Below are 57,671 nucleotides of genomic sequence, written 5' to 3'. Positions count from 1 at the left end.
TCCGGTGACGATCACCAGGAAGATCAGCGGCGCGATGATCATCTTGATGAGTTTGATGAAGCCATCTCCGAGCGGCCTCAGTTGGGATCCGAGGTCCGGCCAGAAATGCCCGATGAGCACACCTGCCACGACGGCGATCAGAATCTGGAAGAAGAGCGACTTGTACAGCGGCTTCCTCTTCGCGGGCACCGAACTCGCCTTCAGTGCCTCAGGGTTAGGGATCTTCATTGACCTTTGCCTATCAATTGGGAACAGCCCGTTTTCGGAGCTCGCTTCCAACGTAATCCCGGTCACACTATTCCGCAAGAGGAAAACCAAATTCCACAATACGGAAGTCTAATTCGGCTTTGTGACTGCAGGCAGCGGCACGCGCGAGGCAGGCCGCCCGGTGGGATGCCGCCTACATGACCCCCGTAGGTATCAGCAATGCCCAGGCCAGCGCCGGCGCCACCAGCACCACGCCGCCCGCATAGAACATCAGCTGCTTGTAGACCCGCTGGCGGTCGTCGTCGCGGGCGTTGGCCACCACCAGCGCGCCGTCGGTAGAGAAGGGGGAGACGTCGACGACGGTCGCGGCGACGGCCAGCGCGGCGATGGTCCCGGACGCGCTGAGCGAGCTCGTGGCCAGCAGCGGGCCGGCCAGCGGAATGAAGGCGGTCAACAGGGCGGTGGAGGAGGCGAAAGCGGACCCGACGCCGATCACGTAGCACAGGACGAGGGCGATCAGCAGCGGGGCACCGAGCGCCAGGGCCGCCCCGGCGAGCGTGTCGATCACGCCCACGTGCTGCAGCAGGGACACATAGGTGATCATGCCGGCCACCATCAGGACGGTGGACCAGGAGATCCCGCCGATGAACGTCCGGTGTTCCCTGACGTTGACGAAGGCCAGCAGGAGGCCCGCGGAGAGTGCCACGAAGCCGATGGGCATGTGGAAGCCGAGGGTGCACACCAGCATGCCGGCGATCAGCGCCAGCGTCAGGGCCTGCTGCCCGTGCGGTCGGCCCGAGGCGGTGTCAATCTCCGGACCCCGGCCGCCCGCGCCGTCGCGCAGCTTGCCCAGCAGGGCGAACAGGATGATGGTCAGCACCGAGAGGAGCAGGTTCAGCGCGAAGCTGGCCAGGAACAGGCCCGCCTGGGAGATCGGGAAGCCGTTCCGGAGGGCAATGTCATGGACCAGGACCCCGGCCACGGACAGCGGTGAGAACCCGCCTGCATGGGCGCCGTTAACGATGAATGCGCCCATGACTAGCGGGTGGATGCGGGATTCATAGGCGAATCCGATGGCAGCCGGTGCCAGCAGCGCAATCGCAGCGGGGGAGAACGTGCCCAGGGAGGTGAGGGCGGCCGCGATCAGGAAGAACACCCATGGGAGCAGCAGCATCCTGCCGCGGACCATGCGTACGCAGCCCTTGACGATAAGGTCGATCGTGCCGTTCCGCTGGGCCATGCTGAAGAAGTACGTGACGCCGATGATGGTCAGGACGATCGTGGCCGGGAAGGCATCAAGGATCTGCCTGTCCGACATGCCGAGCATGAAGTATCCGACGCCGAAGGACGCCACGAGTCCCATCACGCCGATGTTCAGCGGCCACTTGGTGGCGGCAACGAACATCACCACGAGGATCACCAGCGGGATGATCTGGACTGCAGTCATGCTCGGCTCCGGGTTCGGGGTGGCCGGCTGGCCATCGTCCACAGCAGGATACGACGCCGGGCGGAGCCGAGCCGGGAGGACCTCAAGGATTTCATCGAATACGAAATCCCAGGCCGTAGGCTGGAAGCCGGTCGGGGGTTCCCCGGCCGGTACAGCAGTTCCCAGGTGAAAGGCAGGACCATGACCGTTTCCAGCGACGATCCCCAGAACACCGCAGACCTCCGCGGGCCGGGCGACCCGGACGGGGCCAAGGACGAAACCAAGGACGACGTCACCAAGGCCCCGCAGTCCGGCCAGCACCTGGAACAGCCGGGAGCATCCAACATCCGCGAGGAACAGCAGGGCCATGCTGCCGGAACGGTCCCGGCATCGTATGTGGGCGGCGAAGAGGCTGACCCGGAACAGAAGCCCGAAGAGGCGCTGGCGGAGCCGGGCACCTGGGATGACGAAGTCTGACAATGATCACCCGCGCTGACATCGACCAGGCCGCGCAGCGGACAGCGGGCCTTGTCCGCAGGACACCAGTCCTGCAGGCGGATGCCGGCACCGCCGCCGGCCCGGTCTGGTTCAAATGCGAATTCATGCAGCACACGGGCACGTTCAAGGCCCGTGGCGCGCTGAACCGGATCCTGGCCAGCAAGGAACGGGGTGAACTGCAGGCGGACGTGGGGGTGGTTGTGGCATCCGGCGGGAACGCGGGCCTGGCAAACGCCTATGCGGCGGCCCAGCTCGGGGTGCCTGCAACGGTCTTCGTTCCTGAAGCGGCACCGGCCGTCAAAGTCGGCAAGCTCAGGGCCATCGGTGCCACCGTGGTCCAGGGCGGTTCAGAGTACGCGGCCGCCTATCAGGCCGCCATTGCGCACGCAGAGAAGACCGGCGCGGTCTACTGCCATGCCTACGACCAGCCGGAAATTGCCGCCGGCGCCGGGACCGTGGGCTCCGAGTTGCTGGAACAGGTGCCGGAGGTGGACACCGTCCTGGTGGCCGTGGGCGGTGGCGGCCTGATGGCCGGCGTGGCTGCCGCAGTGGAAGGCCGCGCCAAAGTGGTGGCTGTGGAACCGGAAACTGCGCCCACCCTCCACGCCGCCCTGGCGGCAGGGGAACCGGTGGACGTCGCGGTATCGGGCGTCGCCGCGGACTCCCTGGGTGCCCGCCGCATAGGCGACATCGGCTTCTCCGTCGCGGTCCGCTGCGGCGTCAAAAGCGTCCTGGTCTCCGATGAACAGATCGTCGCCGCCCGCTCCGCGCTGTGGAACGACTACCGGATTGTGGTGGAGCATGGTGCCGCAGCCGCCTACGCCGCGCTGGCCTCCGGGGCTTACGTGCCCGGGAAGGATGAACGTGTTGCCGTGATCCTGTGCGGCGCGAATACAGACCCGGCGACGCTCTGAAGGGACCGGCCGCCCGGGGCGGCGGCCGGTCCCTTCGCCGGGCAGCCTACCCGCCGGCCTGGCCGCAGAACTTGCTGTAAGTGCTGCCGGCTTCCTGGTAACCGGACTGGAGATCGGCGAGCTTGTCCTTGTCCGGGTTCTCCTTGGCCTGCTCATCCGTGTACGCAAGGATCGAGGCGAGGGCGGGCTTGAGGTCGTCCGACGCAACAGCGTGGATGGGGCGGATCTGGTTGGCCAGGTTGTTCATGCCCGTCTTGCCGGCGTTGTTGGCGGGGTTCGACACAACAGCCTGGATCCGCTCACAGGTTTCAGCGGTGGTCAGTTGGTGCGAGGCGGAGCAGGCCGTGGCGGAGGCAAGGAGGCCGGCGGCAAACAGGGCTGTGGCGAGTTTCTTCATGGGTCCCTCAGTAGTGGTCAGAGGTTTCGATTGTAAGCAGATGAGGCACCCCCTCGCCTTCGCGGCGGCTTTCATTGCTTCCTCGCCTGGCCCCTTTCAGGCCGCGGGCCGGCCCGTCGAGGACTCGCCCTGCGCACCGGACACACCACTGGCCGGCAGGAGGACCTGCCGGCCAGTGGTGCTTGAACCCGCTGCTGCAGGGTCAGATGGTCCGCGGGGCCTTGGCCAGGTTGGCGGTCAGCTCAGCGGCCGTCTGCCGCTTCACGTAGGCCGGCCGGTCACGCTCCACGCGCCAGCTTTCCGAGAGCGGGCCGACGTTGACCGTGTCGAAACCGAACTCGTCGTACAGGCGCGTGACCAGTTCGGCGGCCTCCGGGTAGTCGCTGGCGGTGGCCAGCGCACGCCGGTTTTCGGTTCCCGCCGGAGTTCCGTCGGAGGTGATGTCCTTGGCCATGATGTGGTTGAATCCCTTGGCCACCTTGGACTCGGGCAGGTGCTCTTGGAGCAGGCCGGAGGTGGTGGCCTCGCCGTTGTCCAGGGCGGGAATCCTGCCGTCCCGCTCCCAGTAGTAGTTGTTCGTGTCAATGACAATCTTGCCGGCCAGCGGCTCGGCCGGAATGTCCTTATAGTTCTTCAGCGGCACGGTGACCACGGCAAAGTCCCCGGCGGCTGCAGCCTCGGCTGCGGTGGCGGCGCGGGCCTTGGGGCCAAGCTCAGCCACCAGTTCCTGGAGGGTTTCCGGCCCTCGGGAGTTGCTGATGACCACGTCGTAGCCCAACTCCACGGCCTTCCGTGCAACCTGGCTGCCAATATGTCCTGCACCGATGATTCCGATTGTTGTCATACGGGCGGCAACACCGGGCCGCGCCAGGATATTTCAGGGCCCTGCCAGTGCGTCAGTTCTGTGGGCTGCGGGAATGCTGTGCGGCCCGGTCCACGATTTCGTGCGCAATCGCATGGACCTTCTTGTTCAGCGACTGGCTTTGTTGGTTGATCAGCTCATAGGCTGCGTCCGCGGTGACGCCGGTGCGGCCCATCAGGATGCCTTTTGCCTGTTCGATGACCGCGCGGTTGCGGGCCGACGCGGCGACTGCTTCCGTTGCCAGCTGGTGCCGGTCCGTATGGATCGATTGGGTCAGATCCACCACCACACCCCAGACGCCCACCGGGGTACCGTTTTCGATGATGAAGTCCGCCGAGAAGAGCAGCTTGTGCTGCCGGTCCTTTCGGTCCCGGATGGACACGTAGATCGAGGAGGGCCCGCCCGACGCCGCCACGCGGTCCCAGAACGCCTGCACGGTTGGCCTGTCGTCCGCTTCGATGTGGGCGAGGGCCATGTCCATCGAGGGTATGACGTCGCCACGCTCATAGCCGTAGATGCGGTACAGGTCATCAGACCAGCGGAAGATGCCGTCGGAGAAGAAATATTCCACCAGCCCGGTGGGGCAGTCGAGGTACGCGGGGCCAAGATCCTCCGCTGGTGCCGGTGGTGAAGAGATGCTGTTGGAAGTCACAGTGGGGCCATTCGACGTGCTGTATCCGTGCTCCCCTGGCCCGGAAATTCAAGTGAACAGAATATAGCAGTTCCCGTCGCCGGGATGGGCCCTTGTCCGCTTACATTCCCAGGTAGCGGCCGGGCCGGTGGTTCAGGGCCAGGACCAGGTTCAACAGGGTGGCGCCCACCGCGGACAGGGCCACCATGAGCGGCGCAACGAGGACGAGGGATGCCAGGACGATGGCCACGTCAAGCACCATTTGGACGTAGCCTGCGCGCCACGAGAGCTTCTCCTGCAGGAGCAGGGCCAGGATGTTGAAACCGCCCAGGCTGGATTTGTGTCGGAACAGGATCAGCAGCCCGACGCCGGCGAGCAGGTTTCCGCCCAGCACGCCGTACAGCGGGTCCAGATGCAGGGGGCCGAACGCGGCAGGGTGCACGCCGGCCAGCACCGAGACCAGTGCGATGGCGGCCCCGGTCCGAAGGGCGAAATCCCAGCCCTTCTTCCAGACGGCGAGCGCGAAGAACGGCAGGTTGACGGCAAAGAAGATGACGCCGAACGGCAAGGGCACGGTGTAGCTGACCAGAAGCGCCAGGCCGGCGGTTCCGCCCGTCACCGCCCCGCTCGACTTGAGCAGGAACAAGCCCAGCGACGCCGCGAAGGTGCCGGTGAGGATGCCCAGGACGTCCTCGATTAAGGAATGGCGGACGGCCGGCGACGGCCCTGGACGCGCCGCCGTCGGCCCTTCCTGATGACCCGGGCCGTCAATGCTGGGTGCGGCGGCGGTGGTTTCCGCGGGGGCGCTCACTGGGCCGCGCCCGCCTGGGGCAGGAACCGTGCACGATTGGCAAGGACGGCAAGCACCCTGTCGTTCGTGTCCGGGTCCGCGAGCGTAATCCGGACGCCGTCCGTGGCATAGCCGCGGGCCAGGATGTCGGCCTCACCCAGGGCGGCGAGGAGCTGTTCGCGAAGCTCGTCGGACGCGCGGAGCCAATAGAAGTTCGCCTGGCTGTCCGGTACGTTCCAGCCATGCCCGCGGAGCGCGTCGATGACCCGGCTGCGTTCCGCCGCCACGGCCTCCGTCCGCTGGAGGATTTCGTCCCCGGCCGCGAGGGAGGCAACCGCGGCGGCCTGCGCCATCCTGTTCACGCCGAACGGCACGGCGGTGCGCCGGAGGCCCTCCGCGATCTGCGGCCGGGCGATCGCGTAGCCGATCCGCAGGCCGGCGAGTCCGTAGGCCTTGGAGAAAGTACGCAGGATGCAAAGGTTGGGGTACCGGCGGTAGAAGTCCAGGGAATCAACGCCGGGTCCGCGCTGGAACTCGATGTAGGCCTCGTCCAGCACCACCAGCACCCGCGGCGGGACGGACCGGAGGAACTCCTCCAGCTGGCCGGCGCTGATGGAGACTCCCGTGGGGTTGTTGGGCGAACACAGGATCACCAGCCGGGTGCGGTCCGTGATGGCCGCCGCCATGCCGGGAAGGTCGTGCTGCTCATTGGCCAGGAGCGGCACGGGCACCGAAACGGCGCCGGCCACCGTCACCAGGATGGGGTAGGCCTCGAAGGAGCGCCACGCGAACACCACTTCGTCGCCGTGGCCGCACACGGCCGAAATGATCTGCTGGAGCACCCCGGAGCTGCCCGGGCCGGCAGCGATTTCCTCGGCTGCGACCCCGAAATGCCGGGCAATGGCTTCCCGTCCTTCCGGCGCTCCCATACCGGGGTACCGGTGGATCCGGCCCGCTTCCGCCGAAATCGCCGCCACTACCGACGGCAGGGGAGCGAAGTGGCTCTCGTTGGCGGCCAGGGCGGCCGTCAGGTCAGTCTGCGCGCCCCTGCCTGCCACGTAGGCGGGCAGCTGGGCGACGGCGGCACGGAGTTCCGGCATGGCGGCATCGGGAAGGGTGGTGGTCATGGACAGCATGGTGGAGCAGCGCAGGACGTCTGCGCAACACAGCCGTCCCACACAGGACAGATCAGGCGCTCACTTGTTGTGAAAGTGGCAAAATGCTCACTATGCACCACATTGATGCCCTGGACGCCGAGATCCTCCTCACACTCGACCAAGACCCCCAGGCCACAGTCCTCTCACTGTCCCGGACGTTGGGCGTGGCCCGTAACACCGTGCACGCCAGGCTGAGGCGGCTGGTGAACGACGGCAGCCTGGCCCCCTTCAGCCAACGGGTGCGTACAGCGGCGCTGGGGCTGCCGCTGGTTGCCTTCATCTCGATTTCCATCAGCCAGTCCTCCAGCGACGAGGCCGTGGCGGCACTGCAGACCATCCCGGAAATTATCGAAATGCACGCCACGACCGGGGACGCGGACCTGCTCGCCAAAGTGGCCGCGAAGGACCCGGCCGATCTCCACCGGATCACCAACGCGATGCTGGCCATTGACGGCGTCGTCCGCACCAGCACCGCGATGTCACTGGTGGAAGTGATGCCCGCCCGAACCCTGCCCCTGCTGCGGGCAGCGGCGCGGAAGTAGCGGGACTGCCGTCAGGCAAGCTGGTCCAGGGCGTCGATGAGCGCGTCCACGAATGCGGTCAGGATGGCCGGCTGGGTGCGGCCGGTCATGGTCTGGATCTGGCCTTGGCGCTGCCGCAGCACCGGGTGCTCAAGGGTGACGGTCACCAGGTCCTCCTTGTCCCGCCGGTCCAGCGACAGGCCACCCACCAGCGAAACGCCCACCCCGGCCCGGGCAAACTGGATCACCGGATTGATGTGGTCGCTTTGCAGCGTAATGGTGGGCGTGAGGCCCTCGATCTGCATGGCGAGATCGAACAGTTCCCGCTGGCTGGCGCCTGGCGCGGTCACCGCAAGCTTGTACCGGCACAGGTCCTGCAGGGTAGCGGTGCGCTGGGCCGCCAGCGGATGGTCCGGCGCCACCAGCGCGTATGCAACCGGGGTTGGCATGGAATGTTCCACGGTCACCCTTGACTGCGGCCCCAACGAGAAAACCGCGGCAACATCCGCCTCGCCTTCGGCCACCCGCCGGGTTCCCTCCGAGGAGCCAACGACGTCGAGGTGGAATTCGACGTCGTCATGCTGCCGGCTGAAGTTCGCGATCGCGGCCGGGACCCAGACCCGGGCGAAGCCTTCGGCGCAGGCCACCCGCAGCGTGCGGGTCTTCCTTTGCATGGACACCAGCAGTTCTTCGCGCACAGCTGCCCCCTCGGCTTCGGCCCTGCGGACGTAGGCGAGCAGGAGGCGGCCGGCCTCGGTGAGCTCCACACCCCGGGCGTGCCGGTTGAACAACGGTGTGCCCAGCGATGTTTCCAGCTTGTTGATCTGCCGGCTGATGGCGGATGCCGAGACGTGCAGCCTGTCCGCGGCCTGGGTGAGCGTGCCGTCCTGGGCCACCGCGTCAAAGTACAGCAGCGCTGGGGTAAGCATGTTCACCGCAAAGCCATGCCGGTGTCGAGGTTTGCCTTCAAGTCAACGCTCATCAACAAAATGATACTGGTTGTTTGGGATCCGCGGCCCTAATTTGGAACTCACGTTCCAACAGCAAAGGGTGGAGATTGATGCAGCAGCGCGAACAAATCATGGCAGCAGCAGGGGACTATGTGGACTCCGGCCGCTTCCAGGCGGACCTCGGGAGGATCGTCTCCTACCCGTCGGAAAGTTCGACGCCGGAGGGCCGGGTTGCGCTGAAGTCATACCTGGATGAGGTGGTTGAGCCGGCGCTGGCCAACCTTGGTTGCTCGGTGGAGCGGTTCGACTCCTGGCGGGGCGGGAACAATTCCTTCCTCCTCGCCACCCGGCAGGAGGACCCGGCGCTGCCAACCGTGCTCTGCTACGGGCACGCAGACGTGGTGGACGGGCAGGCGGAAGCCTGGACCAACGGCCGCGGGCCCTGGGTATTGAGCGACGAGGGAGACCGCTGGTACGGCCGCGGCTCGGCCGACAACAAAGGCCAGCACTGGATCAACATCGTGGCCTTGCGCCTGCTGCTGGACCAGCGCGGAAGCCTGGGCTTCAACCTGGTGTTCCTGCTGGAGGGAGCCGAGGAAATCGGTTCGCCGGACCTCGCTGATTTCGCACGCGAACACAGAGACGCGCTGCAGGCCAACGTCTTCATCGGATCCGACGGACCGCGCCTCGCTGCCGGCAGCCCCACCGTGTTCCTGGGCGCCCGGGGCGGCGTGACATTCCACCTCACCGCGGACCTTCGCAGCAGCTCCTACCACTCGGGGAACTGGGGCGGCCTCCTGCGCAACCCGGCCACCACCGTGGCCGCCGCGGTGGCTTCCCTGGTGGACGGGCACGGCATTATCAAGCTTCCCGAACTGCTGCCGGCAGGGATCCCTGACTCCGTGGCCGCCGCGCTGGAACTCATCGACGTGGTCCCCAATCCCGGGGACCCGGCGTCGGACCCAACCTGGGGCGACAGCTCCCTGAGTCCGGCCGAACGGCTGTACGCCTGGAATACCCTGGAGGTCCTGGCCCTTGGTGCCGGCAACCCGGCCAAGCCCGTCAACGCCATCCCTGGTTCGGCCCGCGCCACGCTTCAGCTCCGGTTCGTCCCCGGCACCGACACCGCGAACCTGGAATCCGCCGTCCGGCGCCACCTCGACGCCTCGGGATTCGGCATGGTGGAGGTCCAGGTGGGCAGTTCCTTTGCCGCCAGCCGGCTGGACCCGGACAGCCCCTGGGTTGCCTGGGCGCTGGCTTCCCTGGCAAAGACCACCGGGCGCAGTCCTGTCCTGCTGCCGAACATCGGCGGTTCACTGCCCAGCTTTGTGTTCTCGGACGTCCTCGGCTTGCCCACGCTCTGGGTCCCGCATTCCCACCCCGGCTGCCAGCAGCATGCTCCGGACGAGCACCTGCTCAAGTCCGTTGCCCGGGAGGGCCTGCAGGTTGCCGCCGGCCTGTTCTTCGACCTTGCCACCGCCCCCAGCCCGGCGGGCAGTCCGGCGCGCGGCGCCGCCGTTTCCACCAGCTCCGTTTCCTGAAACCCTTGGAGTCTCCATGACTATTCCGCAGCAGAAGAACCAGCCCGGTCCGGCCCAGGACCTTGCGGCGGCCCCGCAGTCCGCCACCCGTGGAATCATCGCCGCCACGATCGGCAACGCGCTCGAATGGTTCGACATCGCCATCTACGCGCTCCTGGCCATCTACATTGGGCGGAACTTTTTCCCAAGCCACGATCCCGCCGTCGAACTCATCCAGGCCTTTGCCGTGTTCGGCGTCTCCTACCTCATCAGGCCGCTGGGCGGACTGGTGCTGGGCTCCTTCGCCGACCGGCACGGGCTGAAGAAGGGGCTGACCGTCACTATCCGGCTGATGGTGCTCGGCACGGCGCTGTTGGCGTTCATGCCCAATTACGGCACGATCGGCATCCTGGCGCCGGTGGGGATTGTCCTGGCCAGGCTTATCCAGGGCTTCTCGGCCGGAGGCGAATTTGGTGCCGCCACCGCCTACCTCATCGCGCAGAACGGCAAGCGCAAGGGGTTCCTGGGGAGCTTCCAGTTCGCCAGCCAGGGACTCGGCAGCCTGATCGCGGCAATCTTCGTGGCCGTCCTGACGACCATCCTTACCGACGCCCAAATGACCGATTGGGGCTGGCGCATCCCGTTCCTGTTCGGGCTGCTGGTGGGTCCGGCCGGCTTCCTGATCCGGAAGGAGATGAAGGAGGTCCCCGTCCCCAAGGATGCCGGGGATGCGCAGCACTCGCCGATCCGCGAGGTATTTGCCACCCAGAAGACGGGGATGCTGATTGCCGGTGGCGCGCTGGCCGTCTCCACCGCGCTGAACTTCATCCTGCAGTACATGCCGACGTTCGCCATCAAGGAGCTGGGGCTTGAACCCGGTATCGCCTTCACCTCGCTGATCATTACCGGCGTCATCCTGACTTTCGGGACGCCCGTGGTGGGGCACCTCTCGGACCGTTTCGGCCGGCTCGCCATCATGGTGCCCACCGTGATCGTGCTCCTCATCGCCGTCGTCCCACTGTTCCTGTGGGTGATCAGTGCCCGGTCCTTCCTGGTGCTGGCGATGGTGATGACCATCCTGGGCCTGCTCAAGGCGGCCTACTTTGGGGCGCTGCCATCGGTGATGTCCGATTCCTTTGATCCCCGGACCAGGGCAACCGGCCTTTCCTTCAGCTACAACACTGCGGTGGTTGCGTTCGGCGGGTTCACTCCCATGATCGCCGCGTACCTGGTGCAGCAGACGGGCCAGGCCGTGGCGCCAGGCTATTACCTGGCCATCATCGCGCTTATCAGCCTCGCGGCCTTGGCGGCCGGTGTGAAACTGCGCGGCATCAAATAGGAGCACCAGTCGCCCGCCGGTGGTACGCAGCCGGCGGGCGTCAGCCCTGTCCGGCCACCGGCGGTGTCGGCCCTGTCCGGCCACCGGCTGCGTCAGCGGGGCGGGCACCAGGGCTTCCAGTCGGCGAACGGAAAGAAACGTAACAGAACAATTTCTCCCATTCGGATCCCGTCAAAGCCTTGACCGAAATTGTCAGGCGCTGATAGACGTTAAGGGCAGAAAGCGTTTCCTCGCAGCAATCCTCCTCAAAATCACTCGCGGGGGATTGTTCCATTGTGAATGAAACGTTCCAAAAATGGCTGGACGGTAACTGTGCTGCCGCCGCATCAAAGGAGATGTTCTTTTGGCAAACCCCTCAATGTATTCCCCGACGCCCCGGACGGGCAGGGCGCCGAAGGCTGCTGCCGCCGCCCTGGCGGCTGCAGCGATTGCGTTCACCGGCCTCCCGGCCGCGGCTGCGGACCCTGCCGCGCCGGCACTTCCCGCAATGCCGGCAAGTCCTGGCACTCCGGCTGTCCCGGCCGCACCGGCAGGGCAGCAACTGAAGCGGCAGGTGGAGAGCCTTGACCGGGCCCCGGTCGCCGTCCTGACTGACCAGGGCGTCTCGCTGGGCTGGCGGATGCTGGGCTTGGACAAGGACAGCGTGGGCTTCCACATCATCCGCGACGGCGTCCAGATCACCGATCAGCCCGTCCGTGGCACCACCACCTACGTAGACCCCGCAGGTAAGGCGGACTCCACGTACGTCATCAAGACCGTGGGCAACGGCGACGGGAAGGACAAGCTGAGCGCCGGATTCAGTCCGCTGGCCCAAAACTACCTGCCCATCAAGCTGGACAAGCCGGCCGACGGCGTCACCCCGGCGGGGCAGGCCTACACCTACAGCGCCAACGACTCGAGCGTGGCGGACCTGGACGGCGACGGCGCCTACGAAATCATCCAGCTGTGGAATCCCTCCAACGCGAAGGACAACTCCCAGTCCGGGTACACCGGAAACGTCTACGTGGACGCCTACAAGATGGACGGCACCAAACTCTGGCGCATCGACCTGGGCCGCAACATCCGCGCCGGTGCCCACTACACCCAGATGCTCGCCTACGACTTCGACGGCGACGGCAAGGCCGAAGTTGCCTTCAAGACCGCGGACGGCACCACGGATGCCGCGGGCACCGTCATTGGCGACCCGGCGGCTGACTACCGCAACAGCGCGGGTTATGTCCTGTCCGGGCCGGAATTCCTCACGGTGTTCAATGGGGCTGCCGGCACCATCATGGACACCGTTCCCTATGATCCGCCCCGCGGCACCGTCACCGCCTGGGGAGACGGCTACGGCAACCGCGTGGACCGGTTCCTCAGTGCTGTGGCATACCTCGACGGCGAGCATCCGTCCATGATGTTCAGCCGCGGCTACTACACCCGTACCGTCCTGGTCAGCTATGACCTGGTGAACGGCAAGCTGGCCAAGCGGTGGAAGTTCGATTCCGACGCTGCCGGAGCCGAATACAAGGGCCAGGGCAACCACAACCTCTCCGTGGCGGACGTCGACCAGGACGGCAAGGATGAGTTCGTCTTTGGCTCCATGACCATCGACGACGATGGCAAGGCGCTGTACAACACCAAGCTGGGTCACGGCGACGCCATCCACACCGGCGACCTCGATCCCTCCCGGCCCGGCCTCGAAACCTTTGCCGTGCACGAGGACATGCGGTCGAGCGGGAACCGCGGTGCCACCTTCCGTGACGCCGCCACCGGTGAGGTCCTGTGGAGCATCCCGGCCTTCAAGGACACCGGCCGCGGCGCCACAGGAGACATTGACCCTCGCTTCCCGGGTTCGGAGAGCTGGGCGGTGGGCGGCGACGCCGCGTGGAACTCCACCGTCGGCTACCTGATGTCCGCCAAGGGTGAGCGGATTTCCGACAAGATTCCCGCCGCCAACTTCATGGCCTGGTGGGACGGCGACCTGCTGCGCGAGATCGTGGACCACGATTTCGACGCCGAGGCCGGCTATGGCGTGCCCACCATTTCCAAGTGGAATTGGGAAACCGAGTCCAGTGACCGGCTGCTGACCGCCACCGGAGCCCGCACCAACAACTACACCAAGGGCAACCCGTCGCTGCAGGCGGACCTCCTGGGCGATTGGCGCGAAGAGCTGGTGTTCCCGTCGGCTGACAGCAGCGAGTTGCGGATCTATACCAGCACTTCACCCACCGACGTCCGGCTCCGCACCCTGATGCACGATCCCATGTACCGGACCGGCGTGGCGCGCGAGACCGTGGGCTACAACCAGCCCCCGCACCCGAGCTTCTTCCTCGGCGAGGGCATGCAGGCCCCGGCCATGCCGGCGGTCTACTACGCGGGCAAGGCCAAGTAGCACGCAGAGGGAAGCGCGGCCGCTCCGCCCCATCCGGGGGCGGGGCGGCTGTCTTTTAAGTACTCGGCCGTGGATGCATGATCCGCATCTGGTCCCAGGTCCGCTCCGAGGCCGCAATGCTCCGGGTGGACCGTTCACGGTCCAGTGAGGCCAGTTCGACGGCCACCGCCTGCACTGCGGCAACAGCTCCCGTGAGCGAGGGGAAGAAGCCCGCGCTTTCGGCCGGGACCACGATCTTATGGGCGGCGTGGGCTGCCACCGGCGAACTTGCGGTGTCGGTGATGCTGACGATCCGGGCCCCGAGCTGATGGGCGATGTCCACGGCGCGGACTGTGCTGTCGTAGACCCGCCAGAGGCTGATGGCAATGACCAGGTCGTCCGGCGTCAGGCGCGCGACGGCGTTGGTCAACGCTGCCACATCCGCATCCAGCAGCCGGACGTCATAGCCGGCGATGATGCCGTTGTGCTCCAGCGCCTTGCCCGGAATGGCGTAGCTGCCGGCGGCGATGATGAGGGTCTGCCGCGCACCTGCCATGGCCTCCGCAACGGCATGGATCGCGGCAGGGTCCACGGTCCGCTCCAAGTGGGCCAGGTTGGACCGGTCCGTGGTCAGGGATGCCTGCGCCGGGCTGCTCGCATGGCCGTTGTGTTGTGCGGCGATCTCCACGGCGCTCAAGGACGCCAGGAAGCGGGAGCGGAGTTCGAACTGGAACTCTGCCCAGCCCTTGAAGCCGAGCGTCTGGGCGGTCCGGGTCACGGTTGAGGCGTTCGACGACGCCGCGGCGGCTATGTCGCTGACGGAGCCGTAGGAAGCCAGCCGCGGCTGGGAACGGAGGACGCCCAAGACCTGCAGCTGGCGGGCCGCCAGCTTCCGCCCCTGGGCCTGGCCATCGAGCCATTCGGTCAAGGTGGCGCTGTTAACTTCTTGTTTCACCTATTGACCTCCGCAAGTGATGCACGTAACTTCAATCTGCATGCACAGATCTGTGCAAATCCTAAAAACTGTACAACTTGGCCCACTTCGGCAGGATTCCCAATGTCTCTCACAGCACGCCTGGACCGGCTCCCACTCAGTCGTCCACACTACAAGCTCCTCCTCATCGGAGGGCTCGGTTACTCCTTTGACGGCATGGACGGCGCCGTGGTGGCCTTCCTGTTGCCGCGCATCCAGGAGATCTGGGGCCTGAGCACCGCAAGCCTGGGCCTGGTGGGCTCGGCAGCGCCGCTGGGCTTCTTCTTCGGTGCCATCCTGTCCGGCTGGCTGGGTGACCGGTTCGGCCGGAAGAAGGTCATGCTGTGGGCGCTTGCCTTCTACTGCGCCATGTCCGTGGTGGCCGCCGTCGCCCCGAACTTCGAAATCTTCCTTGTTGCCCGGGTCCTGGCGGGACTCGGCGCCGGCGCGGAGAGCGTCATCATCGCCCCGTTCCTTTCGGAGTTCATTCCGCCCAAGCGGCGGGGCTGGTTCATCGGGACCCTGGCCGGGTTCTTTTCGTTCGGCTTCGTGGCCGCGGCGCTCATCGGACGGTTTGTGGTTCCCGTGGGTGACGACGGCTGGCGGTGGGCCCAGGTCATTACCGCCGTCCCCATTTTCCTGCTTCTCTGGTGGCGCCGCAGCCTTCCCGAATCACCCCGCTTCCTCATGAGCCAGGGGCGCGCGGCGGAGGCTGAACAGGTAGTGGAAGGATTCGAGCAGAAGGTGCTCCGCGCCACCGGCAAGGACCTTCCGGCGGTGGAAGCCGGCGGGGAAGACATCACCAAACACGGGCAGAAGATCAGCATCTGGAACGCCCTGAAGGTCATGTGGTCTCCCGCCCTGCGCCGGAGGACAGCGGTGATCTGGCTGATCTGGTTCGTGATCACCTTCTCCTACTACGGGTTCTTTTCCTGGATCCCCACCCTGCTGGTGGGGCGCGGAATTACCGTCACCAAGAGCTTCGAATACTCCATCATCATCTACCTGGCGCAGATCCCCGGCTACTTCTCCGCGGCCTGGCTGTGCGACCGGATCGACCGCAAGAACACCATCGCCCTGTACCTGGCGGGCTCGGCCCTCAGTGCGTTCTGGCTGAGCCAGTCCAACGATTCAGGGATGATCCTGGTGGCCGCGGCCACGCTGTCCTTCTTCCTCAACGGTACCTACGCCGGGGTTTACGCCTACACGCCGGAACTCTTCCCCACCTGGATGCGCGCCACCGGGGTCGGACTGGCAAGCGCGGTAGGGCGCGTGGGCAGCATCCTGGCGCCGTCCATCATCGGCGTGTTCGCCGCAACGCTCGGCTTCGGCGGCGTGTTCACCATGACCACAGTGGTCCTGGCAGTGGGCGTGATCGGAGTCGTCATTTTCGGAACGTCCACGGCGGGCAAATCGCTGGAAGACATCAATGCCCGCACCGAACCCGAGCAGGAAGCCGTGTTGGGAGGCGGCAAGTGACGCAGGACCCGAACCACGCATTCCAGGACATCTTCGACCACCTCCGCCGCGAACCGGGCGTCATCCTGTTCACCGCGCTGCGCTGGCTGCCGGGGCCCTCCGTGCTCCGAAGGGTTTTCACCAGCCACCCGGTGGATTACCCGCTGGGTGCCGAAAAGTCGGTGGAAATCTCCGAAGGCTGGCTTGACGCCGTCATAGCCAAGCAGCAGCCGTTCCTCGCTCGCGATACGGCCGCACTCGCGGAGGTGTTCACGGACGTCGCCCTGATCCAGTCCCTGGGCTGCGGGGCAGTGATCAACATCCCGGTGACAAGCCGCGGCGAGGTGGTGGGCGTCCTGGCGCTGCTCGACGCCGAGGGGCAGTACACCGGCCACAGCCTGGACGCGGCGTCGGCGGCAGTGTCCGTTGCTTCCGAACGGCTCGCCACAGCCTTCATCGATTCAGACCAAACCATCCCGACAGGAAAGGACGCAGTCCTCCCGTGACCCACTCCACCGAACCGCTCGTCATCAGGAACGCCCACGTCCTGGATATCCACGCGGGCACCTTCTCCCTGGCCGACGTCGTCACGTCTGACGGAAAGATCCGCAGCGTTGGGCCTGGCGCGGAAGCGCCGGACAATGCGCGCGTTATTGATGGCACGGGCAAATACGTCATCCCCGGCCTCATCGATGCCCACGTCCACGTGGTAGCTTCCAGCGCGGACTTCCGGTCGTTGACCTGGACGCCCGCCTCCTACGTGTACGCCCAGACCGCCAGGATCATGCAGGGCATGCTGGGCCGGGGCTTCACCACCGTGCGCGACCTCTCAGGCGCCGACTTTGGCCTGGCGAAAGCCCAGGCCGAGGGGCTGCTGGAGGGGCCGAAGCTGCACTTTTGCGGGCGCGCCCTCAGCCAGACCGGTGGCCACGGCGACATGCGCCTTCCCGGCGAGGACCACGAACCCAACGGCCGGGGATGTTGTGGCATCGGGCGGGTGGCGGACGGCGTGGACGCCGTGCGCGCCGCCGCCCGCGACGAGCTCCGCAAGGGCGCCCACCACATCAAGATCATGGCGTCCGGAGGGGTGTCCTCCCCGACGGACCGCATCGACTCCACCCAGTACTCCCTCGAGGAGATGCGGGCCGCCGTCGAAGAAGCGGAAGCGGCCAACCGCTACGTGGCAGCCCACGCCTACACAGCCCGGGCCATCAACCGCGCCCTCGAATCGGGGGTCAGGTCCATTGAACACGGCAACCTCCTTGACGACGAGAGCCTGCGGCTCTTCCTGGAGAAGGATGCCTTCCTGGTGCCCACCCTGGTGACTTACTGGGCGCTGAAGGAAGAAGGCAAGGAATTTGGCTTGACCGAGGAGATGTGGGCCAAAGTGGATTCAGTCCTCAGCAGTGGCCTGGAAGCCATCGCCCGGGCGCACGAGGCCGGAGTGAAGATGGTGTACGGCTCGGACCTGCTGGGCGGGATGCACCGGCACCAGAACGAGCAGTTCCGGCTGCTGGGCAAGGTCCAGCCGGCCATCGACGCCATCCGGTCCGCGACCACCACCGCCGCCGAACTGCTGGGCCGGCCGGGTGAACTGGGAGTCATCGCCCCCGGAGCGGACGCTGATGTGCTGGTGCTCTCGGCGGATCCGGTGGAGGATATTTCCGTGCTGGCCGATATCGCCGACCACCTGGAATACGTAGTCCAGGACGGGGTCGTCGTCGGCGGACGCGCCTGACGCTCCTGCGAACGGAAACGGGCGACGACGGCACCTGGCCGGGTGCCGTCGTCGCCCGTTATTCCGCCGCGGGGGACTTGTCAGTCCAGGTACCTGCCCACAAGTGCCAGGTTCTGGATCACCGCCAGCCCGAACTGCGCCGTGTCATTGGTGGAGACTGTGGGCGCCTCGTCCACGGGCAGCAGCACGTGGGGTGGTTCGATCCGGCGCAGCGTGAAGGCGGATCCGTGGTTCAGGTGCTCGCCGCCCTCGGTGAAGCTGTCCCAAGCCTGGGCTGCGAGCCCACGATCCTGCAACCGTGCCGCGGCGTACGCCGTCAGCCGGCTGTGCGCCTGCGTCAGGTAGACACCCTCGAGGGGCTGTCCGACCGCTTCCACCTGCTCCTCCTTGCTGGCCAGGAACAGGCGGCAGTACTGCAGCCACGCCCGCTCGAAGTCCGCATCCGGAACCAAGTCCACCAGCTCGCTGCAGATCTCCACCAGCCCGAAGACGGCGCTGAGGTGTGAGACCTGGATCTGTTCCCGGCCAGTGTCGAACCGGCCTTTGTCCAGGTCGTACAGGGCTTCGCCGGTGAGGAAGCCGTACTTCAGCGCACCGATGTCCGCCATGGTGCCCAGCAGCCGGTCCCGGGACCATGGGTTACCGGTGCGTTCCCAGTCGGTGAGCCAGGTAGCGGCCAGGGATCCCCAGTCTGTCCCCAGCCCGACGCCCAGGGCGCCCCGGTTGGGCCGGTAGGTGGCAGCATCCGGGCGCACCTTGCGGACCGGATCCAGGCCCAGGAAGTTCCGGTCGCTGTCCACCAGTTCGCTCAGCAGGTCTCCGGTGCGCTCGTCGGCCGTGAGGTAGTAGTAGAAGCGGCGGTAGGCGGGGGTGCTGATCCGCAGCTGCTTGGCGCTGCAGCCCCAGTGCTGGACGTTGTGCCGGGAACCCAGGCCCTTCCATGGCCCCAAGTGGTACACGTCCACCTCGCCGGTATGCCGGGTCATTGCCTCGGCGAAGCGGAAGATGTCTGCCCGGCCCGAGCGGAGGTAGGAGTACCACAACCACAGGTCGGGGGAGAGCTCGGAGTTGTCCCAGGCGTATCCGCCCACGTCGTAGCGCCACACGTGCCGGTCGAAGTCATACGTGTGCATCACGTCGCCGAAGTTCCAGAAGCCGTACCAGCGGCGCTGCTCCACCTGGCCGGCGTAGAAGTCAAAGAGGAAGTCCAGCTGGTCCTCCAGCCGGGCACGTGCGGGAGTGCTGCGGTCCACCGGGTCCCAGTCACCGAAGACGCCCACGGAGTGCAGGTGTTCCGGCGTGGCCTGCAGCAGCGCCGGGGTGGACGCGGCGGCGGCGTCGGCGGCGAGGCCCACGGTGGACGGGGTGGCGTCATAGGCGAACAGGGTCAACTCGTGGGTGCGGGCAATGCCGGTGGGATTGCCGAACCCGGGTTCGTAGTCCTCGTAGGTGATCTCGAGCCCCTCGAGCTGCTCCTCGAACGTGTCCTGGCCCAGGCCGTCGTGGTAGAACCGCAGGTCCATGGGCTGGGCTTCCGGGGAGAACAGCCATGCCGTCAGGGTCGCCTCACCGGTAGCCGCGCCGCGAATGTCCAGCTGGCCCGGGTGGGACTGCCAGAAATCCTTGATTCCCACTCCCAGGCCCCCCCGGGTGTCGCTCAGCGAGCAGAAGCCTGCCGAGCGGGTGCCGCCTGAGATTCCCACCCAGCCATGGCCGCCGGTGGTCCGCTTGCGCAGTTCGAATCCGTCCGCGTTGAGCTGGGTCAGCGTGTAGTCGCCCCAGCTGGGGATGAGGTGCAGCCGGCCCGAGACCTCGGGGTTCCATGCCTCCATGGGGGGAGTGGCGCGGCCGGCGATCTGCGCTTCCCGTACCTCCGCGCCGGGGTCCCGGCGCAGCCCGGTCAGGCCGCGCACGGCCTCGGTGAGGAACCCGCCGTCGGCCCCGGCGATCCGGACGTGCCGGTCATGCAGTTCAGCCTCCAGCGGTACGCTGAACCGGATGCCAAGGCCGGCCAGGAAGTCCTGCTCCGGGTCCCCGTCCCAGATGAAGGAGTGCACCATGCGCACGCTGCGGGCGTTGGCGTGGAAGTAGAAACGCACCACAAACGGCAGCCAGTCGCGGTGGGCGTTGTCCGGCCGGTCGGGGTGGTGGCGCCCTTCCAGCCGCACCACCGCGCGCACGGGCCCGGCTTGTTCCAGGACGACGGCGGTCACCTCGCCGGTGAAGGCCTCGCGGCCCGCCGTTCCGGCACCTTCGGGAACGCCGTCCTGCAGCAGGCTGACCAGCCGGGCGTCGCGGGCAACGGGCCTGCCGTCGCGGGACAGGCTGCTGAACAAGGTGGATCCGCTGCGGTTGATCACCATCCGCAGGACGCCGGTATCAACTGTCAGGGCGCCGGCCTCCTCGGTGACCGTGACGGCCGTACCATCCGGCGCCGGCCGGCCGGCTGCGGCGGGTGTACCGGCGTCGGCCTGCACCCGGTAGGTTCCCGACGGGGTGTCCGTTGCCGGGAGGGCGATTCCCGCCCATTTCAGCGAGCCGTCCGGCCACGTGGCCAACGGCCACGCCTGGCTGGGGAGGGGAGTGCCGGCGGCGTCCGCCACCGAAAGGGCATCAGCGCCGGGCACTGAGCCGCGGGCGAACGGCATGCCCCACGTTGTTCCGCTGCTGATTTCCGCCGGGGCCTGTCCATCGATCCACCTGATGAGGGTGCTGTCCGTCATGTCATCCGATTCCACTGGTGATTGCCGCGCGTAAGGGTCCCGCCAGAATGCGGGAAAGCGCTTTCTCGATTACGATTACAACGTAGTAGACGGTGCTGCCGGGCGCAAGGGGTTTCTGCCTGCCGGACCATGTTCGCGGCTGGATCCCTATACTTCACGGCGTTCCCGGGGGCCTCTGCTGCTCTGGCCGGAGCGGGCCTTCTGTGCTGGACTGGTGGGGCAGTGAGCACCACTTTGCCGTCCCTGTCCCCGACGGGCGGCACCATTCCAGCCATACTCAGCCCAGCCGGCCCAGGCCGGCTGTTGGAAAGGACCACTCATGGCAACGTACAAGATTGGATATTTCGTCGGAAGCCTGGCGCAGGCTTCCATCAACCGGGTGCTGGCCAAAGCGCTGATCAACCTTGCGCCCGAAGAACTGGCATTCTCGGAGATACCCATCAGGGACCTCCCGCTGTACAGCTACGACTATGACGCCGATTTCCCGCCGGAGGGCCGGGCGCTCAAGGAAGCCATCGAGGCTGCGGACGGAATCCTGTTCGTTTCCCCCGAATACAACCGCTCCATCCCCGGCGCCCTGAAGAATGCCATCGACTGGGGTTCGCGTCCGTGGGGGACCAACTCCTTTGCCCGCAAGCCCACCGGCATCATCGGAGCGTCGCCCGGCAGCATCGGAACCGCGGTGATGCAGTCCTCCATGCGCGCCGTCCTCAGCTTCCTGGACGCTCCGCAACTGAATGCGCCGGAAGCGTACGTCACCTACAAGCCGGCTGCATTTGGCGACGACGGCGAGGTCAAGGATGAAGCCACCGCCAAATTCCTGCGCCACTACATGGATGAGTATGCGGCCTTCGTGGCCAGGGTGCTGGCGGCCAATGCGCCGGGACATATCGGCGACCTTGAGCCGGACAATGCCAAGCTCTCACGCTGACGTCCTGCCGCAAGTGGGAATACGGATGGCCGCCGTCCCAGCGACGGCGGCCATCCGAACCTATTAGTCCAGCGGCAGGGTTACCGTCACGCTGGTGCCGCCGCCCGGTGTCGACGTGATTTCCAGTGTCCCGCCTGCTTCCTGGACGGCGACCGCCATCAGCCGCAGCCCGTACCCGTGGTGCCGCCCGCAGGTGGCGGCGTCGCGGTCAAAGCCCGTGCCGTCGTCGGCCACCACCAGGCGGATTCCGTGGTCAACGGCCAGCAGTTGGACGGTCACGGTGGATGCGCCGGAGAACTTGAAAGCGTTGCTGAGGGCTTCCCGTGCGGATTGGTACAGCAGGGAGGCGCAGTCCGCCGGGATCTCGATGCCCCAGTGCGGAGTATCCCAGTGGACCGTGATTCCGTGCTGGCGAAGCGGTGCCGTGAGCCGGTCGATGCACCCGGCCAGGCCCAGCGTGTGGAAATCCAGCGGCTGGAGGTCGGTCAGCACGCCTCCGACCGTTGTGACTTCGTTGTCCAATGCTGTCTTGGTTCCCATGACTTCCTGCTCCCCAAGCTGGTTTTGTCTGATACCTCCAGCGTGGACCTGAAATGTCTAGGGGGCGCAAGATTTGCCTCAAGATCGGCTCAATTCTGTGCGTGGCACCCTGAAGCGAAAGTGGCCCGTGGTGGGGCCGCCCAAGGCCACGATCGAAATAAGATGAAGGACGTCCCATCTCCTGTACACTGATGAAAGACGAGAGGCCGCCGCCCGGTGCGGTCGAAGGAGATGACGTGACAGTAGCATCCGCAGCGGTACCGCCCGCAAGGTTCAGTGCACAAATCCGGTCCCATGCGCTCCAGACCAGAATCATGGAACTCATCCTGGAGCGCGGCCTGGATGTTGGCGATGCGCTGCCCACCGAGAGCGAGCTGTCCGCAGAGCTCGGCGTCGGGCGCAACACCGTCCGGGAATCCCTCAAGGTCCTCCAGGCCCTCGGCGTCATCGAGATCCGCCATGGCTTTGGCATGTTCGTTGCACCCAACAACTTCAGCGCCCTGGTCTCCGGACTGACCTTCCGCGGCCGGCTGTCCCTCCGGCACAAGGGCGAAGAAGCCATGGAGCTCATCGACGTGCGCCAGGCCCTCGAGTCAGGATTGATCGGTTCGGCCATCGACCTGCTGACGGAGGAACACCTCGCGGACCTGAAGTCCTCGATGGAGGCCATGCAGGCCGCCGCAGCCCAAGGTGAGCCCCTTGCCGAGCACGACGCGGAATTCCACCGCAAGCTCTATGCCCCCCTGAACAACGAGCTCCTGATCAACCTCATGGATGTGTTCTGGCAGGTCTACCGGCAGATCCACGAGGCCCTGGGATCGGGGCCGGTCAACCTGGAGGAACAGGCGCGGATCCACTGGGACATCTACGAGGCCGTGGCCAACAGGGACAAGGCGCTCGCTGCCGAACGCCTGCAGCGCCACTTTGACGGCATCCGCCAAAAGCTCAAGGACGTCGCGTCCGCCTAGGGGCGCAAATCCGGATCCACCACGCTTCCGCGGCGGGCGGCCCTCCGCCGCCAGGCCCGGCTGCCGCGTGCCCTGCTTCACTCCTTCCTTACGAGAAAGCCCAGCCTTGGAAATCTTTGTCGTTCCCGATGCCGCCGCCACCGGTGTGGTCGCCGCGGGGATTATTGCCGCCGTCGTCCGCTCCAAGCCTGACGCCGTCCTGGGCGTGGCGACGGGCGGCTCCCCGCTTCCCGTGTACGCAGCCCTCGCCGGGCACCGGCTGGACATGTCCGGGGTCCGTGCGTTCGCCCTGGACGAGTACGTCGGGCTGCCTGCCGGACACTCGCAGAGCTATGGCGAGGTGGTGCGGCGGGAGGTGACCGAACGGCTGGGAATGGACCCGGCGCTCGTTCGGGTACCCGCCGGCAACGCGGCAGACCCCCGGCAGGCAGCCGACGACTACGACGCTGCCATCCGTGCTGCCGGCGGGGTGGACGTGCAGCTCCTGGGCATCGGACACAACGGTCATCTTGCCTTCAATGAACCCGGATCCGCTTTCTCCTCCCGCACCCGGGTGGAAGTCCTGGCCGAACGCACGCGTGCCGCCAACGCCCGGTACTTCACGTCCGAATCAGACGTGCCGCGCCGGTGCATCACGCAGGGACTCGGGACCATCCTCGAGGCCCGGCACCTGCTCCTGGCGGTGGCCGGAACGGATAAAGCCGCCATCCTCGCCCGCGCCCTGCACGGCGAGGTCTCGGTGGAATGTCCCGCATCCGTGCTGCAACTGCACCAGCATGTGACGGTGGTGGCAGACGAAGCCGCTGCGGCACTGCTGGCTCCCGGAAGCGGCCAGGTTCCCGTGCGCTTTCCCGGCGAGGCTGTTGGCGTCTAGGACCCTCCAGGCGTGTCCCGGCCGCCCGGCCGCCACGGCAGGATGCTGCTCCGCCCCCAGCCCGCTGCTGCTCCATCCCCAGCCCACTGCCGCGACACGAAGGCAAAGCAAAAGGGCGCCCACCTGCTCGGTGTAGCGTGCAGGGAGATCAACAGCCTGAGGGGGGCAGCGCTTGAACATCACCTGGGCCGTCACAGCCGCGCGTCCGGCGCATGCAGACCTCGGCCGGCGGCGTCCATGAACGCCACACGGCAGGCGCAACCGTTGACGTTGTTCTGGAAACTCATCATCACCCTCTCCGCCGTGGTGGGCGTAGGCACCTGCGCGGGTCTATGGCTCATTTACACGCACTTCCTGATGGCGACGCCCGGGACCATGGCAGTGCTGGAACGCCAGCTGACCAAGAGCGACGCCATCCCGGCCATCCAGGACGAGGACGGCGAAGCGGTCATCCGTGAATCCCGGAAGCTCGCCTCCTATGAGTCCATGACCTACTACGCCGCGCCGGCCAGGACGTCCGGCGTCGCATGCCTGGTGGGGAAGTACGACCTGGACCAGGTGTCCTACTGGGAAGCCTGCGACTACATCCCCGACGGCCGGGACATCCTGGCGAAAGTGCAGGACCCCGACGGCAGGGACATTCTCTTCGTCCCCGACCAGTTCGACCACGGCCCGATGGAACGGGACGGCTGGGTCACCCTGCACCGGAACCTGCTGGTCATGCCCCTCACTGAACCGCGGCAGCCCCAAGCTCCCGAACTGCTGACCCGCAACGCAACCTTGCAGAAGACCGGTTAGCCGCGGTTAGGCCAAGGCGTCGGCGAACCAGCCGGTGAGGGTGGCGGGGTGCGTTATGGCCGTGCCCACCACCACCGCGAAGGCGCCGGCGTCGAGGGCCTGCCGGGCTTGTGCCGGCGAATGGACACGGCCCTCGGCAATCAGCGGGACACCGAAACCGGCCGCTGCGATGTCCGCCAGCAACTCCAGGTCCGGGCCGTCGGTCTTGGGGCGCTCGCCGGTGTAACCGGCCAAAGTGGTGCCGATGAGGTCCGCGCCGGCCTCGACGGCGGCGGCCGCATCCGGGAGCGAGCCACAGTCCGCCATGACCAGCGCGTGGGATTCCTGGTGGATCCCGGCGACAGTCTGCGCCAGGGTCAGGCCGTCCGGCCGGTTACGGCGGGTCCCGTCCACCGCCACCACGTGGGCGCCGGCGTTGGCCACGGCCAAAGCGTGCCTGAGCGTGGGCGTGATGAAGACCCCGTCATGCCCGTCCTTCCAGAGCCCAATGACCGGAACCTCGACGGCGGCACGCGTGTGCTGGATATCGGCCAGGCCCTGCACGCGGACCGCGGCGGCGCCGCCGATCACGGCGGAGGCAGCCACCTGGGCGGTGGTGCGGGGATCCCGCATGGGTTCGCCGGGGTAGGCCTGGCAGGACACGATGAGCCGGCCCCGCAGGGATTGCAGGGCTTCGGGGGACAGGATCATGGAGTGCTTCCTTGGCTGGTGTGGAGGGGCAGGAGGACCAGGCGGGCCGCGCCCACCAGGGCAGCGGCATTGCCCAGGGCCGCGGGTACCACCGGCAGGTCTCCCAGCGCCGGCAGCAGTTCGGCACGGAGCGCCAGCCGCATGGGCTCCCACCACGGCTCCCCGGCATCGGCCAGGCCGCCGGAGACCACCACGATTTCGGGATCGAGGATGTTGGCCAGGCCGCCCACCGCCTGGCCGGCAGCCGCAGCGGAGGCGTGGAGGGCCTTGGCGGCGGTGGTGTCACCCGCGCGGGCCAAGGCGAACACACCGCGGGCGTCGCGGGCAGGGGCGGTGCCACCCAGCCGAAGGTAGGCCTCCAGGAGGGCCGGGCCGGAGGCGATCGCTTCGACGTGCCCTGACCCGCCGCAGACACACGCCAGCGCAACGCCGCCGTGGTACGCATGCGGTGAGGCGAAATGGCCCACATGGCCACCGGCATGCCGGTGTCCAAGGACCGGCCGGCCGTCCACCACGAAACTGCCGCCCACGCCCGTGCCGAACGCCACCAGCAACGAACTTCCAGTCCCAGCGGCCGCTCCGGTCCAGGCCTCACCCAGGGCGTGGGCGTGGACATCGTTCACCGCTCGGACGGACGACGCCGGCAGGTCCAGCCGGGCGGCCAGGCCTGCGGTCAGTGCCGTCCCGGCCCAGCCCCGGATGGCATCCGTGGCCGAGACCACCACGCCGCGGGCGGAATCGATCACCCCGGCGGAACCGATGCCAACCCCTGCCACGGCCAGGCCCTCCTTGTGGGCCCGGCCAACCAACGCGGTCACCAGCGCAGCAGTGGCATCGAGGATGGCGGCCCCGCCGTCACGGTTCAGCGTGGGGATGGTCTCCGAAAACAGGACCTCCCCGGCGGCAGAGACCACTCCCGCTGCAGTCTTGGTACCGCCAAGATCAACCCCAACGGCGTACATCACCAGGGTTCTACACCAGGCCGTTGCGTTCGAGGATGACCTTGATCGCGGTGGTCTCTTCTTCGTTCAACGCCTGCATGGGTGCGCTCATGGTGTTGGATTCGATGACGCCCATGATCTGCAGCGCCGTCTTGAAGGCACCCAACCCGGCCGCCCCTCCGGAGACTCGTCCGTTGGGGGTGTAGACGATCTCGAAGAGGTCGGCCAGGCGGTCTTGTTCGGCGGCGGCTTTCGCCCAGTCGCCGGAAGCTGCAGCGTCCACCAGGTTGCGGTAGCCGCGGGGATCCACGTTGCCCAGGCCCGGAACCACGCCTTGTGCGCCGCCGAGCAGGGCACCGTCCACCACCACTTCGTGTCCGGTGAAGATGTCGAAGTTCTCGATGCCACGGGCGGCGAGCAGGAGCTGGCGGAAGGCGACATCGTCCCCGGAGGAGTCCTTGACGCCGGCGATGACGCCATCGCGGCCCAGCCGGACCAGCAGGTCGGTGGGGAGCTTGAAATGGGTGCGGACGGGGACGTCGTAGGCGAAGACCGGGGCGTCAACGGCTGCATGGATGCTCCGGAAATGCGTTTCGGTTTCTTCGGCGTTGCCGATCGCGTAGTACATGGAGGTGACCACGATGGCATCCGCGCCAAGGTCCACCACCCGCTTGGCTTCCTCGATGACGCGGTTGGTGGTCTGTTCGTTGGCGCCGACGATCAGGGGCACGCGGGCTGCGCCAGCAGCAGAATTCGCCTCGGCGATGGTGCTGACCACCTGTGCGCGTTCGGCGTTGGTCATGTAAGGCACCTCCGCTGAGGAGCCCAGGACGAAGAGCCCGGATACGCCGCCGTCGAGCAGGTGTTTGGTGAGGTTCTGCAGCGAGGCGGTGTCGATGCTGCCGTCTGCGTGGCGGGGGGTGACGACAGGGGGAATGACGCCCGAGAACTGGGAAGACACGGAAAACTCCAATGCGTGGTTGTAAGAGGTGGGGTTGAAAATTTCAGGTGTGCAGCAAACTGGGTGCGGCACCGAGGAGTTTGCGGGTGTAGTCGTTCCGGGGGGTGTCGAACACCTGGGCAGCCGGTCCTTCCTCCACGATTTCGCCGAAGTACATGACGCAGATACGGTCGGAAACGTAGCGGACGGTCTGGATGTCGTGGGAGATGAACACCATGCCCAGATTGAGTTGGGTCTTAAGGTCCGAGAGCAGGTTCAGCACCTGGGCGCGGACGGACACATCCAGCGCCGAGGTGGGTTCGTCGGCGACGATGATGTCCGGGTCCAGCGCCAAGGCCCTGGCGATGGCAACACGCTGGCGTTGCCCGCCGGAAACCTGCGACGGCGTTACTTCCGCCGCGGAGGCTGGCAGGCCTACCAGCGCCAGGAGTTCCTTGACTTTGGCGGCCCGGGACGCGGCGTTGCCGATGCCGTGGACCTGGAGCGGGTCGGTGAGGATGTCCTGGATGGCCATGCGCGGGTTCAGTGCCGTGGCGGGGTCCTGGAAGACGACGGAGACGGCGCGGCCAAACTCCTTTCGCATGGCGGCGTTGCGTTTGATGGCCGGTTTGCCGTGGAACAGCACCTCGCCGGATGTGGGCGCCTGCAGCCCCACCAGGACCGAGGCCAGGGTGGATTTGCCGCACCCGGATTCGCCCACGATGCCCACCGTTTCGCCGCGGCTGATGGTGAAGTCAACCCCGTTGACGGCCTTGACGATGTTGGGCCGGAAGAGCCCGCCGCTGCGTGCGCGGTGATGGACCTTTACGTCCTTGAGTTCGATGACCGGTTTGCCGGTGGATACGCTCACTTGGCGTCCTCCTTAAGGTGGCTGGCCCAGAAATGGTCCGAGTCCCCGCCCACGGCGGTGAGGACCAGTGCCTGGTTGGGGTCGGCATCGCTGCGCAGCGACCGGGGTGCGAAGCGGTCGCCGCTGGCGAAATCCTGGGGCGAAGGCACGGTGCCGGGGATCTGGTGGAGGCGGGCAGCGTCCGCTTCGATGGAGAGCACGGCACCCAGCAGACCGCGGGTGTACTCGTGTTTCGGGTTCCGCAGCAGTTCGGAGGCGCGGGCGGATTCAACCACCTGGCCGGCGTACATCACCGTGATCCGGTGGGCCAGCGAGGCCACCAGCGCCAGGTCGTGGCTGACGAACACCATGGCGAAGCCCAGCTGCTCCCGCAGTTCGTTGAGCAGGTCCACCACCTGCTTCTGGACCGTAACGTCCAGCGCGGTGGTTGGTTCGTCTGCCACCACGATCTTGGGCGAGCGGGAGAGCGCCATGGCGATCAGGACGCGCTGGCGCTGGCCGCCCGAGAGCTCGTGGGGGTAGCTGGCCAGGGTGCGGACGGGGTCCAGTTTGACCATCTCCAGCAGTTCGGCCGGTGTCTTCCGGCCGCCGCGGCGGGTCAGCTGCGTCATCTGGTCCTTGATCTTCATGGACGGGTTCAGTGAGCTGAGCGCGTCCTGGTAGACCATGGCGATCTGTTCGCCGCGAAGCCCCTGGTAGGCCTTGACGTTGCTGTGCCCGGTTTTTGGATCCAGCAGTTCCTTGCCATCGAAGGTGATGGAACCGGTGATTTTCGCGGTCTTGGGCAGCAGGCCCATGATGGCCAGCGACGTGATGGACTTGCCGCAGCCGGATTCACCCACCAGGCCCATGGTTTCGCCTTCGCGGACGGTGAAGGAGACGTTGTCCACGAGGGCTGTGTCACCGAAGCGGCCGGGGAACCGGATGGACAGGTTCCTGACTTCCAGGACGGTGCGGGCGTCGGCCGGGACCTGGGGCAGCCGGTCGGTGCGGGTGGCCTCGACGGCGGCGAGGAGTTCCAGCTCGCGGTCCAGCAGGGCGTGCGGGTTGGCGGCCGCCACGCGGCGGTCGGTCAGCAGGGCGGTATGGGCCAGCTCGCGCTCGCCGGCAGTCGCGGCTGTTGCTTCGCGGACGCCGTCGAGCTCGTGTTCCTCCACGACTGAGGGCTGCGCAACCGAGGTGGCCACCTCGGTGTCCACCGCGGCGACAGCCGCGCCGGCCACCGATGCCGCGGCGCCGTCGTCGTCCTTCACCGCAGGTGCCTTGCGGAGCCGCGGGTTCACCATGGCATCGGTGAGTCCTTCGGCCAGGATGTTCAGCGCCAGCACGGTCAGCAGGATGGTGAGGCCGGCGAAAGTGGTGGCCCACCACCCGCCGGAGAGGACCAGGTTGCGGCCGTACGAGATCACATTGCCCCACGACGGGGCCGGATCCTGCACGCCGGCGCCCAGGAAGGACAGCGAGGCTTCGAGGATGATCGCGTCGGCCACCATCACCGTGGCGAACACCAGGACGGGGGCCGCGGTGTTGCGCACGATGTGCTTGGCCAGGATGTAGAAGCGGCCGGCGCCGATGACCCGTTCCGCCCGGACGTAGTCCTCGCCGTACTGGGCGAGCACGTTGGCGCGGACCACCCGGGCCAGCTGCGGGGTGTAGATGATGGCGATGGCCACGATGATGGTGGGCACCGAGTTGCCGAATGCCGCCAGCAGGACCGCCGCCAGGGCGATGCCCGGGAACGCCATCAGGATGTCCATGAGGCGCATGAGCAGTTCGTTCACGGCCTTGCTGGATGTCGCGGCGAGCGAGCCGAGGAACGCGCCGGCGAGGACAGCCAGTGCCACGGCGCCCAGGCCGATCATCAGCGAGGACTGGGAACCGTAGAGCAGGCGGGAGAAGATGTCGCGGCCCAGCCGGTCGGTGCCGAAGAAGTGCTCGGCGCCGGGAGGCGTGGCCGGCAGGAAGGTCTCCAGCGGGTCGTGCGGTGCCAGGACCGGGGCGAAGACGGCCGCGAGGGCGATCACCACCAGGAAGGAGAGGGCCAGGCGGGAGCCCCAGGGCAGGGCCTTGAAGCGAAGTCCGGGGGCGCTCAGACGTTCAGCGAGTTTGCTGCGCATGGGTCACACGGTCCTGATTCGGGGGTTGATGAGCAGGTAGAGGAGGTCCACGGCAATGTTCACCAGGACGAAAGTCACGGAAATGGTCAGGACCACGCCCTGCACCAGGTTCACGTCCAGGTTGGTGATGCCGTTGAGGATCAGTTGGCCCATGCCGGGCAGCGCAAAGATCATTTCAATGACGACGGCGCCGCCCAGCAGGTAGCCGATCCGCAGTCCCAGCACGGTGACCGGAGTGACCAAGGCGTTGCGGAGCACGTTCCTGGAGACCACTTCCCGGTACGGGACGCCGTTGCCGATGGCGGTGCGGACATAGTCCCGGTCCAGCTCCTCCACCATGGAGGTGCGGACCACCCTGATGAGGGAAGCGGAGACCGGGATGCCCAGTGCCAGGGCGGGCAGCGCCATCGAGTTGAGCCAGCCGCCGAACCCGGATTCCGGCGTGGCAATGCCGCCGGAGGGGAACAGCGGTGCCGGGCCCAGGGCGAACCACTGGATCAGCAGGATGCCCAGCCAGAACGACGGCGTTGCCACCGCGGCGATGGAGAAGACCCGCACCAGCTGGTCCTGCCATTTATCCCTGTACAGGGCGCCGATGATGCCGAAGACCAGCGAGACCACAACCGCGATGATGACGCCAAGGAACGTCAGCTGCAGCGTCAGGGGAAAGGCTGAGCCGATCATGCTTGCCACGGATTTCGCCGGCGGAGTGGTAACTCCCAGGTCGAGCTGGAGGAGTTTTCCAAGGAAGCGGAAGTACTGCAGCAGCAGCGGATCGTTCAGGCCGTTGGCCTGCCGGTACTGCTCTTTCGCTTCCTCGCTGGCCCCTTCGCCCAGGGCGCTGCTCGCCTGGTCGCCGGGGGCGGCCTGCAGGACGAGGAACACGAGCAAGGTGATGCCCAGGACCATCAGCGGCAGGGCTGCCAGCCTCCGGCCCAGGAGGCGCAATATCGTGGTCAATGTAGTCTCCGGTTGGTGTGGCTAGGCGGTGCGGCCCACACCAACGAAGGAAACTCCGGTGGTGGGGAGGGGCTTGAAGCCGCTGAGCTTCTTGGCATCCCAGGCGCTGGGAAGCTGGCGGTGGAACAGCGGGTAGAGGGGAACCTCTTCGGAGACCAGGTCCACGATCTGCCCGGTGAGCTTCTTGGCGTCATCCTTGGACGACTGGCCGGCCTTGGTCATGAGGTCCACGAGCTGGGCACGCTCCGGCGTCGAGCCCCAGTAGGCGCGGTTCTTCATCCAGGTGTCACCGGCGTAGAACCAGCTCAGCAGGAGGTCTGCGTCGTTGCCGAAGACGGACGGATCGCCTGGCGCCGCAACCACCTTGTAGTCGCCCTTGCCGACGCGGTCCGTGTACAAGGCGCCGGACTGCAGGGTCTTGAGGGTCACCTTGACGCCGGGGATCTTGTTCCAGGATTCCAGCATCAGGGGTGCCACGTCCTTGACCCACGCGGTATCCGTGGTGAGGAGCTCGAACTCCAGGCTGGAGACGCCGGCCTGCTTGAGGAGGTCTGCCGCCTTGTTGGGATCGTAGCTGTAGACGTTCTTGGCCTTGACGTAGTCCGGGTGGCCCTCCTGGAAGTAGGAGCTGGCCGGCTTGGCGTTGCCGAACAGGGCCTTCTTGATGATGGAATCCTTGTCCAGGCCGTAGTGCAGGGCCTGGCGGACCAGCTTGTTGTCGAACGGCGCGGCGGAGCAGTTGAACATCAGGAACAGCAGGCCGAACGACTGCACGGACTCAACGGTGGCTGCGGACTTGAGGCCCTCCATGTCCAGGTAGGGGACGTCCTCGATGGCCTGGACCCGGCCGGACTGCATGGCGGTCACGCGGGCGGCGGCGTCGGAGAGCAGCAGCCAGGTCATGCCCTTGGCCAGTGCCGGCATGGGGCCGTTGTACGCCTGGTTCGCCTCGAAGATGATCTTGTCGTCCTTGACGGCGGAGACCAGCTTGTACGGGCCGGTTCCAACGGGCTTGGCATCGAAGGATTTCAGCTGGTCCGAGCCGGCCGGGAAGTTGGTGAGCGCCTTGGGCACCACCTTTACCACCGAGATGCGCGGTCCGAAGCCGGGGAAGGCGTACTTCAGGGTGAATTCCACGGTCTTGGCGTCGAGGGCCTTGACGCCCTGGATGAATGGGATGAACTGCGAGAACAGGGACTTGTTGGCCGGATCCATGACCCGGGTGAAGGAGAACACCACGTCCTCGGCCGTGACCGGGGTGCCGTCGTGGAACGTTGCGCCGTCGCGGATGGCTACCTGGTAGGTGGTGGGGTTGACCATCTTGGGATCAGTTGCTGCCAGGGCGTTGTAGGGCTCCCGGGTTGCCGGGTGGAGCTCAACCAGGCCCTCGAAGACGTGAAGGTTGGCGGCCATGGGGGTGGCGCCGGAGGAGGAAATGGGATCGAAGCCGGTGGAGAGGGCGTAGGAGATGCCGGCCTCGATGGTGAGGTCCTTGTTGATCGGCGAGGTGTTGGTGGTGGAACTGCTGGTGGTGGCGGCGGGTCCACCGCAGGCGGCCAGGGAGCTGGCAAAGGCTGCGGCGAGGCCCATGGCCCCGCCGAGTTTGAGGAAGTTCCGGCGGCTGGCGTCATTGACCAGCGGCAGGTTCTTGATGTTGTTCATTGGCCTCACCGTTCAGGAGATGTTTATCGGATGTAGGATGTCCTAGCTCGTATGGAAAACTGTAAGTCCCATCACAGCCAGCGTCAAGTGGACTAATGTTTCTTGCATTTACGCTTGGCCTGACGCCATACCCTTCGCGAATGGAGCTTCCTTGTCCTTGATTGTCGGCGCCTACCCCGCCCAGCCCGTCGAACTGCAGGAGCAGTTCTACCGGGGCCTTGCTGCCATTTCCCCGATCCGCGGCCTTGAGCTTCCCTATGGTCCGCATGGCGGGACCGGCTGGCCCGCCGGGGCGCCGGAAGCCTGGTCCGCCGTGGTCACCGCCATCCCCGGGACCATGCAGCGGCTGGCCGCCAACGCGGCGTTCGGCCTGGCCTCCGCTGACACGGCCGGCCGGCGGGAAGCCCTCGACTTCGCGGCGGGTGTCCGGGAGTATGCCCGCGGGCTGCAGGATGCCGGGCATGAGGTGGAGGCTGTTGAACTCCATTCCGCGCCTACCGGGGGCCCCTCCGCCCGCTGGTTCGAGGAATCGCTCAAGGAAGTCCTGGAGTGGGACTGGGGATCGGCGCGAGTGCTGATCGAGCACTGCGACGCCCCACGCCCCGGGGCAAGTCCGGAGAAGGGGTTCTTGTCCTTTGCCGAAGAGGTGGACATCGCCGTTTCGCTCCGGAACCAAGGTTTGGAGCGCGTGGGTGTGACCGTTAACTGGGCGCGCTCAGTCATCGAATCAGGCAGTCCTGAAACGGCAGTTGAACACCTGTCGCTCGGCCGTGAAGCAGGCGTCCTCGAGGGCCTGGTCTTTTCCGGCTGCTCGCCGGAGGAAACCGGCTTCGGCTATGCGTGGATCGACGCGCACCTCCCCGCAGTGGAGATCCAGGGCGCCCCGCCCAGCTCCATGCTGAACCGCCACGAAATTGACCGGTGCCTTGCCGCAGCGGGTCCGCTCCCCATCCTTGGGTTCAAGGTCGGGCTTGGTCCGGACCAGCTGTCGCCGGAAGAACGCGTGGAGCGGCTCCGGCACATGTCGGTCCTGGTGGGGGAATAGCGGCTCAGCGCCCGGTACTCCCGGCCACGGTGATGGCTCCCGACGCGACGTCGCAGCGGAAGGTCCGGGACAGTTGTCGCCTGCCGGCCCCCACCGCTGCTTCCACTGCAAAGGCAACCTCAAACGCGTCCTGTTCCACGTCCTCCGCCGTCACGGTGTAGGTGGGCGTGAAGTAGAGAACCTCTTGGCCCGGCGGGAGGTCGGTTGCCGGAAACACCCCTGCCCCCGGACCGTGCAGGCGCACGTCCCGGGCGGTGTGGCTGCCGTCATTCCGGGCCCTTCCGGTGAATGCCAGAATATCCCCGGCCTTATACCCGGGAGTGACCGGGCCGTAGTTCAGGTCCTGCGCCTCCCTGGTGCCCAGGACCTGGGCCTGGTCGGGGGAGTAGGCCTGGCCGATCTCCTTCCACGACTCGGCGCCCCAGCCGTCTTTGCCTGGCGCCATCACGTGGAACTCGCCGGCGTTCTGCCACACGGCGGGAAGTCCCGGGGTGATGGACCGCAACTCCATGTCGAAGACAAGGCCCGGCTCCGATGGCGGCAGGCCGGCGTCGGGCCCTGCTGCATCCGGTGACGAAAGCTGGCCGGTGAGCTGGCCGGACGGCACCGAGACAAAAACGATCTCGCGGTAGCCCTGGCGTTCGTACAGCACGCCAATGTTGCCGTCCGGCAGGCGGGTGGCGGTGGAGTACGCCGAGCTGCCCGGGCACAGAACCAGCTTGGCCGGCCAGCTGGCGCCGTCGTCTGTCGACAGGCTCAGGACGGTGTTGCGGCGCAGGTTGGGGTCCTGGTTGTTGGTGGCCAGAAGCCAGGAATCCGTGGCCGGCGCGGCCAGGCCGGTGACGGACGGCAATCCGTCGAAGCGGGCCAGCGAACCGTTGTCGCTGGGATCGGGAAGGTCCGCGACCGGAACCGGCGTGCTCCAGCTGTAGCCGCCGTCGTCGGAGACGGCGGCAAGGCGGCGCGGCGTGGCCCGGCTGTGCAGGAGCAGCCTGCCATCGCTGAGCGCGGCCACTTTGTTCTCGTTGGGGGCTCCGCCGTCGGCTGTCCCTTCGATCAGCCGGCCGAGTCGCCAGGTGTCGCCATGGTCGTCGCTGTAGGCCGAGGCGGCCATGATCCTGCTCCCGCTCAACACCACATACTGCTGCACCAGCCGCCCCTGGTGCGGGCCGCAGTGGATCTGGATCCCTTGGCCGGCCGCGGCGAAGATGCCCGTGATCTCCCGTGTGCTGCTTGCCTTGAGGTCCGCCGTAATGCGCCGGTGCTGCCAGGTCAGGCCGTCGTCGTCGGACATGCTGAGATCGCAATGCTGGACCTGGTGGTCGTGGTGGTCCATCCCCGGTGTGGCCTCGAAGAAGCCGGCGTGCGTCCCGGCGGCGTGGAAGAGGAAGATCCGCCCGGTCCCGGCGTCAATAAGCAGGCTGGGGTCCCCGAATCCTTCCAGCCCGGTACCGGTCCGCACCACCTGCTGGCCACTCCAGGTGCGCCCGCTGTCCGTACTGCGCCGGATCAGAAGGTCGATGGGACTTGGGAGATCGTCCAGGTTGGGCCGGCCGTCATAGGCCGCGAGCAGGGTCCCCTTGGCGGTCACGGCGAGGGCGGGGATCCGGTACTGACGGTAGCCGCCGCGGCCGCGGGCTGCCAGGACGTGCTCGACAGCGGGCTGTGCGGAGGGGATGGCAGGCAGGAGATGGGATGTCACATCTACAGCATAGCCACCTCTGGCTTTGTGACAGCCGGCACATTACATTGGTAGGACGTCGTACGTAGTAGGAACAATATTTTGATGATCCCGAACGGCGACGCCCTGCCCAGAGCCGCATCGCCGCGGCATCCAGAAAGGTCAGTCCCTTTGCCACATTCCCAAAGACACCGCACACCCCTGACGTTGTGCAGAACCGCCGGGGCAGCCGCCCTGGCCCTGGCACTGCTCGCAGGAGGTGTTGCGGCGCAGGCGGCGCCCATTCCTGCCAACAGTCCCGCCAACCCGCCCGGAAGCTTCCAGGAAACCAACCTGGGGGCCGACCGCACCGCGGACAATTTCTTCTACCGCATCCCGGCCCTGACCTACCTAGGCAACGGTGTGGTCCTGGCAGCCTGGGACGGTCGGCCGGGCAGCTCCGCGGACGCACCCAACCCCAACTCGATCGTCCGGCGGCGCAGCACGGACGGCGGGCGCACGTGGGGACCGGTGCAGGTGATTGCCGCAGGCCACGTGGCCGATGCCGCCGCGCCGAAATACGGCTACAGCGATCCCTCCTACGTCTACGACGCTGAGGCAGGCAAGGTCTTTGCGTTCTTCGTCTACTCAAAGGACCAAGGGTTCGGCGGCAGCCAGTTCGGCAATGATGACGCGGACCGCAACGTCATCTCTTCCGCCGTCATGGAATCCTCCGACGGCGGCCTCACGTGGAGCCGTCCGCGGCTCATCACCAACGTCACCAAGCCGGGCACCAGCGCCACCAACCCGGTTGCGGGCGATGTACGGTCCAACTTCGCCTCCTCCGGCGAAGGCATCCAGCTCAAGTACGGCCCCTACAAGGGCCGGCTGATCCAGCAGTATGCCGGTGACGTCCGCCAGGCCGATGGAACGAACAAAATCCAGGCGTACAGCGTCTATTCGGACGACCACGGTGCCACCTGGCACAAGGGCGCCAACGTGGGTGACCGGATGGATGAGAACAAGACCGTTGAGCTTTCCGACGGCAAGGTCCTGCTGAACTCCCGGGACAACGCCAACCAGGGCTACCGGAAGGTTGCGGTTTCCAGCGACGGCGGGGCCACCTACGGTCCCGTCACCCAGGACACGGAGCTGCCGGATCCGGCCAACAACGGCTCCATCGCCCGTATGTTCCCCAACGCTGCCCCGGGCACGGCGGACGCCAGGAAACTGGTCTTCACCAACGCCAATTCCAAGACCGCGCGCGAGAACGTCTCCGCCCGGGTCTCGTGCGACGACGGCGCCACCTGGCCCGGGGTGCGCACCATCCGTCCCGGGTTCTCCGCCTACTCCACGGTGACCCGGCTGGAGGATGGCCGGTTCGGTGTCCTCTACGAGGGGAACTACACGGACAACATGGAGTTCTCCAGCTTCGACGACGCCTGGCTCAACTACGCCTGCGCACCCCTGTCCGTCCCCGCCGTCACCACGGCGCCCGGTGCCACCCAGCAGGTGGCGGTCACGGTCACCAACCAGGAAGCCGCCACGCTGTCAGGGGCCACCGCCACCGTCTACACCCCCACGGGCTGGTCCGCCACCACGGTGCCCGTGCCCGACGTCGCCCCCGGCGCCTCGGTTACCGTCAACGTCGCCCTGACTGCGGCGGCCACGGCCAGCGGGCCCCAGAACCTCAACGCAGCGCTAACGACGACGGACGGCCGGGTCTCGCAGTTCACGTTCACCGCCACCGTGCCGGTGGCGCCGCAGGTGGGCCTCACCATCACGGGGGCTGCATCCGCCCGGGACGTGGCCGCCCAACCCCTATAAAGCCGGCGACGTGCTGGGGTACACCTTCACCGTCAAAAGCACGGCGAACGTGACGGCCAACTCGGTGCCGGTCTCGGGGAACTTCGATGCCGGCTTCCTGCCGCCGTCGGCGCCCAACTGCCGGTACAACAACCTGGCCGCCGGCGCCTCCTATAACTGCACAACGGCCAAGCACACGCTCACCGCGCAGGACATCGACCGCGGCTACTTCGTTCCCGAGGCAACCTTCAGCATCACGGCCAGCGCGACGCCGACGCTCACCAAGACCGTTGCCTTCAGCGGGGACGCGGTGCCGCTGCGGGACGGGCTGGTGTCCGTCGGCATCGCAGGCAGCCGCAACGACGCCGGCCGCGACCTCGCCACCCAGCCGTACACGGCAGGCGAAGCGTTCCCGTACAAGTTTGATGTCACCAACAGCAGTCCGCTGGTGGAAAAGGTGGTCCCCACCGCCGGGAACTTCAGCCCGTTCCTTCCCGAGGGGCCGGGCAACTGCCGTTACAGCGTCCTCCCCGCGGGACAGGGGTACACGTGTGCCACGCCCCGGCACACCGTGACGGCCGCGGAAGCGGACCAGGGATTCTTTGTCCCGGACTCCACCTGGGAGGTCAGTGCCGCCGGCCAGACTACCCGGACCTACACGGTGAACGGCGGCGAAACCGACCTGAAAGTCCGGGACGCCAGGCTTGACGGCACCGTTGCGGCCGAGTGGACGGACCTGGACGGCGACCGCTATGCCTCCGCAGGCGACGCCATCACGTACACCTACACCTTGGGCAACGCCGGAAACGTAGCCCTGGACAACGTCAGCGCCCTGGATGCCGGCATCGCGGCACCGCACCTGGCAGCGGGCGGCACCCTGACGGCAACCCGGACGTACAGCCTGACCGCCGCGGACGTCGCGGCCGGGAAGCTTGGACCGGTCACGTTCGCTGCCACGGCAAACAACGGTGCCAAAGGCGTGTCCGCCACGGTGACAGGCGGTGCCATCCAGCTGAATGTGCAGCCTGCCCAGCCGGACCTGGTCCCCGCGCTCGCGGTGCAGGACCTGGACGGCCAGGTGGCACCGTTCGACCTCGGCACCGCGGATAAATACCGCAACGGCCAAAAAGTGGTCCTCGCCGGGCTCGACTACGGCCAGTGGTATTACGTGTACCTGAACAAGCGCAGCTACCGGATCGGCTGGATCTTCCCCACCACGGACAACACGGTGGAATTCATCCTGCCCGCCGGCGTGCAAAACGGCCGCGATGACGTGGTGGTGCTGGACAAGGACGGCAAGCAGGTCTCGTTCGACCGGCTCCAGGTGACCCCGAAAGGTTAGCCCGGCTGCCCAACGGGCAGCATCGATGACAATGGCCCCGGCGGTGATCCCGCCGGGGCCATCCGGGTTGAGGCCTGTGTTCAGGCTCCCGCCAACACAGGAGCGGTGAGCCTGCCGTCGCGCATGGTGGCAACCAGGTCTGTCAGCGGCACGAACTCGGTGTCGTGGGTGACCATCACGGTGGCAACCCCGAACTCGGTGGTCACCTGGCGCAGCAGCCCGATGATCGAGGCGCTGCGTTCGTGGTCCAGGGCGGCGGTCGGCTCGTCCACCAGCAGCACTTTGGGATTGCCCATCAGTGCCCGGGCAATGTTCACCCGCTGGCGCTGGCCACCGGAGAGCTGGTGCGGCAGTTTCCCTGCGCTGCCACCGAGGCCGACGACGTCCAGCAGTTCCGCAGCCTTTGTCCGGGCCGCCTTGGCGGACCTGCCCCGCAGGTGCTCGCTGATGATCAGTTGCTCGGCGGCCGTGAGCGATGCCAGCAGGTTGGGCTGCTGGAAGATGATGCCCACCTTGTCCCGGCGCAGGGCGGTGAGGTCCTTGTCCTTGAGGCCGGCCGTGTCCGTGCCGTCAATGCGGACCTGCCCGCGGGTGGGGCGGACCAGGGTGGCGGCGGTGGCCAGGAGGCTGGACTTGCCCGAACCGGACGGGCCAACCAGCGAGACCAGCTGACCGGCCCGGGCCGTGAGGCTGACCCGGTCCAGGGCCGTGGTGGTCCCGCCGCCGTCGGGGTATTCGAGGGTGACGTCGACCAGGCTTAGGGGAGCAGGGGTGGGGGAGGACATGATGGCGTTCCTTTCGTAAGGGTGGATTTAGTTGCCGCCGAGCGCCAGCAGCGCGTCGACCTTGGTGACGCGGCGGACCGCCAGTGCGGCGCCGGCCAGGCCCAACGCCACAATCCCGACGACGGGAAGCACCGTGGTGCCGGCGTTCAGCAGGAACGGGGCAGCCTGGGCCGCCAGCGCACCGGCGGCCACGCCCACTGCTCCACCGATGACGGCCCCGGCCACGAGGACGATTGCGGCCTGGGTCATGGCGTCCTTAAGGATGTAGGAACCGGGGGCGCCCATTGCCTTCAGCACGGCGATGTCGCGGGTGCGCTGGATGGTCCAGACCGTCAGGAAGGCAACAATCACCAACGACGAGATCCCGTACAGGAAGGCCTGCATCAGGGTCAGGGACCCGTTCTCGCTCTTGAAGGAGCCCAGCGCCTGGAATGAACCGGTCCGGGATTCGCTGACCGTGCCTGCGGCCGCGTTGGCCTCTGCCCCGTCCACCGCGGCCCCGGGTGCGGAGGTGACGGCGATGACCGTAGCCAACTGGTCGCCGTCGGACACGTGCGCCACCTTTGCCCACGCGGGCAGCGCCGTCCACACCACGCTGGTGTGCGCGTACCACTGGTCCGGCACCACGGCGGCTACGCCCAACTCGACGCCGCCCACAGAGATCTTGTCGCCCTGGCCCGCGGACAGCGCCTCCGCCGTCGAGGCGCCCAGCACCGCGGTTCCGGCGGACACCTCCACCGGTGCCAGCGGGCTGCCCGGCGAGACCCCGAACACGGCGACGTTGGCGGTCCCCGCGCCGCCGGCCGCCTGCGCCCGGGTCTGCGTGATGCCCAGTGGTTCGGCGGACTGGACGCCGGGCTGGTTCTTCCACCTGGCCACCTGCCCGGCCGTCACGGAGCTTTCCGTGTAGGACGCCTTGGGCGTGCCGGTCCCCGGGGCGCCGAACGCGATGACGTCTACTGGCCGGGCGGCAGACGCACCGAGCTTGCCGATTGCCGACGTCGACTGCTCGGCGAGTCCCGCCGTGAGGCCGGACAGCATGACCAGCAGGAGGGAAATCAGGGCTACGACGCCGCCCATCATGGCGAACCGGCCTTTGGCGAAGCGGATATCGCGGATTGCCAGGAACACGTTGTTTCTTCTCTCAGGAGGGGTGGATTATCTTGTCCTTCCACTCTCCCGGCGGAAGCCTGCCGCGGCATCGCGGGGACGGTTGATCCGCAGGAATGGAAAGGTTGAGCCCGCCGTCAACCTTTTGGTTGATCCCATACCGGCGGGCCCGGCATAAGCTGATGAAATGCCTGCCACGCCCCTGCCGCCGTCATCGCGGAACACCGGCGGCGCCCCGGCCAAGGGGCCGCTGGCCGCCCTGGAAAATGCGTCATCGGCAGCGATCCTCCGGGTCTTGCGCGTTACGCTGCACGCCGGGTTTGCGGTGCTCTTGGCTGTCGCCCTGGTCCGGTTGTTCCTTGATGGCGGTCAGCTTCGCTGGCTGTGGGCGGCAGCCGCCGTCGTCCTGGCCGTGATCTACCTGGCGGGGACCATCCTGGAAAAGCGGCACGCCGAAGCCCGGATCGGCTTCAACCCCCGCCGCTACGGCCTGCTGTGGCTGGGCCTGGTCACGGCCCTGTGGGCGGTGCTGCTTGCCGGGAGTGCCGACTTCGCCTGGCTGGCCTTCCCCATCTTCTTCCTGCACCTGCACCTGCTGCCGCGGCGCCCGGCGCTGCTGACGATCACCCTGATGACCGTGGCGGTGATCGTCTCCCAATGGGCAGCGAGCGGCGCGCCGGTCCCGCCTGCGGCCGCCGTGGTGGGGCCCGTGCTGGGCGCGGTGTTCTCCGTGATCACGGGCCTTGCCTATGCGGCCCTCTACCGGGAGGCCGAGAACCAGCGGCGTGCGGCGGACGAGCTGCGGCGCACCCGCGAGGAACTGTCCCGGACACAGCACCAGGCCGGGGTGCTGGCGGAGCGGGAGCGCCTGGCCCGGGAGATCCACGACACCCTGGCGCAGGGGCTGTCCAGCATCGTGCTCCTGGGGCGGGCCGCCGAGCAATCGCTGGCCGGCGGTGACGAACCGGCGGCGGCCGCACGGCTGGCGCTGGTGCAGCAGACCGCAGCGGACAACCTCGCCGAGGCCCGCAGCTTTGTGCGCGGGCTGGCCTCGCCGCACCTTGAGGGGGCCACGCTGGTGGAGGCCCTGCGCCGGCTGTGCGGGACCACGGAGACCGGCGCCGCAGCCGCCGGGCTGGCGCTCAGGTGCCGGTTGGAGGTGGACGGTGAGCCGCAGGATCTGCCCCAGCCCGTGCGCGTGGCCCTGCTGCGGGCGGCGCAGGCGAGCCTGGCCAATGTCCGCGACCACGCCCGGGCTGCGAACGCCGTCGTCACGCTTGCCTTCCTTGGCACGGAGGTGACCATGGACATTTACGACGACGGCACGGGCTTTGAGCCGTCACGTGCGGCCGGTGCCCCGGACGCTGCGGACGGCAGCGGGTTCGGGCTGCGGTCGCTGCGGGAGCGCGTTGCCGGCTTGAACGGCTCGCTGGCGGTGGAGTCCGCGCCGGGGGAAGGGACGGTGGTGGCCATCCGGCTGCCGGTGGACAACGCCGTTTCGGACGGTGCTGCCCCGCTGGAGGGAGGACGAGATGAGTGAGGTCCGGGTCCTGCTGGTGGACGACCACCCCGTGGTGCGTGCCGGCCTGCGGGCCATGCTGACGGGGTTCGATGGCATTTCCATTGCCGCTGAAGCCTCCGACGGCAGGGCTGCGCTGCAGGAATTGGCGCGGCTGGCAGCGCTGGGCGGGATGCCGGATGTGGTGCTCATGGACCTGCAGATGGGGGAGGGGATGGACGGCGTCACCGCCACTGCCGAGATCCGGAAGCTCCACCCGGCTCCGCCGGTGCTCATCCTCACCACCTACGACACCGACGCGGACATCCTTGCCGCTGTCGAGGCCGGGGCGAGCGGCTACATGCTGAAGGACGCGCCTCCGGAACAGCTGCGGCAGGCGGTGCTGCAGGCCGCGGCCGGCGGCACGGCCTTGGCGCCGCGGGCGGCAGCCCTGCTGATGGACCGGATCAGCAACCCCGGAACTTCGCTGACACCGCGGGAAGTCCAGCTGTTGGAACTGTTGGCCACCGGCCTGTCCAACCGGGCCATTGCCAAACAGGTCTTCATCTCGGAGGCCACGGTCAAGACCCACCTGGTGCACATCTACGGCAAGCTCGGCGTGGACAACCGCACGGCCGCCATCGCCGCAGCCACCCAGCGGCGCATCATCCGGCCGCCGGGCGCCAGGGGCTGAGCTGCAGTAGGTTTATTCCACTGTGATGGCTGAGGCCACTGTTACCGTGGGCTGCCAGTACCGTGCCACGCTGTTCAAAGGAGAACGAATGTCCCGTCCGGTTCCCGCCGTTGATGCCCTTCTTGCCACCTACGGCGCGGCCGATGCCTGCGCAGCGGAGCTCCTGTGCGACAGCCACGATCCGGGCGCCGTTGCCTTTACCGTGGTTGCAGCGGACCTCTCCGCGGAGGACATCACCTACGGGGAGCTCCGGGAGCGCTCGGAGCGGGGTGCGGCCGCCCTGGCGGAACTGGGGATCGGGCCCGGGGATGCCGTGGCCACCCTGATGGGAAAGTCGGCAGACCTGGTGGTCATGCTCCTGGCCATCTGGCGGCGCGGGGCAGTCCACGTCCCGCTGTTCACGGCCTTCGCGTGGCCCGCCATCGAACTTCGCCTCACGGCCTCCGGCGCCAAGGCTGTGATCACCGACCCCGACCAGCGGACGAAGATCCAGGAAACCGGGGCCGCCGTGGTGGTGGCCGGTGCGGAGGCCTCCCTTTCCGACGTGGCGCTCGGCCCGCTCCTGGCCAGGCAACAACCGGGCATCGCGGCCGAAGCCGTGGGCGGTGAAGGTGCTTTGGTGCTGATCTTCACGTCCGGAACCACCGGCGCCCCCAAGGGTGTTCCGGTGCCGCTCCGGGCGCTGGCCGCTTTCCGCCAGTACGTCGAACTGGGCCTGGACGTCAGCGAGGAGGATGTGTTCTGGAATGCCGCGGACCCTGGCTGGGCCTACGGCCTGTACTACGGGATCCTGGGCCCGATGGCGGCGGGGCGGCGGAACCTCCTGCTGCGCCCGGATTTCTCCCCGGAACTCAGCTTCAAGGTGTTGGAGGCGTTTTCCGTCACCAACTTTGCCGCTGCTCCCACGGTGTACCGCACCATGCGCGCGAAAGCCGGCGCCGGAACAGGTCCCTTCCACCTTCGGCGCGCCTCGTCCGCCGGCGAACCGTTGACCCCGGAGGTGATCAGCTGGGCCCGGGAAATGCTTGGGGTTCCGGTGCGGGACCACTATGGACAGACCGAACACGGGATGATGATCATCAACGCCTGGCACGACGACGTCAGGACGGAGCTGCGGCCAGGTTCCATGGGCCGGCCCCTGCCGGGGTGGAGCTGCGAGGTCCTCAAGGACAATGCTGACGAACCGGCTGCGCCGGGTGAGCTTGGCCGCGTTGCCGTAGACGTGGCGGGGAGCCCCATGATGTGGTTCCGGGGGTATCAGGACGCGCCGGAGAAGGCGGCCGAGAGGTTCAGCGCGGACGGCAAGTGGTACCTGACCGGTGATGCGGGCATGGTGGACGAGGACGGCTTCTATTTCTTCTCTTCCCGGGATGACGACGTGATCATCATGGCCGGATACCGGATTGGTCCGTTCGAGGTGGAGAGCGTCCTGTCCACGCATCCGGCGGTGGCGGAAAGCGCCGTGGTGGGCGCCCCCGACGAACTGCGCGGAGAAGTCCTGGAAGCCTACGTTGTCCTGGCCGGCGGGACCACCGGAAGTGACGCCCTGGTGGCTGAACTCCAGGCCCTGGTCAAGACGCAATTCGCCGCCCACGCGTATCCGCGCCGTATCCACTTCGTCGAGGACCTGCCCAAGACGCCGTCCGGAAAGCTGCAGCGCTACATCCTGCGGCAGCAGCGGGCCGCTTCCTCAGGCAGTTAGCGGGACCGGAACGGACGACGGCGGTGGCACGGCGCCCCAGGGCGGGGAAGCATGGGAGCCGCGCGCCGTCGTCGTGGTTTCCTTGTCCAGTCAGCGTTCCCGGCTTCCCCTGCCGGTCAGGCGGGGCCGGGGAGCAGGCCCTGCCTGGCGAGGTCGCCGGCGACGAGCCGGGCCAGCTCGCCGGCGCCGGCCCGGTTGGGGTGCAAGGTGTCGCCGGTCATGAACAGTGCCAGCGTTGCCTCGGGACCGATTTCCGTGAAGTACGCCGAGGACAGGACGTTGAGGTCCACCAGCGGGACGTTCTCCTCTTGGGCCAGGGCAACCGTGGAATGCCGGTACCAGCGGTCCACAGCAGAGTGGACGCCGTCCACGAAGTCCGTGGCACGTCCCTGGGGCGTGACCAGGACCGGGGTGGCACCGGTGGCCGCCACCTGGCGGACCATGTCCCGCATGATCTCCTTGAACTCGGCCTCGGAGGTGGCGTTTTTGGCGGCGGTATCGTTGATGCCCATCTCAAGCAGGAACAGGTCGCCGGGCTTGATGTATTTCAGGATGGCCTCGAGCTGGCCGTCGTTGCGGAAGCCGCGGGCGATCTGGCCGCCGGTTGCCATGTTCCGGATGTCGAACGCCGCCGGGTCGATGTACTGCGGGAGCAGCTGCCCCCAGCCGCCCTGGACGCTGGACTCCAAGGGGTAGTAGTTGGCCACGGTCGAGTCGCCGCCCACCCAGATGGTGGGGTCCATGGCCGGATGGCGGGACACCTTCTCGATCTCCAGCGAGCTGAGCGTGAAAGCCGTCCCCGCCTTGCCCTCGGTGACCAGGAGGTTCAGTTGGCCGTCGGTCACGGGGATCTCGAAGGAATCGGTGGCCCCGTTGCCGGTCATGTTCATGACCTGGAAGACCCCTTCGGCGGCGACGCTGGCCCGTGCTGTGTCGCCCAGGGTGACCGTGACCTTGTAGAGGCCTTCCTTGAGGTCCACGTTGAAGGTGTTGGTGCTTTTGGTGCCGTATTCAAGGAAGCGCACGGCGTCGCTGCCGGCGCCCGTGCCCTTGGCCGGGACGTTGGCCATGTGTTCCGGGGTGTTGAAGCCGTACCGCTTCCCGGGGCTGTATGCGTCAGTTGCGCTGACCCCGGTGTAACCCTGTTCCACCGGCCCGCCGCCGAAGTCGAAACGGTAGTTGCTGGGCTCTGCGTTTGCGGCAGGGGCCGTGACGGCGAGCCCGGCGCCTGCTGCCAGGACTGCCGAGGCCAGGCAGCAGGCCAGCGGTGCGCGGACAGCAATGCGGGTAGCGGCGCGTTGTGCGGTCACATTCATCTCCTTTGATGACGGGCGGTCTTGATCCATTTTGTATCGATTCAAAAGTTGCCGATTCCCACGCCTTGGCGGGGAACCTGAAGGTGTGGGAGGTGCGTTACAAGATTTGTAACAACGTTCTACGTTCAAAGTCAAGATGTTTTGTGAGTTTGCTGTGCGCTTTTGATACCCAATGGTGCGGTCGGGGCTTGCCGGTTCGCGCTCAAGGTTGGATCAAGATTGGCCAAAGAAGTCCGGGACACGGGTTGGTGCCGCACGCCGGCCGGTAATTCTTAAGTGCTTCCAGGCCAGTTCCCCGGCAGGAAGTACTGGAAGCCCCCGCGCTGGAGCGAGACTCGCGCGGGGGCTGTCCCAATGTTCCTGAGCTCACTGTCCTGCTGAGGACACCGCCACGAAGTGCTCCACCACCGGAAACGGCTCGTAGAAGTGGTGCAGCAACTGGCGCCACTGCTGGTACTCGGGGGATCCGCGGAAGCCGACGGTATGGTCCTCCAGGGTCTCCCACTCGACGAGGAGCAGGTAGGTGCCCGGCGATTCCACCGACCTGGAAAGCGACAACGTTCGGAAACCCGGCATTGAAGCGATGATCGCCCGGGCCTGGTTGAAGGCCGCCTCGAAATCCGTTTCGCGGCCCGGCAGCACCGGGAGCAGGGCGTGTTCGGTAATCACCTGGCAGGCCCTCCAGTTTTCCCGACGCCGATCCAGTACCGCCGCTTGCCGTTGCGGGTGTCCTCGTAGCGGCCGCCATTCTTCTCGATCGTTGCCCGTGACCCGGAGTTGTCCTCGTCGCAGGTCAGGAGAACCCGTTCGATTCCGAGCGCCCGGGCCACCGGGAGCGCATCAGCCAACGCCTTCGCAGCGTGCCCGCGGCGCCTTGCCGACGGCCGGACGCTGTAGCCAATGTGGCCGCCCTCGTTGAGGAGGAACTCGTTGAGGTGGTGCCGGATGGCCAGCGAGCCGAGGACGGTGGTGCCCTCCACGATCCACAGGTAGGTGCACGGGACGTACCCGGGTTTACGCACTGTTTCCGGTTTGGCGTCGTTGATGAGGGTGCCAACCAGTCGCTCAAAGACCCCGGGATCCTTGAGGTCTTCCGGCGCCCAGCCTTCAAGGCCTGCGCCATCAATATGGGCTCCGCCAAACTCCAGGAACGCCTCCAGCCACGAGGCGTGCAGGGTTGCGTCGGGGCTGGTGAGATGGGCCATTCAACGATCGTAGCCGAGCCGCAGGGGCGGGTGCGGTGGGCCCGGAGCAACGGGCCGGGCACGCCTGCATTCACCATGGACAACGGAACACGGCCGAACTTAAAATCGATCGCTGGGACCCCCGAGAAAGATGACGGAAAGGGTTCGAGATGGGAATTGAAGAAGACGCGGCAGTAGTGCGGCGCGGTTACGAAGCCTTCAACACGGGCGACGTGGAAACCCTCAAGGGGCTGTTCGCCCCTGATGCCGTCTACCGGGTTGGCGGCAATGGCGGCCTTGCAGGTGACAAGCATGGCCAGCAGGAAGTCATGGGCTATTTCGGCGAACTGTTTTCGCGGTCCGGCGGAACGGTCAAAGTTCAGTTGCGGGACGTGATCGCCGGTGAACACCACACCATTGGCCTGCAGACCGCTGAAGCGCAACGAAACGGGAAATCGATGAAGCAGGACGGCGTCCTGGTCTTCACCTTGAAGGACGGGAAAGTCACCGAGGTCAGCGAGTTCCAGGAGGACACCGCCACCGCCTCGGAGTTCTGGTCCTGAATCCGAAGCAGCCAGGGAAACTGCCATCGTTCCGGGCCGGCCGCACAGGCTGCCGGCCCAGAACGCGGGCCAATCAGTTCAGGTCGAAGCGGTCCAGCTCCATGACCTTCGCCCAGGCGGCAACAAAGTCATTGACGAACTTCTCCCCGGCGTCCTCGCTCGCATAAACCTCGGCCAGGGCGCGCAGCTGCGAGTTGGAACCGAAAACCAGGTCCACCGCGGTGGCGGTCCATTTCAGCTCACCGGTTGCGGCATCCGTGATCTCGTAGGCGTTTTCCTCCGATTCTGAGGCCTTCCACTTGGCGCCGGGCGAGAGCAGGTTGACGAAGAAGTCGTTGGTGAGGACCTGGGGCCTGTCGGTCAGCACGCCGTGGCTGGAGCCGCCCACGTTGGCCCCCAACGCACGCATGCCGCCCACCAAGGCCGTCATCTCCGGCGCGGAGAGGTCCAGCATGTACGCCTTGTCCAGCAGGAGCGTCTCCGGCTGGAGCTTTACGCCGGCACGCAGGTAGTTGCGGAAGCCGTCTGCCCTGGGCTGCAGGTATTGGAAGGATTCGACGTCGGTCTGCTCCTGGGTGGCGTCGGTGCGGCCGGGCCGGAACGGCACTTTGACGGGGAACCCGGCGTCGGCGGCTGCTTTTTCCACGGCCGCGGCGCCGCCGAGGACGATCAGGTCCGCGAGCGATACCTTCTTGCCGCCGCTTTGTGCCGCGTTGAACTCCTCCTGCACGCGCTCAAGCACGGGAAGGACGGTGGCCAGCTGCTCCGGTTCGCCGGCTTCCCAACTGCGCTGCGGTTCCAGCCTGATGCGGGCGCCGTTGGCGCCGCCGCGCTTATCGGTCTTCCGGAACGTCGCGGCCGAGGACCATGCCGTCCCGGCCAGCTGCGGAATGGTCAGGCCCGAATCCAGGAGCTTGGCCTTGAGCTGGGCGATGTCCTGTTCGGTGACCAGTTCATGGTCGACGGCGGGAACAGGATCCTGCCACAGCTGCGCCTCCGGAACCCACGGCCCGAGCATGTGCGGACCCACCGGTCCCATGTCCCGGTGCAGCAGCTTGTACCAGGCCTTGGCGAACGCGAGGGCAAACTCGTCCGGGTTCGCCAGGAAGCGCCGGGCGATCTGCTCGTAGGCGGGGTCGAAACGAAGCGACAGGTCCGTGGTCAGCATGGTGGGGCGGTGCTTCTTGTGCGGATCGTGGGCATCCGGGATTATCTCCGGGGCATCTTTGGCAACCCACTGGTGGGCGCCGCCTGGGCTCTTGACCAGCTCCCACTCGTATTCGAACAGGATCTCGAGGAACCGGTTGCTCCACTGCGTGGGCTTGTCCGTCCAGGTGACTTCCAGTCCTGAGGTGATGGTGTCGCCACCCTTGCCGCTGCCGTAGGTGCTGAGCCAGCCCAGGCCCTGTGACTCCAGGTCGGCAGCTTCCGGCTCGGGGCCCACATGGGCGTCTGCGGGACCGGCGCCGTGCGTCTTTCCGAACGTGTGGCCCCCGGCGATCAGCGCGAACGTCTCCTCATCGTTCATCGCCATCCGCTTGAATGTCTCGCGGATGAACGCTGCCGCGGCCACGGGGTCCGGGTTGCCCCTGGGACCTTCAGGGTTGACGTAGATCAATCCCATCTCGGTGGAGCCCACGTCCTCGGCCATCGTCGCGTCACCGGTGTACCGCTCATCGCCCAGCCAGGCGTCCTCGGGGCCCCAGAAGATCTGCTCGGGCTCCCACACGTCCTCCCGGCCGAAGGCGAAGCCGAACGTCGTGAATCCCATGGACTCGAGCGCAACATTGCCGGCCAGGACCAGCAGGTCCGCCCAGGACACTTTCTGGCCGTATTTCTGCTTGACCGGCCACAGCAACCGCCGGGCCTTGTCCAGGTTGGCGTTGTCCGGCCAGCTGTTCAGCGGCGCGAACCGCTGGCCGCCGTCGCCTGCCCCGCCGCGGCCGTCATGGACGCGATAGGTGCCGGCGGCGTGCCAGCTCATCCGGATCATCAGGCCGCCGTAATGGCCGAAGTCCGCCGGCCACCAATCCTGCGAGGTGGTCAGGACCTCCGTGATGTCCCGCTTGAGGGCCTCGACGTCGAGCCTTTCGAATTCCTTGCGGTAGCTGAACGAAGGTCCCAGCGGGTTGCTGGGCCGTCCGTGGGCGTGGAGAACGGAAAGGTCCAGCTGGTTGGGCCACCAGTCCTGGTTGGTCCGCGGCCGGTTTCCCTTGGGCTGGGGTGTATCAATGGCCGGGTTTTCACTCTCGCTGCCCTGGGCCGTGGCGCTTCCATGGGCCACCGGGCACCCGTCCCCGGCATTCTGCTCCGGGCTTTGTGCGCTTCCGGGAGCGGGTACCGGGGGATGGTCTGGGCGTTCGGTCATGTGCTTCTTCCTTCCGTTGGGCCGAGGCCGCGGTTGGACTCGGGCAGCCGGTGCAACCCTCCCATTGGAACATAGAGGCACAGGGGGAGGCGCCCCCCATTTTGCGGCCCCACGGGTGCGTCCGGAGTATCCGTAACAGTTGGTCAACCGGTTGGGAGATCTCCCGTTGCCCGTTCCATAATCAAAGTGCGGCCTCCTTCGTGCCAGTCCGGCACAAGCCCGCATATCGGAGCGGTGCCACGTATCCCGCGGTCCAAGACCTGCAAGGTGCGCCCGGATCCGAGCCCACACCATCCGGTCCCACCTCTTGCGTGGAGACTTTTCACAATTTCAGGAAACAACTCCATGGACGGTTCAAGCTTTGTAGCCCTCTTCCTTGCGAGGAGCGACGATACTGCCACCAGCGCGTTGCCGCGCGCGCCCAAACGGGTCCGGGTGAAGAAACCCGGCCTGTCGCGCTGGTCCATCCTGCGCGGCCGGCTGGCGAGTGCGCTCCACCGGCTTGCTTGGGCGATCGAGCCTGACACCACGGGCACCTTCTAAGCCCTGCTCCTGGCCTGGCCCGGGGACTCGGACAACCCGGCCCTGGCGCCGGTCATCGCGCTCGGCGAAAGGGTCTGGCCCGCTGCGCCCGGAACGGCTGCCGGCTAGGGACGGAATATCTGCCGGAGGCTGCGGCTTGTCGCAAGAGGGCCGTCATCGGCACAAGCCGGCGGCCCAACCTCCCGGCGCGATGCAGCGCGGGCCTTCCGCCACAGCGGAAGGCCGCGTCGGCGCGCGGAGACTCCCGGCACCTAGAGAAGGAGCACCATGACCATCGGATCAGGAACAACAGCAGGCAACGGACGGACCGCGCTGGTGGTGGGTGCCACCGGCATCGCAGGGTCCGCCCTGGTGGACACCTTGGTGGGCGAAGGCTGGGCAGTCCTTGCCCTGTCCCGCAGGCCCGGAGCCGAGCGCCCCGGCGTCCGGTGGCTCTCCGTAGACTTGACCTCGGCTTCATCGCTGGCTGCTGTGCTTGGTCCGGAGAATCCGTCCCACGTGTACTTCACCGCCTGGTCGCGGCGGGCCACCGAGGAAGAGAACATCGCCGTCAACGCGGGCATGGTGCGTGACCTCCTCGCCGCCCTCCGGGGAAAGGACGTGGCCCACGTCGCCCTGATGACCGGGCTCAAGCACTACCTGGGACCGTTCGAGGCGTACGCCGCAGGGGAAATGCCGGACACGCCCTTCCATGAGGAGGAACCGCGGCTGCCGGTGAACAACTTCTACTACGCCCAGGAGGACGAACTCTGGGCGGCAGCTGCGGAACAGGGATTCACCTGGTCCGTGCACCGCGCGCATACGGTGATCGGGCACGCGGTGGGCAACGCCATGAACATGGGCCTCACCCTGGCGGCGCAGGCCACCCTGTGCCGGGACAGCGGGGAGCCGTTCGTGTTCCCCGGATCCGAAACCCAGTGGAACGGCCTGACCGACATGACGGACGCAGGGCTGCTTGCCGAACACATGCTGTGGGCTTCCACCACTCCGGCGGCGGCCAACGAGGCCTTCAACATCGTGAACGGCGATGTGTTCCGCTGGCGCTGGATGTGGCCGAAACTCGCCGCCTACTTCGGCGTGGAGTGGGAGGGCTACCAGGATGCGCCCCGTCCCCTCGAGCAGTCCATGGCGGGGCGGGAGGACCAATGGCGGAAAATTGCCGCGGACCACAACCTCAGCGAACCGGAACTGGACCGGGTGGCGTCCTGGTGGCACACGGACGGCGACCTGGGGCGCGGCATCGAAGTGGTCACGGACATGGGCAAGAGCAGGGACGCCGGCTTCACGGGATACCGTCGGACGCTGGACTCCTTCACGGCACTTTTTGACCGTTACCGCGCCGACAACCTGATTCCCTGAGGGGACGAAAGGGCTCAGCAAACGGCCTGCCGTACGCCGTCAGTGAACCCTGAAACTTCCTCCACCCACGCCCGGTCAAGTCCCAGTTTCCGGACGTACACTGACTGTCGCACCACGTTTGTGGACACACCGTCAGGTTGGAGCCGCCCATGCTCTGGAAGCTACTCGTTGAATACCTCCGGCCGCACCGGCCGCTGCTGGCCGCCGTCGTGGTTTTCCAGCTGGCGCAGTCCATCGCGTCCCTGTACCTGCCCACGCTGAACGCGGACATCATTGACCAGGGCGTGGCCCGGGGCGATACCGGCTACATACTGTCCACCGGCAGCTTCATGTTGCTGATCACGCTCGCGCAGATCGTGTGTGCCGTCATCGCCGTGTACTTTGGCGCCAAGGCGGCGATGGGCCTGGGCCGGGACCTGCGCGGCGCCATCTTCGAACGGGTGGGTGAGTTCTCCGAGCAGGAAGTCACCAAGTTCGGGGCGCCCAGCCTCATCACCCGCTCCACCAACGACGTCCAGCAGGTCCAGCAGCTGGTGCTGATGTCCGCCACGCTGATGGTGGCCGCGCCCATGCTCAGCATCGGCGGGGTGATCATGGCCATCCGGCAGGACGCCCAACTGTCGTGGCTGATTGCGGTGTGCGTCCCGGTGCTGCTGATCGCCGTCGGGCTCATTGTCACCCGGATGGTGCCGCTGTTCCGCAAGATGCAGGCCCGGATCGACACCGTGAACCGGGTGCTGCGCGAGCAGCTCACCGGTATCCGGGTGGTGCGGGCGTTCGTGCGCGAGGACATGGAGACGGAACGGTTTGCCGGTGCCAACAGGGACGTCACGGAGGTCGCGTTGCGTGCCGGCCGGCTGATGGCGCTCATGTTCCCCGTGGTGATGCTGGTCCTGAATATTTCCAGCGTGGCGGTGATCTGGTTCGGTTCGTTCCGGATCGAGGACGGGTCCATGCAGGTGGGCACCTTGATCGCGTTCCTGAGCTACCTGATGCAGATCCTGATGTCCGTCATGATGGCCACGTTCATGGCGGTAATGATTCCGCGCGCTTCGGTGTCCGCGGACCGCATTGGCGAGGTGCTGGGCACCAGTTCCAGTGTCCTGCCGCCGGAGAACCCGGTCACCAGCGCGGCGTTCGCCGGCAAGCCGCGGCGGGGCGAGCTGGAAATGCGCGACGTCGGGTTCGCTTACCCGGGTGCCGACCAGCCCGTCCTGTCCGGGATCAGCTTCACCGCCCGCGCGGGGGAGACCACGGCAATTATTGGCAGCACGGGCTCGGGCAAGACCACCCTGGTGAACCTGATGCCGCGGCTGTTCGACGTGACTTCCGGGGCGGTCCTGATGGACGGCGTGAACGTCAGGGACCTGGATCCGGACCTGCTCTGGGGGCACATCGGCCTGGTGCCGCAGCGGCCGTACCTGTTCTCCGGGACTGTGCGCAGCAACCTGCTGTACGGCAACCCGGATGCCACGGAGGACGAGCTCTGGACCGCGCTGGAGATCGCGCAGGCGCGCGACTTCGTGGAGCAGATGGAGGCGGGCCTGGACGCGCCCATCTCGCAGGGCGGTACCAACGTCTCCGGCGGGCAGCGGCAGCGGCTGGCCATCGCCCGGGCCCTGGTGAAACGGCCCGAGCTCTACATTTTTGACGATTCGTTCTCGTCCCTGGACACCGGCACGGACGCCCGGCTGCGCCAGGCGCTGAAGCGCAACACCGCGGGGGCCACCATGGTGATCATCGCCCAGCGCGTGTCCAGCATCGTGGAGGCGGACCAGATCCTGGTGCTCGACGACGGCAGGATCGTTTCGCACGGCACGCACCACGAGTTGCTGGAGACGTCGGAGACGTACCGCGAGATTGTCTCGTCCCAGCTGGCAGCGGAGGAGACGGTATGAGCACGCACCGCGCAGGAACCCGCCCCTTCGGAGCCGGCACGGGCGGAGGTGCGCCCGCTGGAACCGCAGGTGGCGGCCAAGGCGGCCAGGACGCCGTCGTACGCATCCCGCGCCCGGCCGGTGGACCCGGACGCGGCGGACCGTTCGCCGGGATGAACGTGCCGGCGGAGAAGGCGATGAACTTCAGCGGCTCGGCCAAGCGGCTGCTGGCCACCCTGCGGCCGGAGCGGCTATGGCTGATGCTGGTGCTGGTCATGGCCGTGGCGGGCGTGGTTCTGCAGGTGATTGGTCCGCGGCTGCTGGGTGAGGGCACCAACCTGATCTTTTCCGGCGTGGTGTCCAAGCAGCTGCCGCCGGGCGTGACGCAGGCGCAGCTGATTGCGCAGCTGCGGGCGGCGGGGGAGAACCAGAAGGCGGACATGCTCAGCGCCATGACACTGACGCCGGGGGCGGGGATCGATTTCGCGGCGCTGGGCAGCGTGCTGACCTGGGCGCTGGTGCTGTATGTGCTGGCGTCGGCGTTCATGTGGGGGCAGGCGTATGTACTCAACGGCGTGGTGCAGCGGACGGTGTTCGGGCTGCGCGAGAAGATCGAGGCGAAGATCAACCGGCTGCCGCTGCGCTATTTCGATTCGATCCAGCGCGGTGAGCTGCTGAGCCGGGTTACCAACGACGTGGACAACATCTCGCAGAGCCTGCAGCAGTCCATCAGCCAGGCGGTGACCTCCGTGCTGTCCGTGGTGGGCGTACTGGTGATGATGTTCATCCTCTCGCCCACGCTGGCGCTTATCGCCCTGGTGACCATTCCTCTGACGTTGGGGATCACCGCGCTGATCGCCAAGCGCTCGCAGAAGCTGTTCGTGCAGCAGTGGAAGAACACGGGCGAGCTGAACGGCCAGATCGAGGAGACCTACACCGGGCATGCGCTGGTGAAGGTGTTCGGCCGGCAGCGTGAGGTGGGGGAGCGGTTCCGGCAGAAGAACGCGGAGCTGTATGAGGCGAGCTTCGGTGCGCAGTTCATTTCCGGGCTGATCATGCCGGCCATGACGTTCATTGGGAACCTGGTGTACGTGGGAATCGCCGTGGTGGGCGGCCTGCAGGTGGCCTCTGGGGCGATGCAGCTGGGCGATGTGCAGGCCTTCATCCAGTACTCGCGTCAGTTCACGCAGCCGCTGGCGCAGCTGGGGTCCATGGCCAACCTTCTCCAGTCCGGTGTGGCCTCTGCCGAGCGGGTGTTCGAGCTGCTGGATACGGACGAGCAGTCTGCTGATCCTTCTGGTTCTTCGCTGCAGAGTCCGGATGGTGCCGGGCGCGGGCGGCTGGTGTTCGAGGACGTGTCCTTCTCCTACTCGCCGGACAAGCCACTGATTTCGGGGTTGTCCTTGGTGGCGGAGCCGGGGCAGACGGTGGCGATTGTGGGGCCGACCGGGGCCGGGAAGACGACGCTGGTGAACCTGATGATGCGCTTCTACGAGCTGGACGCCGGGCGGATCACGCTGGATGGCGTGGACATCACCACCATGACCCGGGACGATCTGCGCTCGCGGATGGGAATGGTTTTGCAGGACACGTGGCTGTTCGGCGGGACCATCAGGGACAACATCGCGTACGGCCGGCCCACCGCTTCCTCGGACGAGATCCTGGAGGCGGCGCGGGCCACGTACGTGGACCGGTTCGTGCACTCGCTGCCCGAGGGGTACGACACCGTGCTCGACGACGAGGGCGCGAACGTGTCCGCGGGCGAGAAGCAGCTGTTGACCATTGCCAGGGCGTTCCTGGCCCGGCCGTCGGTGTTGATCCTGGATGAGGCGACGTCCTCGGTGGATACCCGGACCGAGGTGCTGGTGCAGAAGGCCATGAGTGCTCTGCGGTCCGACCGTACGTCCTTCGTGATCGCGCACCGCCTGTCCACCATCCGCGACGCTGACCTCATCCTGGTGATGGAGGCCGGGCAGATCGTGGAGCAGGGGAACCACGCATCACTGCTGGCCGCCGGCGGGGCTTACGCACGCCTGTACGAGGCACAGTTCGCGGCGCCGGTGGCGGAGGTCTAAGGGCGGCTCATGACACGCGGACGGGCTAACGCCGCAGTTCCTTCGCAGTGTCAAATACCCTCGGCACTCGGTCCCTGAGAAGTTAGCAATGGTCGTCTAAATTTCGACTTCATGTCGTGGACCTCCCATCGTAATTACTCGGGTAATGTCTCTTACCCTGAGCTTATGAGCTTAGGGTAGTCTTGAACGCGGATAATTCATTTTGGGGAAGGGGAGCCAATGGGCGGTTTAGCGAAAACGATTCCGAAGTTAGCTTCTGACTGGGCGACCGAGCGGCACAGTCAGAAAGGCTGGCCGAAGTTTCTCGAATCTGTGAAGGTGAACGGAATTAGAGGCTGGTCAGGCCAAATGGTAGAATTCCGTTTTCCAGTCGTTGCCATTGCTGGCGAAAATGGGGCTGGGAAAAGTACGGTTCTCAAAGCGGCGGCGTCCGCATACTCGCAAGACCCTTCCGCAGCGGGAACTCTTGCTCAGACATTTTCCCCTGACGACTTTTTTCCCACGACGCCGTGGGAGATTGTCAGTGGTGCGCAGTTGACCTACTTGGCGAAACAGGGTGCCTCGAGCTTTCCCTATCATGTTCGTAAGCACACTAAACGGTGGCGAGGAATGCCGGAACGTCCAAAGCGGCCGGTCTTCTTCTTGGACATTTCACGTACGCAGCCAATCGATACTCTCATTGGTTACGGTCGCCTTGCTGTCGCCAAAATGGCCAGCGGTAACTTCTCGGCGGTGATCGACGATGAGTACCTTGGCGTGCTCTCAAGGGTTCTGGATCGCACATATGACAGCGGCGAAATTGTCCAGAGCAATAATAAGCAAGTTGGTGTCCTCGCCACTTCTGGTCGCAAGTACTCGAACTTCCATCAAGGTGCGGGTGAAGATGCTACAGCTGATCTCGTTGCTTTGCTTCAGAACGCACCTCGCCATTCGTTGGTGATTATCGACGAAGTTGAAGCATCTCTCCACCCACGCGCTCAGCGACGTCTTATGACGGAACTAATCGGGCTTGCTCAAAAAAATCGCCTACAGATCATCGTGTCAACACACTCTCAATATGTCCTCGAACAGCTCCCTCCTGAAGCGAGATTGGTTCTGACAACCGATGAGCAGGGCATAAAAGAGGTCATATATGGTGCAACCACCGAGTTGGCTCTTTCGCTGATGGATGATGAAGTGCATCCCGAGTTAATTCTCTACTGCGAGGATGAAAAAGCGGAGTACCTTGTTCATCGCTTCATTGATTACACCGATCCAGACTCACACTCCCGTCTTGCCGTAGTGATTGCGGGGCCGGCTAGCTCCGTGAAAACGTTGGGCCTTATGGCGGACCAGGGCAGGCTGCCAGGTTTGGTAATGGGCGTGCTGGACGGGGACCAGAATGAGAGCCCTGGCTGTGCGATTATTCCCGGTGGAACCTCGCCGGAACGGGCAGTCTACGAGGGGCTTTCAAGTGATGGTTGGCGCATCGTTGCGGAGCGCTTAGGTGTCCGCGAGGGCGATCTCGTTGATGCGTGGGAACATGCTCAACGAATACCTGAGAAACATCATGTCTGGACGGAGCGGATTGCTGAGAAATTGCCTGCTCACATTAGGAAGTCACGTATATGGGAAGCGGCCTGTGACGTCTGGATTATAGATATGCTCCCTGAGGAAGTCAGGAACGAATTTGTTGGCGATTTGCTACAATTTCTTCCCCCTGTCAGCAGGCGCCCTTAGGTACGATTTATCGCCGGATGGGGCGTCCTGTGGCTGAGGTCCAGGCTCCGCCCGGGGGCTCTCATTCAAAGCGCAGATGCGCCCCAGCTCTGATGAACTAGATTGCTTGCCTGCTAGGTGCTGCCGAAGGCCATGCACTCCCCGCCGCCGGGGCGATGGTTCAGCCAACCGGAGACTCATATTTCCTGAGGCTCCGTGTGGACATCGTCGGGGACGGAGAAATTCGGCTCTCCGTGGTTCGTGGTGAAACGGGTTCCGTGTCTTGAAAGCTGAAGGGCT

Annotated in this window: 48 protein-coding genes and 1 pseudogene (1 of these 49 running past the window's edge); 24 read left to right on the top strand and 25 right to left on the bottom strand. The window is 66.5% G+C overall.

Annotation, left to right across the window (positions count from 1 at the left end):
• Positions 1-228, bottom strand: partial view of a cation:dicarboxylate symporter family transporter gene (locus QRM95_RS11935; protein ID WP_285247806.1) — the 5' end (the start) only. Its footprint begins 1,260 nt before the window's first position; only the first 228 of its 1,488 coding nucleotides appear in the window; its start codon is at positions 226-228; the stop codon falls past the left edge of the window.
• A 172-nt stretch (positions 229-400) separates the two neighbouring features.
• Positions 401-1,654, bottom strand: coding sequence for an SLC13 family permease (locus QRM95_RS11930; RefSeq protein WP_285247805.1), 1,254 nt, complete (start codon positions 1,652-1,654; stop codon positions 401-403).
• Positions 1,655-1,834: 180 nt separating this feature from the next.
• Between QRM95_RS11930 and QRM95_RS11925 the strand changes: the two genes are divergently transcribed.
• Entirely contained in the window at positions 1,835-2,110 is a 276-nt protein-coding gene (locus QRM95_RS11925; RefSeq protein WP_018760893.1) for a hypothetical protein, read from the top strand.
• Positions 2,111-2,112: 2 nt separating this feature from the next.
• Complete coding sequence (locus tag QRM95_RS11920) at positions 2,113-3,045, top strand: threonine/serine dehydratase (protein ID WP_285247804.1); 933 nt, start codon at positions 2,113-2,115, stop codon at positions 3,043-3,045.
• A 46-nt stretch (positions 3,046-3,091) separates the two neighbouring features.
• Here the strand turns inward: QRM95_RS11920 and QRM95_RS11915 are convergent, their stop codons facing one another.
• The 5 genes from QRM95_RS11915 to hisC form a co-directional block, all read right to left on the bottom strand.
• Positions 3,092-3,442 carry a hypothetical protein gene (locus QRM95_RS11915; RefSeq protein WP_285247803.1) on the bottom strand — a complete coding sequence of 117 codons (351 nt, stop codon included), beginning with the start codon at positions 3,440-3,442 and terminating at the stop codon, positions 3,092-3,094.
• Positions 3,443-3,644: 202 nt separating this feature from the next.
• Complete coding sequence (locus QRM95_RS11910) at positions 3,645-4,313, bottom strand: NADPH-dependent F420 reductase (protein WP_331271247.1); 669 nt, start codon at positions 4,311-4,313, stop codon at positions 3,645-3,647.
• Positions 4,314-4,338: 25 nt separating this feature from the next.
• Entirely contained in the window at positions 4,339-4,956 is a 618-nt protein-coding gene (locus tag QRM95_RS11905; protein ID WP_285247802.1) for a PAS and ANTAR domain-containing protein, read from the bottom strand.
• 100 nt (positions 4,957-5,056) lie between these two features.
• Positions 5,057-5,707, bottom strand: a complete 651-nt coding sequence (locus tag QRM95_RS11900) for a YitT family protein (RefSeq protein WP_502934963.1) — start codon at positions 5,705-5,707, stop codon at positions 5,057-5,059.
• Positions 5,708-5,742: 35 nt separating this feature from the next.
• Entirely contained in the window at positions 5,743-6,861 is a 1,119-nt protein-coding gene (hisC, locus tag QRM95_RS11895) for a histidinol-phosphate transaminase (RefSeq protein ID WP_285247801.1), read from the bottom strand.
• An 83-nt stretch (positions 6,862-6,944) separates the two neighbouring features.
• Here hisC and QRM95_RS11890 point away from each other — a divergent pair, with 83 nt between their 5' ends.
• Entirely contained in the window at positions 6,945-7,424 is a 480-nt protein-coding gene (locus tag QRM95_RS11890; RefSeq protein ID WP_285247800.1) for an Lrp/AsnC family transcriptional regulator, read from the top strand.
• 11 nt (positions 7,425-7,435) lie between these two features.
• On the opposite strand, the gene QRM95_RS11885 is transcribed toward QRM95_RS11890, so the two are convergent.
• Entirely contained in the window at positions 7,436-8,332 is an 897-nt protein-coding gene (locus QRM95_RS11885) for a LysR family transcriptional regulator (protein WP_285248023.1), read from the bottom strand.
• A 131-nt stretch (positions 8,333-8,463) separates the two neighbouring features.
• Here QRM95_RS11885 and QRM95_RS11880 point away from each other — a divergent pair, with 131 nt between their 5' ends.
• The 3 genes from QRM95_RS11880 (at position 8,464) to QRM95_RS11870 (ending at position 13,583) form a co-directional block, all read left to right on the top strand.
• Positions 8,464-9,894 carry a M20 family metallopeptidase gene (locus QRM95_RS11880; protein ID WP_285247799.1) on the top strand — a complete coding sequence of 477 codons (1,431 nt, stop codon included), beginning with the start codon at positions 8,464-8,466 and terminating at the stop codon, positions 9,892-9,894.
• Positions 9,895-9,910: 16 nt separating this feature from the next.
• Positions 9,911-11,212 carry an MFS transporter gene (locus QRM95_RS11875; protein ID WP_285247798.1) on the top strand — a complete coding sequence of 434 codons (1,302 nt, stop codon included), beginning with the start codon at positions 9,911-9,913 and terminating at the stop codon, positions 11,210-11,212.
• 358 nt (positions 11,213-11,570) lie between these two features.
• Positions 11,571-13,583 carry a rhamnogalacturonan lyase gene (locus tag QRM95_RS11870; RefSeq protein ID WP_285248022.1) on the top strand — a complete coding sequence of 671 codons (2,013 nt, stop codon included), beginning with the start codon at positions 11,571-11,573 and terminating at the stop codon, positions 13,581-13,583.
• Between the two features lie 55 nt (positions 13,584-13,638).
• Here QRM95_RS11870 and QRM95_RS11865 read toward each other — a convergent pair whose 3' ends face one another.
• Positions 13,639-14,517: a MurR/RpiR family transcriptional regulator gene (locus QRM95_RS11865; RefSeq protein ID WP_285247797.1), complete on the bottom strand. Its 879-nt coding sequence runs from the start codon at positions 14,515-14,517 to the stop codon at positions 13,639-13,641.
• Between the two features lie 102 nt (positions 14,518-14,619).
• Between QRM95_RS11865 and QRM95_RS11860 the strand changes: the two genes are divergently transcribed.
• The 3 genes from QRM95_RS11860 to QRM95_RS11850 are packed head-to-tail and all read left to right on the top strand — an operon-like array spanning position 14,620 to position 17,731.
• A complete protein-coding gene (locus QRM95_RS11860) occupies positions 14,620-16,014 on the top strand; it encodes an MFS transporter (protein WP_285247796.1) in 1,395 nt (464 codons plus the stop codon).
• Entirely contained in the window at positions 16,011-16,499 is a 489-nt protein-coding gene (locus tag QRM95_RS11855) for a GAF domain-containing protein (protein ID WP_285247795.1), read from the top strand. The genes QRM95_RS11860 and QRM95_RS11855 overlap by 4 nt, the downstream gene beginning before the upstream one ends.
• A complete protein-coding gene (locus tag QRM95_RS11850) occupies positions 16,496-17,731 on the top strand; it encodes a metal-dependent hydrolase family protein (RefSeq protein ID WP_285247794.1) in 1,236 nt (411 codons plus the stop codon). The genes QRM95_RS11855 and QRM95_RS11850 overlap by 4 nt, the downstream gene beginning before the upstream one ends.
• 80 nt (positions 17,732-17,811) lie before the next feature.
• Here QRM95_RS11850 and QRM95_RS11845 read toward each other — a convergent pair whose 3' ends face one another.
• Positions 17,812-20,454, bottom strand: a complete 2,643-nt coding sequence (locus QRM95_RS11845) for an exo-rhamnogalacturonan lyase family protein (protein WP_285247793.1) — start codon at positions 20,452-20,454, stop codon at positions 17,812-17,814.
• Between the two features lie 319 nt (positions 20,455-20,773).
• Between QRM95_RS11845 and QRM95_RS11840 the strand changes: the two genes are divergently transcribed.
• A complete protein-coding gene (locus tag QRM95_RS11840) occupies positions 20,774-21,385 on the top strand; it encodes an NADPH-dependent FMN reductase (protein WP_285247792.1) in 612 nt (203 codons plus the stop codon).
• A 63-nt stretch (positions 21,386-21,448) separates the two neighbouring features.
• Here the strand turns inward: QRM95_RS11840 and QRM95_RS11835 are convergent, their stop codons facing one another.
• A complete protein-coding gene (locus QRM95_RS11835; protein WP_285247791.1) occupies positions 21,449-21,925 on the bottom strand; it encodes a sensor histidine kinase in 477 nt (158 codons plus the stop codon).
• 236 nt (positions 21,926-22,161) lie between these two features.
• On the opposite strand from QRM95_RS11835, the gene QRM95_RS11830 reads away from it, so the two are divergent.
• From QRM95_RS11830 to QRM95_RS11820, 3 genes are all read left to right on the top strand, one after another.
• Positions 22,162-22,893 carry a FadR/GntR family transcriptional regulator gene (locus QRM95_RS11830; protein WP_018760909.1) on the top strand — a complete coding sequence of 244 codons (732 nt, stop codon included), beginning with the start codon at positions 22,162-22,164 and terminating at the stop codon, positions 22,891-22,893.
• Between the two features lie 106 nt (positions 22,894-22,999).
• A complete protein-coding gene (locus QRM95_RS11825; RefSeq protein WP_285247790.1) occupies positions 23,000-23,767 on the top strand; it encodes a glucosamine-6-phosphate deaminase in 768 nt (255 codons plus the stop codon).
• A 237-nt stretch (positions 23,768-24,004) separates the two neighbouring features.
• Positions 24,005-24,565, top strand: a complete 561-nt coding sequence (locus QRM95_RS11820) for a hypothetical protein (protein ID WP_285247789.1) — start codon at positions 24,005-24,007, stop codon at positions 24,563-24,565.
• Between the two features lie 6 nt (positions 24,566-24,571).
• On the opposite strand, the gene QRM95_RS11815 is transcribed toward QRM95_RS11820, so the two are convergent.
• The 7 genes from QRM95_RS11815 to QRM95_RS11785 are packed head-to-tail and all read right to left on the bottom strand — an operon-like array spanning position 24,572 to position 32,746.
• Positions 24,572-25,255 carry an N-acetylmannosamine-6-phosphate 2-epimerase gene (locus QRM95_RS11815; protein ID WP_285247788.1) on the bottom strand — a complete coding sequence of 228 codons (684 nt, stop codon included), beginning with the start codon at positions 25,253-25,255 and terminating at the stop codon, positions 24,572-24,574.
• Positions 25,252-26,217 (bottom strand): ROK family protein, encoded by a 966-nt coding sequence (locus QRM95_RS11810; protein WP_285247787.1) that lies wholly within the window; start codon positions 26,215-26,217, stop codon positions 25,252-25,254. The genes QRM95_RS11815 and QRM95_RS11810 overlap by 4 nt, the downstream gene beginning before the upstream one ends.
• A gap of 10 nt (positions 26,218-26,227) precedes the next feature.
• Positions 26,228-27,157 (bottom strand): dihydrodipicolinate synthase family protein, encoded by a 930-nt coding sequence (locus QRM95_RS11805; protein ID WP_285247786.1) that lies wholly within the window; start codon positions 27,155-27,157, stop codon positions 26,228-26,230.
• Positions 27,158-27,200: 43 nt separating this feature from the next.
• Positions 27,201-28,007 carry an ATP-binding cassette domain-containing protein gene (locus QRM95_RS11800; protein WP_285247785.1) on the bottom strand — a complete coding sequence of 269 codons (807 nt, stop codon included), beginning with the start codon at positions 28,005-28,007 and terminating at the stop codon, positions 27,201-27,203.
• Positions 28,004-30,124 (bottom strand): dipeptide/oligopeptide/nickel ABC transporter permease/ATP-binding protein, encoded by a 2,121-nt coding sequence (locus QRM95_RS11795; RefSeq protein WP_285247784.1) that lies wholly within the window; start codon positions 30,122-30,124, stop codon positions 28,004-28,006. The genes QRM95_RS11800 and QRM95_RS11795 overlap by 4 nt, the downstream gene beginning before the upstream one ends.
• A 3-nt stretch (positions 30,125-30,127) precedes the next feature.
• Positions 30,128-31,084 carry an ABC transporter permease gene (locus QRM95_RS11790; protein ID WP_043423759.1) on the bottom strand — a complete coding sequence of 319 codons (957 nt, stop codon included), beginning with the start codon at positions 31,082-31,084 and terminating at the stop codon, positions 30,128-30,130.
• Positions 31,085-31,105: 21 nt separating this feature from the next.
• A complete protein-coding gene (locus QRM95_RS11785) occupies positions 31,106-32,746 on the bottom strand; it encodes an ABC transporter substrate-binding protein (protein WP_285247783.1) in 1,641 nt (546 codons plus the stop codon).
• Between the two features lie 151 nt (positions 32,747-32,897).
• Between QRM95_RS11785 and QRM95_RS11780 the strand changes: the two genes are divergently transcribed.
• Positions 32,898-33,791: a DUF4862 family protein gene (locus QRM95_RS11780; RefSeq protein ID WP_285247782.1), complete on the top strand. Its 894-nt coding sequence runs from the start codon at positions 32,898-32,900 to the stop codon at positions 33,789-33,791.
• A 4-nt stretch (positions 33,792-33,795) separates the two neighbouring features.
• Here the strand turns inward: QRM95_RS11780 and QRM95_RS11775 are convergent, their stop codons facing one another.
• Entirely contained in the window at positions 33,796-35,493 is a 1,698-nt protein-coding gene (locus QRM95_RS11775; protein WP_285247781.1) for a sialidase family protein, read from the bottom strand.
• Between the two features lie 180 nt (positions 35,494-35,673).
• Here QRM95_RS11775 and QRM95_RS11770 point away from each other — a divergent pair.
• Positions 35,674-38,599, top strand: a pseudogene (locus tag QRM95_RS11770) (exo-alpha-sialidase).
• An 80-nt stretch (positions 38,600-38,679) separates the two neighbouring features.
• Here the strand turns inward: QRM95_RS11770 and QRM95_RS11765 are convergent.
• Positions 38,680-39,384: an ABC transporter ATP-binding protein gene (locus tag QRM95_RS11765; RefSeq protein WP_285247780.1), complete on the bottom strand. Its 705-nt coding sequence runs from the start codon at positions 39,382-39,384 to the stop codon at positions 38,680-38,682.
• Positions 39,385-39,411: 27 nt separating this feature from the next.
• Complete coding sequence (locus QRM95_RS11760; protein WP_285247779.1) at positions 39,412-40,515, bottom strand: ABC transporter permease; 1,104 nt, start codon at positions 40,513-40,515, stop codon at positions 39,412-39,414.
• A 166-nt stretch (positions 40,516-40,681) separates the two neighbouring features.
• On the opposite strand from QRM95_RS11760, the gene QRM95_RS11755 reads away from it, so the two are divergent.
• The 3 genes from QRM95_RS11755 to QRM95_RS11745 all read left to right on the top strand — a co-directional run bounded on the left by QRM95_RS11755 (position 40,682) and on the right by QRM95_RS11745 (position 44,388).
• The gene (locus QRM95_RS11755; protein ID WP_285247778.1) at positions 40,682-42,034 is read left to right on the top strand and encodes a sensor histidine kinase; all 1,353 of its coding nucleotides are present in this window, start codon (positions 40,682-40,684) and stop codon (positions 42,032-42,034) included.
• The gene (locus QRM95_RS11750; protein WP_285247777.1) at positions 42,027-42,686 is read left to right on the top strand and encodes a response regulator transcription factor; all 660 of its coding nucleotides are present in this window, start codon (positions 42,027-42,029) and stop codon (positions 42,684-42,686) included. The genes QRM95_RS11755 and QRM95_RS11750 overlap by 8 nt, the downstream gene beginning before the upstream one ends.
• 88 nt (positions 42,687-42,774) lie before the next feature.
• Positions 42,775-44,388: an AMP-binding protein gene (locus QRM95_RS11745; RefSeq protein ID WP_285247776.1), complete on the top strand. Its 1,614-nt coding sequence runs from the start codon at positions 42,775-42,777 to the stop codon at positions 44,386-44,388.
• Between the two features lie 116 nt (positions 44,389-44,504).
• On the opposite strand, the gene QRM95_RS11740 is transcribed toward QRM95_RS11745, so the two are convergent.
• From QRM95_RS11740 to QRM95_RS11730, 3 genes are all read right to left on the bottom strand, one after another.
• Entirely contained in the window at positions 44,505-45,698 is a 1,194-nt protein-coding gene (locus QRM95_RS11740; protein ID WP_285247775.1) for a rhamnogalacturonan acetylesterase, read from the bottom strand.
• A 372-nt stretch (positions 45,699-46,070) separates the two neighbouring features.
• Complete coding sequence (locus QRM95_RS11735; protein WP_285247774.1) at positions 46,071-46,373, bottom strand: antibiotic biosynthesis monooxygenase family protein; 303 nt, start codon at positions 46,371-46,373, stop codon at positions 46,071-46,073.
• Positions 46,370-46,909: a GNAT family N-acetyltransferase gene (locus tag QRM95_RS11730; protein ID WP_285247773.1), complete on the bottom strand. Its 540-nt coding sequence runs from the start codon at positions 46,907-46,909 to the stop codon at positions 46,370-46,372. The genes QRM95_RS11735 and QRM95_RS11730 overlap by 4 nt, the downstream gene beginning before the upstream one ends.
• Before the next feature lie 149 nt (positions 46,910-47,058).
• Between QRM95_RS11730 and QRM95_RS11725 the strand changes: the two genes are divergently transcribed.
• Positions 47,059-47,451, top strand: a complete 393-nt coding sequence (locus QRM95_RS11725) for a nuclear transport factor 2 family protein (protein ID WP_285247772.1) — start codon at positions 47,059-47,061, stop codon at positions 47,449-47,451.
• A 73-nt stretch (positions 47,452-47,524) separates the two neighbouring features.
• Here the strand turns inward: QRM95_RS11725 and katG are convergent, their stop codons facing one another.
• The gene (gene katG / locus QRM95_RS11720; RefSeq protein WP_285247771.1) at positions 47,525-49,819 is read right to left on the bottom strand and encodes a catalase/peroxidase HPI; all 2,295 of its coding nucleotides are present in this window, start codon (positions 49,817-49,819) and stop codon (positions 47,525-47,527) included.
• Between the two features lie 345 nt (positions 49,820-50,164).
• Between katG and QRM95_RS11715 the strand changes: the two genes are divergently transcribed.
• The 5 genes from QRM95_RS11715 to QRM95_RS11695 all read left to right on the top strand — a co-directional run bounded on the left by QRM95_RS11715 (position 50,165) and on the right by QRM95_RS11695 (position 57,392).
• Positions 50,165-50,362 carry a hypothetical protein gene (locus QRM95_RS11715; protein WP_018760931.1) on the top strand — a complete coding sequence of 66 codons (198 nt, stop codon included), beginning with the start codon at positions 50,165-50,167 and terminating at the stop codon, positions 50,360-50,362.
• Positions 50,363-50,629: 267 nt separating this feature from the next.
• On the top strand, positions 50,630-51,721 hold the full coding sequence (locus QRM95_RS11710) for an SDR family oxidoreductase (RefSeq protein ID WP_285247770.1): 1,092 nt from the start codon (positions 50,630-50,632) through the stop codon (positions 51,719-51,721).
• 149 nt (positions 51,722-51,870) lie between these two features.
• Entirely contained in the window at positions 51,871-53,619 is a 1,749-nt protein-coding gene (locus tag QRM95_RS11705) for an ABC transporter ATP-binding protein (RefSeq protein ID WP_285247769.1), read from the top strand.
• A complete protein-coding gene (locus tag QRM95_RS11700; RefSeq protein WP_285247768.1) occupies positions 53,616-55,673 on the top strand; it encodes an ABC transporter ATP-binding protein in 2,058 nt (685 codons plus the stop codon). The genes QRM95_RS11705 and QRM95_RS11700 overlap by 4 nt, the downstream gene beginning before the upstream one ends.
• A gap of 219 nt (positions 55,674-55,892) precedes the next feature.
• Positions 55,893-57,392 (top strand): ATP-dependent nuclease, encoded by a 1,500-nt coding sequence (locus QRM95_RS11695; protein WP_285247767.1) that lies wholly within the window; start codon positions 55,893-55,895, stop codon positions 57,390-57,392.
• Positions 57,393-57,671: the final 279 nt, after the last annotated feature.

This window comes from Pseudarthrobacter sp. efr-133-R2A-89, assembly GCF_030209315.1.
In the GTDB taxonomy this organism is placed as follows: domain Bacteria; phylum Actinomycetota; class Actinomycetes; order Actinomycetales; family Micrococcaceae; genus Arthrobacter.
The sequence above is the reverse complement of the archived record's forward strand: the minus strand, read 5'-3'. Positions and strand labels throughout refer to the sequence as shown.

Bases quoted from the DNA above. Each gene is read 5' to 3' on its own strand.
- QRM95_RS11715 (WP_018760931.1), top strand. From the start codon at position 50,165: ATGGACGGTTCAAGCTTTGTAGCCCTCTTCCTTGCGAGGAGCGACGAT.
- QRM95_RS11925 (WP_018760893.1), top strand. From the start codon at position 1,835: ATGACCGTTTCCAGCGACGATCCCCAGAACACCGCAGACCTCCGCGGG.
- QRM95_RS11820 (WP_285247789.1), top strand. From the start codon at position 24,005: ATGAACGCCACACGGCAGGCGCAACCGTTGACGTTGTTCTGGAAACTC.
- QRM95_RS11920 (WP_285247804.1), top strand. From the start codon at position 2,113: ATGATCACCCGCGCTGACATCGACCAGGCCGCGCAGCGGACAGCGGGC.
- hisC (WP_285247801.1), bottom strand. From the start codon at position 6,861: ATGCTGTCCATGACCACCACCCTTCCCGATGCCGCCATGCCGGAACTC.
- QRM95_RS11785 (WP_285247783.1), bottom strand. From the start codon at position 32,746: ATGAACAACATCAAGAACCTGCCGCTGGTCAATGACGCCAGCCGCCGG.
- QRM95_RS11750 (WP_285247777.1), top strand. From the start codon at position 42,027: ATGAGTGAGGTCCGGGTCCTGCTGGTGGACGACCACCCCGTGGTGCGT.
- QRM95_RS11840 (WP_285247792.1), top strand. From the start codon at position 20,774: ATGGCAACGTACAAGATTGGATATTTCGTCGGAAGCCTGGCGCAGGCT.
- QRM95_RS11845 (WP_285247793.1), bottom strand. From the start codon at position 20,454: ATGACGGACAGCACCCTCATCAGGTGGATCGATGGACAGGCCCCGGCG.
- QRM95_RS11875 (WP_285247798.1), top strand. From the start codon at position 9,911: ATGACTATTCCGCAGCAGAAGAACCAGCCCGGTCCGGCCCAGGACCTT.
- QRM95_RS11755 (WP_285247778.1), top strand. From the start codon at position 40,682: ATGCCTGCCACGCCCCTGCCGCCGTCATCGCGGAACACCGGCGGCGCC.
- QRM95_RS11915 (WP_285247803.1), bottom strand. From the start codon at position 3,442: ATGAAGAAACTCGCCACAGCCCTGTTTGCCGCCGGCCTCCTTGCCTCC.
- QRM95_RS11890 (WP_285247800.1), top strand. From the start codon at position 6,945: ATGCTCACTATGCACCACATTGATGCCCTGGACGCCGAGATCCTCCTC.
- QRM95_RS11870 (WP_285248022.1), top strand. From the start codon at position 11,571: ATGTATTCCCCGACGCCCCGGACGGGCAGGGCGCCGAAGGCTGCTGCC.
- QRM95_RS11710 (WP_285247770.1), top strand. From the start codon at position 50,630: ATGACCATCGGATCAGGAACAACAGCAGGCAACGGACGGACCGCGCTG.
- QRM95_RS11705 (WP_285247769.1), top strand. From the start codon at position 51,871: ATGCTCTGGAAGCTACTCGTTGAATACCTCCGGCCGCACCGGCCGCTG.
- QRM95_RS11835 (WP_285247791.1), bottom strand. From the start codon at position 21,925: ATGGGAACCAAGACAGCATTGGACAACGAAGTCACAACGGTCGGAGGC.
- QRM95_RS11795 (WP_285247784.1), bottom strand. From the start codon at position 30,124: ATGCGCAGCAAACTCGCTGAACGTCTGAGCGCCCCCGGACTTCGCTTC.
- QRM95_RS11745 (WP_285247776.1), top strand. From the start codon at position 42,775: ATGTCCCGTCCGGTTCCCGCCGTTGATGCCCTTCTTGCCACCTACGGC.
- QRM95_RS11860 (WP_285247796.1), top strand. From the start codon at position 14,620: ATGTCTCTCACAGCACGCCTGGACCGGCTCCCACTCAGTCGTCCACAC.
- QRM95_RS11930 (WP_285247805.1), bottom strand. From the start codon at position 1,654: ATGACTGCAGTCCAGATCATCCCGCTGGTGATCCTCGTGGTGATGTTC.
- QRM95_RS11730 (WP_285247773.1), bottom strand. From the start codon at position 46,909: ATGGCCCATCTCACCAGCCCCGACGCAACCCTGCACGCCTCGTGGCTG.
- QRM95_RS11700 (WP_285247768.1), top strand. From the start codon at position 53,616: ATGAGCACGCACCGCGCAGGAACCCGCCCCTTCGGAGCCGGCACGGGC.
- QRM95_RS11815 (WP_285247788.1), bottom strand. From the start codon at position 25,255: ATGATCCTGTCCCCCGAAGCCCTGCAATCCCTGCGGGGCCGGCTCATC.
- QRM95_RS11765 (WP_285247780.1), bottom strand. From the start codon at position 39,384: ATGTCCTCCCCCACCCCTGCTCCCCTAAGCCTGGTCGACGTCACCCTC.
- QRM95_RS11725 (WP_285247772.1), top strand. From the start codon at position 47,059: ATGGGAATTGAAGAAGACGCGGCAGTAGTGCGGCGCGGTTACGAAGCC.
- katG (WP_285247771.1), bottom strand. From the start codon at position 49,819: ATGACCGAACGCCCAGACCATCCCCCGGTACCCGCTCCCGGAAGCGCA.
- QRM95_RS11810 (WP_285247787.1), bottom strand. From the start codon at position 26,217: ATGTACGCCGTTGGGGTTGATCTTGGCGGTACCAAGACTGCAGCGGGA.
- QRM95_RS11885 (WP_285248023.1), bottom strand. From the start codon at position 8,332: ATGCTTACCCCAGCGCTGCTGTACTTTGACGCGGTGGCCCAGGACGGC.
- QRM95_RS11880 (WP_285247799.1), top strand. From the start codon at position 8,464: ATGCAGCAGCGCGAACAAATCATGGCAGCAGCAGGGGACTATGTGGAC.
- QRM95_RS11695 (WP_285247767.1), top strand. From the start codon at position 55,893: ATGGGCGGTTTAGCGAAAACGATTCCGAAGTTAGCTTCTGACTGGGCG.